We start from the raw sequence: 55,347 nt of genomic DNA, 5'->3' as shown, positions 1-55,347 counted from the left end.
GCCACAGCGTCCGAGCGTCGGCGTTTCGGCCAATCGCCCCCGGACGCGTGCTCTTGCGCGGCAAAGGTCGGTGCACTGTGCACCTTCGGAAAATCGCTGAATCACAGGGTGCATAAGCCGTCCGAAAGGAACAGTTGCTCGAAATCGCGTGTCGTTGAACACACCGACGCACCACCACGTCTACGAGGGGGAGACACATTGAGGTCAGTCGAACCGGGCGGCGACGCGGTCCCGAGTCCGTCGAGGACGGAAGCGACGGACAGCATCTCCGACGCGGAGCGGGAGCTGTACGGCGGCCGGCTGCGCTACGACCAGTCCTACGTCCGGCATGAAGGCCCGCTGACCCGGTTGGGGTTCGGGCACATGGCGGCCGCGCTTCCGCACATGGTGGGCCTGGTGCTGCGCACCGGCTGGGAGGCGGACCGGCGCGCGCTGATGGGGGTCGTGGCCGCCGAGCTCGCGCAGGGCGTGTCTGCCGGGTGGGGTCTGGTGGCGGTCAGCGGCGTCCTCGCGCAGTTGTTCGCCTACAGTCCGACCGTGGACAAGCTCCGCGACGCTCTGCCGTCGCTGATGGGGCTCGCGGTCGCGGCGGTGGCCACCGCGATGCTGTCGGCGTGGTCGACCGCCCTGTCGGGTCGGCTGGAGCCGCAGGTGGAGCGGGCGGTGTCCGCCCGCTCCTACACGGCCGTCACCGGCGTGGAGGTGGAGGCGACCGAGCGGCCTGAGGTCCAGCGGATTCCGGAGGCGGGGAAGTTCGGCACCGACTCGGCCCGCAGAACGCTGCGGCTGTCGATCGGGGTGGGCAATGTGGTGAGCGGCATGGTGGCGGCCGTGGTCGTGCTCGCGGCGCTACAGCTGGACGTCGAGCACGACGACCCGGCCCCGCTGCACGCAGAGGGATATGACCTGGTCGTCATGCGGCTGATGTACCCCTTCCTGAGGGACCGGGGTCGCGTCGTGCACGCACTGGGCGAGCGGCTGCGGGACACCGGTGCGCTCGTCGTCATCACCCCGCTCGTGGAGAACACGCCTCAGGAGCGGCGCGGTATCGCCTTGGACGAGGACGAAATCGACCTGGTCTGCGCCGGCTGGGAGGTGGCGGAGCGGCTGGACGCGGACGGGCTGGCCTTCCTGGTCCTGCGGGGCCCGTGCCGCACGGGCACCCGGGCCGTCGAGAAGCGGCCGACCACCGGCCACGCCCTGACCGGCGCGCTCGCCGTCGTCACCGACGACGCCGGCCGGGTCCTGCTCGGCCGCTCCCGGCGCGGCATGCTGGAGCTGCCCGGCGGCAAGACCACGGGCCCGGAAGACTTCGCCGCCGCAGTGCGCGAACTCGCCGAGGAGACCGGGCTGCGCGCCGACCCGGCCGACGCGCACGTGGTGATTGATGCTGGTCGACGACAGCCACGGCACTCCGCGAGCTCAAGCAGGAGGAGGGAAAGGACATCTGGCTCTGCGGCGGCGGCGAGCTGGCGGGCCTGCTGCACCCCGAGATCGACAGGCTGATCGTCAAGCTGTCCCCGATCACCATCGGCGCCGGCATCCCGCTGCTCGGCCGCACTACCGGCTTCGACGTCCGGCAGTGGGAGCTGACCGCCCACACGGTCCTGCCGAGTGGCGTCCTCTTCCTCACCTATGACCGGCCCTCCGCTGCGTGACGCACCCCGCGGACGACGGCGACCCGCTCGACCGCCGGCTCCTCAGCCCGTCACCCCGGCCGGGGTGGCGGCACGCTGCCGTTCGGCGCAGCAGCCGTGAGCGACCGCCGGCAACGCGTTCGCGTTCAGCGTGGCGTTCAAGCGGGCGCGCGGGGCCGGCCCGTCGGACTGGCGGCGGCAGGCGCGTTCGGAGCGGCGGTCCGGTCCCTGACGCTGTGGCGCCCGGCGGGACACATCTCGGTCGCCCGGACGGATCCGGCATGAGAACCTCACACCCGTGGCTACGGAAACCGAGGTCGGAGAGCTGTTGCACCGGCGCGGCTGGCGGACGGCGTTCACCGTCGCTGAAACGGTGGATGCCTGGGACGCCCTGGTGAGCGCCGTCGAGCGCGGCTACGGCGACGACATCCACGAGTACAGCAACGACCTCTACTGCCGGAACTGGCTGCACGAGTGGTGGCTCCTGCTGGACGACCACATCGTCCAGCTCTGGACCCCGCAGATCAAAGCACTGGACGACCGATACAAGGCCGCGACCGTCGACGACGACGGCATGGCGCTCGACCGGTTTCACAGGGTCCCCGGCCCCGACCTGTGGTGGTGGCGGCGACACCCCCGCATCCTCACCGGAGACCTCGGGCGTTCGCTTCGCTCCGCCGGTGCCATCGGCACCGACCCGGACACGCCATGACCCTCGGCCTCGTGGGATTGCGGGACACCCCGTGACGAGCTCGCGTCGCGAACCGGCCCTCGCGGCCGAGGACCGGCGACGACGGGCCTGCTCGGCTGGCCGGGTGTGGGGGGAGAACGCCCACGTCCCGCCGGCGGTGCCGGCGGGACGTGGAGCTACTGCGTTACTGCGGGTCCGTGTAGACGTACTGGTCGATGTCCAGGGACGCGTGGGACACGGCCAGCCAGGACAGAAGCGCCGGGCTGAGGAAGATGCCCATCTGCTGGGGGTCGTCGGGGTCTCTGATCTCCTGGACGATCTGCAGGCAGACGGCGGCGTCGTCGGAGACGGCGAGGCGTCCCAGGGACTCGGCGAAGTCCTGCCCCCATGCGAGGATCACCGGCTCCAGGTCCTCCGGTCGGGCGCGGCCCGCGCGGCGGATCCAGGTGGAGTGGGAGCGAGGGGGCGACTGAGGGCGTCGGCGGCTGCCGATCGACGTCGACTCGTCGGGTTCCACTCCCAGATGCCGGGAGACGGCTTCGGGCTGCAGGGTCTCGCTGACCACCCGCAGGTAGATGCGGAAGGCGCTCACGGGCGGTACCTGTAGTTCGTCGGGACCAGGATCCTGCCGTCCTTGCTCACGAGGACGATCCGGTTGTCGCCGTCGCGCATCGCATCGAACCTGGAGACCATGTTCTTGCCGACCCAGTCGGCCTTGAAGCCGTGCGGGTCCTCTCCCATGCTCTGGAGGGCCTTCTCAAGCTGCTTTTCCTTCAGCTTCACCAGCGAACCGCGGTCGATGGCCACGGCGTCGGGGATCTCGCCGGGGATGATGCTGCACGATGCGTTGTGGACGAGGACCGGGGTCTTGCCGGCCAGCACATGGTAGCTGTGCAGGTCGTTGACGGTCAGGTTGTAGGCCGGCTGGAGGGTCTTCCAGTGCGTGACCTGCTGGATCCGCGCGGTGGAGCCGTCCGGGGTGCGCAGGGCGTCCCCTGCGTTCAGGTCCGCGGCGTGGGTCCACTTTCCGCTGTTCTGCGTCCAGAACGGGTGGTGGTCGGTGGCGGTGAGGGAGCCTCCGCCCAGGGCGGCGTCGAGGGTGATACCGGTGAAGTCCCGGTCGTCGGGCGTGCGGATCGTGTCGTCGACGCGGCGGGCTCCGGTCGTGCCCGACGAAGGGTCGGCGGCGAGGACCTCGTCGCCGACCTGTACGGCCTCGATCGGCTTCGTGGAACCGTCGGCCATCAGTACCTGCGTACCAGCCGGGAAGCTGTCGCACTTCATGCGCCGCTGGACCTTGCGGATGTCGTCGGGGATGAGCTTGCCGCCGACCTTGAGCCAGCGCAGCACGGCAAGTGCCCCGAGTGCGCGGTCGGCGGTGCTGAGTTCGCCGCCAGTGGCCATGTCCTTGCCGGTGATGGCTTCGACGATGCCCTTGCCGTCCCCGACGCCGGGCAGCACGTTGAGGAGCGCGCCCATGCGCGCATCGCGGGCTGCGTTCTCCTCGGGCGTGGTGCCGGTCGTGCCGACGGCTTCTCCGACATGGGAGAAGTCGAACTTGATGTCGGAGACCTTGAGGAGACCGTCGGCTGCCTTGTTGAACCCGGTGACGGCCTTGTTCACCTGGCTCATCCCCGCGTTCATCTCGGCCACGCCCTGGTTGGCCTTGTCCATGCCCCGGGCGGCCCCTTCGAGTGCCTGGTTCATTTCGCCGAGGGTCTGGTTGACGCCGTCCAGGGCGGCGTTCATCTCGTCGAGCGCCTCGATCGACGTGTTCATGCCGGCAACTGCCTGGCCGAGGGCGGCGTTCAGCTCGTCGAACCACTTCCCGATCGGGTCGCCGTCGATGACAACCGGCGGAAGGTCTTCGCCCGGGGGGACGTAGTTCGCGGCAACGAGCATGGCCAGGACTTCGGCCGACTCGTTTTCGGCGCCGACGAGGCGGGAGATGGTAACCAGATTGGTCCCGAGGTTGTCCAGGTGCGGTTTGGCGGCCTTGAACGTCTTCAGCGCCTGCTGGAGGGCCTGCCGCCTCTTCTCGGGGTCGGCCTGCTGCTTCGGGTCCGGTGTGAGCAGCGGCCGGAGCTTGACGAGCTGCTCGAGCTCCTTGTTGAGTGCGTCGAAGGACGTGCCGCCGCCCTCCTCCGGGTCTCCGAGCAGGTAGATAAAAGCCCCGACGCCGAGGCCGAGCTTGATGGACTTGAGAGCGAACTCCTTGTGGCACCTGGGGCGCTCCAGCAAGGGCCGCTCCCGGCACTTGGAGTACTGCGCAACCCGCGCAGCGATCTCCAGCAGCGTGGGCTCACCCGCGGCCGGCTCCGCGGCCGCAGCCGTTCCCACCCCCGTGCCGACTGTCAGGCACAGGGCCGTGAGGAGTGTGACGATCTTCTGTTTGAGATGGTGGTACATGCGTTCCCTACGGGCGCGGACCGGTTCGGACCGCGCTCCCCCTTGCGGCAGAAGCCGCCCTTGTTACTCGCGCGTAGCGCGTTGGTCGCCGCCCACCGTAAGCCGTTACCCGAAGTCATGATCAATTCTTATGGGGACGGTCCCTGCGGACGCGCGCGTCGGCCGGGGCGACACCCGGCGCCCCGCAGCACCGCACGCACCTGCTCGGCATCGGCGACCTCCACCACCGCGCGCGACCAGAAGCCGAAGCCGGCATCCGGCACGACCGGCACCGCCCGAGCACGGTCATGGGATCGGCCCTCACCGCGGAACTGGGCGAGGGACACGACCACCTCGTGGCCGACCTGGCCGACCTGGCCGACCTGGCCGACCCGGAGGGCGTACGCAGCGCGGCGGCCGCGGTCACCGTGGCCGCCACCCCCAACGACCTGCTCGTCACCAATGCGGGCCGGACCTGCGAAGGCCGGTTCGCCGAGATGCCCCTCGACGAGACGCTGCCCGTGCTGCACCTCAACTGCGAGGCGCTCGTCGGCCTCGTGCACGCCTTCCTCACCGTCGCCCGCCCCGGGGCGGCCCTCGTCAACGTCGCCTCGACGCTCGCGTTCACCCCGCAGCCAGGCCAGGCCGTGTACGGCGCCACCAAAGCCTTCGTGCACGCTTTCTCGCAGGCGCTGTGGTACGAGCAACGGCCGCGCGGGATCCACGTGCTGGCCGTGTGCCCCGGGCCGACCGCGACCCGGCCCGGCCTCCATGCGGACACCCCGGCCGTGCTGGTCGGGGCCCGGAGTCGGTGGCCGCAGTCACCGTCAGGGAGCTCCGCCGGCGGCGCCGCCACACCCTGATCCCCGGCCGCACCAACGCCGCCGTGACCAGGACCCTCGCAGCGCTCCCCCGGCGCGCCTCCCTCGCCCTCCTCGCGGACGGGTGAGGGGCGCACGGCGCGGCCGGAAGGTCGGTGCTCGGATGTCGGGGGTGCGCATGAACTCCGGGGCGCAGCCGGCCTCCACCGGCGGGCCGTTCGGGGCGTGCGCCGGTGCCTTGGGTCGGCGGCGCGGGTCGCAGACCGGCTCGGCGAGCTGCCGTCCCGCGCTCGCCCTCGGAGGACTTCCGAGCGTGGCCGCGGGCTCGTCCGGCTCCGGCACTCACCGGTCTCATGCCCCCACGGGACGGTGCACCTGGTTCCTCGACGGCTCCGTCCGCAGCCGGTTCCAGGCGGCCACGCCGAGCATCAGGCCCCACAGGACGAAGAGGGCGTACCAGAAGAGGCCCCAGGCGGCCTGCGGGTCGGCGTCCTTGGCGGCGAAGGCGGGGGCGGAGACGACCCGGCCGGCGGCGAGCAGGTACTGCAGCGCGAAGTAGGTGAAGCCCCACAGCGTCATACCGGCCGAGGCGGTCATGGACACGGCGCAGAGGGTGCGGCGCGGGAGTCGGCGCCCCCAGGGCTGGACCAGGGCGAGCGCGCCGACGGCACCGAACACGGCGACGACACCCATCCCCCAGTAGCCGATCGCGGCCTCCCAGGTACCGTGCGGGGCGGAGGCGAAGTCCCCGGGGAAGGTCGCGCCGATCCCGGCACCCCACCAGAAATGCGGTGCCGCGTAGGCAATCGCCGCCCCTGCAGCCACATAGCCCGGCCAAACCCGCCGTACCGCCGCCGTAGCCATGGCAGTAGTCATCTCTTCCCCCGAGGTCTCGTTCCCGTCCGGCACGCCCACCGCGTCCCGCCTGGGAAAACACTGCCCGAACCGCCCTCCGGGCGAGTCGGGCACCGGGACGAACCCTTCTCCCCCATACGGGGGAGACACCACCGCTCCGCCTCAACCTGCTCCGACCCGCCGGCGGCCTCCCCACCTCGTTCCGCCAACCCCGAGGTCGTCCTGCGGGTGGGAGACGACCTCCGGTTCTACGAGGGGGTGGCGCACCGGCCGGGGACCGGTGCGCCGCGGGAGTCGGCGTGGTGGAGGCCGGCCGGGGGCGGCTCAGCGGTTGTCGTGGAGTTCCTGGTGCATCTGGGGCTGGTCGTCCTCGCCTTGAGTCAGGGCGAAGCGCTGGACCTCGTTGTAGCCCTTGGAGGCGATGCCGAGGATGTCCTTGTACGGGTTGACGCCGGTGGCCTTCTGGGCGGTGCCGCCGAGCATGCCACCGCCGACGCCGCTGACCAGTCCGTGGCCCGCGGCCAGGGGTTCGGCGGCCGCGCCCAGGACGCTCTTGGGCAGGCCGGCCATGTCGGCGTACTTGTCCGAGAGGGCGTGGCGGACCATCGCGAAGAACGCGTCGTGGACGCCCGGCGGGTAGAACTTCTTGTAGAAGTCGACGGCCTGCCTGGTCATGAAGACGCCGTCGTCGGTCTTCTTCCACTCCTTGTCGCGTTCCTGGTTCCACATGGCTTCGACCACGTCGGGGTCCTTGGGCGCCGGCCTGGGGATGGCTCGGCCGCACCATCGGCAGCCGCACCGAGGGCGGCCACTGGCTCCGCGTCCACTGCGGCGAGGCAGCCAAGACCCCCGCCAACCGGAACGAGGGGATCGCCCTCGCCGAGGAACGGGTGTCCGACAAGGTGTCCCGCCCGCACCTGCACGACCTGCTCCACTGGGACGGCGGCGAGTACGTCTTCGAAGCGGAGCTGATCGACTACATCGCCCAGCCCGTCATCTCGCCGGAAACGCCTGACCTCACCGCGGATCCGGGCCTGCCGGACTCCTGGTGGACGACCCTGCGGGAGAGCCTGGAAGCCCTCAGCACCGCCGAACCTCCCCGCGAAACCATCCGCCAGTCCTGGGCCGACCGGGTCTTCCCCGAGTTCCTTGGGATCCCCGCCCCGGCCATCACCGAACTCGTTACCGGGCACGCCGATCTTCAGTGGGCCAACCTCACCCATGAGCCGCTCGTCATCCTGGACTGGGAGCGCTGGGGCGCCGTCCCCGTCGGCTACGCCCCCGCGACGCTCTACGTGAACAGCCTCTGCGTCCCCGCCGTCGCCGACCGCATCCGTGCCGAGTTCACCCATGTCCTTGACACCCCCGCGGACCGAATCAGCGAACAGATCGCCCTCGCCGAGATGCTCCAGGCCGTGGGCCGTGGCTGGTACGTCGAGCTGGCCCCGCTCCTGCGGCAGCGCTCAGAGGACCTGACGGGGGTCCGCCCTCCGGCTCCGTCCCCCACCCATCCGACCGCCTGATCGGCGCCTCCTGCACGAGCCCCGGCGCGCACTCTCCGACCTGGGGCTCACGTGCGTCAACTCCCGTCCCGTCTATGGTGTTTGACGATGACTGTTGCACCTTGCATCGCGGTCGAGCAGCTTTGGCCGGTGTCCTGTTCGGGTTGGGGTCGGGCATGTTCAGGGGGGCCGTACGCTGGCCGGCAACTCGGGCAGGCTTTGGGCCCGACCGCAATTGGCACGAGTGGCCCCCTGGACTTGCCCGACGCGGACCGGGCCGCTTCCTCTCCTTAAACGGGCTGCCTCAGCCGTCAGACCGTCGCTCGCCGGAAGAAGATGGTCTGCGGCCTGGCCCTCCCGGCGGTCGCCGACAGAGGAGGGGTGGCCCGGCCATGTGGCCGGGCCACCCCTTCGGCGTGCAGCTGTCAGGCGGGCTGCGCGTCGGGCGCCGGGGCGGAGGTGTCGGGACGGCTGCTCGTCTCGCGGAGGAACAGCAGGCCGCAGATCGCGATCACCGCCGAGGTCAGGCCGTGGATGCCGAACGCGGCGGCGACGGAACCGTGGTGGGCCAAGACGTTGATCACGTCGCCGAACGGGGCGACAGCCTCCATCAGCAGCACCAGGCCCAGGGCGCGGCGGTGGCCCGTCACCAGCAGGACGGCGATGACCAGACCCATCGAGAACTCGCGGATGCCCTTCATGACGAGGAGGCCGCCGCCGTCGCCGTCGGGCCAGGTCGGCAGGCCGACGCCCGGAGTGGACATCTCGGGGGCCAGGATGAAGGACAGTCCGAGGTACAAGACGAACAGGGTGAGGACGGCGGCCAGGACGGTGTTGACCTTCTTCAGTGACACGGCGGTTCTCCTGCGAGGTTCGGCTCGGAGGGGCGGACCGGATCGCTTCACGACCGGGCGCGGGTGCGGATGCGTGACCGCCTGGGGGAGGGCAGGGCTGCCCCGGCTGCCCTCCCCCGGCGGCAGCTGTCGTGTCATGCGTCGATCTGCTCGAAGACGTGCGGGTACGACACGATGTCGTCGGGGAGCTCGGCCGCCATGCGCTGGAACGCGGGGCTGGCGAACGCCGCGGCGAGCGCCTCGGTCGACTCCCAGACCGCGACGTTCATCAGGAGTCGGCTGTCCGCCGTCCCCTTGTGCATCTGCGGGGAGACGAACCCCGGTTGGGCCTTCATGAACTCGGCCTGCCTCCGGAAGAGGGACAGGAACTCCTCCGTCCTCTCCTTCGGGACGAAGAAGGTGTTGGCCAGGACGATGGGCCCGGTCTTCTCCTTGAACTGCGCGAACATCGGTGTGTTCGGGTCGAGACTCTGCAGCTTGGCCATGGTCGGAACTTCCTCTCGCCATCGGTGAACGGGTGTCGCCGGGTTCCGCGTCCTGCGTCCTGCGGATACCAGCGGAGCACATGTCCCCGCTCTACGACGGCGGCGGCGCCGTCTCGTTCTGTTGGGGACGGTGCGTACCTGCCCTGGCGACACGGCGGTTGCCTGTTGAGAGACGTCCTTTGCTCTGGGATCCCGGCGCACCAGCGGATTCGATCGAACGCGTGGTCGGATTTCGGCCAGCTCCACAGGCTTCGCCACGCAATCTGGGCGCATGACCAAACTGACCTATCGCCCGGCGGCCATCACAGCACCTGTTCTCCGGGAGCTCCGCGCCCACGATGACGCCGGCGTCGTTCCTCGCCCCTATGCGTACGACGCGGCAGGAGCCCCGCTGCGCTGCTGTCTGCGGCGTGGCCGCGTCGGTGAGCGGATCTCGCTGGTGTCGTACGCTCCGCTGCGCAGGTGGGCGGCGGAGGTGGGCTGCGACCCGGGAGCCTACGACGAAACCGGCCCCGTCTTCATCCACACCAGCCGGTGTGAGGGGCCGGATCCGCTCTCCGGCCATCCGTTCGCCGAGACCGGAGCGCTGCGCGCGTTCCGCCGCTACAGCAGGGAAGGCCACATCACAGGCGGCGCGATCGTACGGCCGCCGGACGATCCCACCCGGTCACAGGCGGCCGTGGACCAGGCCCTGCGCACTGCCTTCGCCTCACCCGACACCGCCCTCGTCCACGTACGGGCAGTGGAGTACGGCTGCTTCCTGTACGAGGTGCGCAGGCCCTGACCGGAGCCCAGTCCGGCCCCGGGTTCCTGCCCTGCAGGGATCCGCGGCCCGTTCGTACGCGTACCCGTACCGGACCGGATGCCGGTGGACGGTGGCCCCGATCAAGGGATGTGTCGGTGCTGATGTCTGCGACGAGGCCGGACTGGACGAATGCGTGGTGTCGAGGGCGTCCCGAAGTGCCGTATACCGAGGAGGATTTCGCGTCGGTCCACGGGTGGTCGGAGCCCCGTGCCCGGCGAGTCGGCGGACGAGTTCGGTGCGGATGGGGTCGGGGGTGATCTCCGCAGGTCAGGTCCGGCCCGGCCCTGGCTCTCACCCACGCAGACACCTGGGTGATCCACCGCACACCACCCCGCCTGGACTCCCGTCCGCGGTCCCGCGTAAACATGGATCATGCCGGAAGAATCCCCCGCCCCTGAATCCCCTCTGCTACAGAGCCTGCGCACAGCCGTGGCCGCCGCCCCCGAGGACGTCCCCCTGCGGCTGCACCTCGCCGAGTTGCTGCTTTCCGCGGGTCTGCACGACGCTGCGGTGACGGAAGCCGCGGCAGCGTTGCAGCATGCTCCGGGGGACGGAGCGGCGCGGGAGGTGATGGCGCGGGCCATGGGGATGCCGGCGGCCCCCACGCCCGTGGCCCCGATCACCTCCACGGTCGCCGATCACGTGTCGTCCGGCGAGCCGGCCGCCTCCACCGGACCGGCGGCGCCGACGGAGCCGGCCACCGCCCCCGAAGAACCGTCCCGTCCTGCCGGGTTCGACTGGCAGGCCGCGGAGCAGGAGGTCGACGGCATCGTCGAGCCCCGCTTCGTCGAGCCCCCGCTCAGAGCCGACGGCAGCGGCGACCCCGAGGACGCCGCCTGGGAGGTATCCGCTCCCGACGTCGTACGGCTCGCGGACGTCGGCGGCATGCAGGAGGTCAAGGACCGCCTCGAAGCCGCGTTCCTCGCGCCGATGCGCAATCCCGAACTGCGCAGGCTCTACGGCAAGAGCCTGCGCGGCGGGCTCCTCCTCTACGGTCCGCCCGGCTGCGGCAAGACCTTCATCGCCCGTGCCGTCGCCGGCGAGCTCGGCGCGAACTTCCTGTCCGTGTCCGTCAACGACGTCCTCGACATGTGGATGGGCAATTCCGAACGCAACATGCACGAGGTCTTCGAGACCGCCCGCCGTCAGGCGCCCTGTGTCGTCTTCCTCGACGAGCTGGACGCGCTCGGAGCCAAGCGCAGCCGTACGCAGCACAGCGGCATGCGCAACACCGTCAACCAGCTCCTCACCGAGCTCGACGGCATCCACTCCGCCGCCAATGAAGGCGTGTTCGTCCTCGCCGCCACCAATGTCCCCTGGGACGTGGACATCGCGCTCCGGCGTCCGGGACGGCTCGACCGCACTCTGCTCGTCCTGCCGCCCGATGCCACCGCCCGCGAGGCGATCCTCCGCTACCACCTGCGTGATCGTCCCATCGAGGCAGTTGACCTGGGACGTCTCGTCAAGGTGACGGACGGCCTTTCGGGCGCGGACCTGGCCCATGTGTGCGAGTCGGCCGCGGAGAGCGCGCTGCTCGACTCCGTACGCACCGGCCAGATCCGCATGATCGGAACGAAGGACCTGCTCGACGCCGCCAAGTCGGTGGTCCCGTCGACCGAACCGTGGTTCGCGGCGGCGCGGAACGTGGCGATGTTCGCCAACGAGGGCGGTATGTACGACGACCTGGTGACGTACCTGAAGAAGAGGCGGAAGCTGTGAACGGGAATCCGGTGCTGGGGCGTGCCGCTACGCTCCAGTCGGCAGGCCGGTATGAGGAGTCCAAGGCCGTGCTGGCCCCCTACCTCGCCGAGGAGCCGGACGACGAATGGGCCTGGCAGGTGCTCGCCGTCGCCCACGAGAATCTCGGCGAGTACGAGCTCGCGGAGCGGGCTGCCAACGAGATGATCCGGATCACGCCCGGGCACGTTGGCGCGCTCATCCTCCTGTCCCGGGTGCTGCTCCGCATGGGCAAGCGGTCCGAGGCGCGGGAGGCGGCGGAGGAGGCCATCCGCAGGGCGCCCGACAGGTGGCCCGCGCATTTCGCGCTGTCCCAGGTACTCGTCGCCTATGCGACGGCCCCGCCCGCCGATCACGAGCGGGCGTACGAGGCGGCCTGCGAGGCCGTGCGCCTGGCCCCCCAGGAACCCGACGCCCACCAGGCCCTGTGCTTCACGGCCGTGCGCACGCAGCGTCAGGACGTCGCGAAGCAGGCCCTGGTCGAATGGCTGCGCCTGGACCCGTCCAACGAGACGGCACAGGCCATGTATACCGACGCGATGGCCGACACCCCGGCCGTCCCGGCGGCCCGGGCCGCGGAGATGTACTCCGCGGGGCTGGCGGGTGTACCCCAGTCCGCGATGCTGCGCCGCGGGCTCGACCATGCCACGTACCGCCTGCTGCGGGGAACACGCTGGCTCGCGCTCGGCTGTCTGGCGGCCGCGGGAGTGATGATCGACCTCTTCCCCACGGCCAAGCACCCGACCTTGCGGGAGCTGCCCGTACCGCTCGGCAACCGGGTCTGGGTACTGATGGTCATGGCCGCGATCTGGGGCTTCGGCGCGCTGCTGCGCTACCACCGGCTGCGCAGCGGAGTGCAGCTCAACATCCGCTCCCTCGTGCGCCGTGGCCGCTGGGCGCGGATCGTGGTGGGACAGGCTGCGTTGACCGTGCTCTGCGCACTGGTGATATCCCAGATCCCGTGGACCGATCGGAGTGTGCCCGAGGTGTTCTTCTGGGTCGGCTTGGTGGTGTCGCTGTCGACCATGGCGTTCGACCGCAAGAAGGCCGGGTGACCGGCGCACCGTCGGCCTCACCTCGGCCGGAGCGGCGAGGCCGTCGCCGGTCTCGTCCGCGACCATCCGCGAAGCCCGGCTGCTCCTCTGTCTTGCTCCTCGCACGACGACCCGTTCATGATCGTCGTATGGGCAGGCACTCGGTGACCATGGACGAGATCGTTTCGGAGGACTGGCCGGCCGTTCACCTGTGGGTGCGCCTCCCGGAGGTGTGACGCAAGAGGGGCGCCTGCGCCACACATCGCTGCTCCGCGACGGCTGGCGGGACTCCATGATCTTCAGCTGCCTCGAAGAGGAATGGCGCTCCCCTGCCTGACCCCGTCCATCCTCGGGGTGCTGCCGTTCCTCGTGAACATCGACCTCGGCGTGGCATGAACGGCGCACGCCGAGCCGCATCGCCAACGCGGTCCAGCCAGTAGCCGGCGGGGTGTTGGCGCGAGAGCGCGAGCCGGTCCCGATGAGGGTGCGCGCCGGTCCCGCCTCCCTCAGCCGGTTTCGATGACGAGGTCGGCGCGCCGGCGGCCCAGGGCGACGAGGCGGGCGTTGGGCTCGTCCGACCGGGCCACCCAGTCACGCGCGCGGGCCGGGTCCTTGCCGTGCCTGACATGGCGGGCGATCAGCCGGTCCAGGCGCAGGTCATCGGCCGGGGCGAGGTACCAGGCCTCGTCCAGCAGGGGGCGTACCGAGGCCCACTCCCCCGCGTCGTGCAGCAGGTAGTTCCCCTCGGTGATCACCAGCGGTACGTCCGGGGCGACGGGGATGCTGCCCGCGATCGGCTCCTCCAGGCCACGGTCGAAGGCGGGCGCGTACACCGTGGACCCCTGCCGCGGTACGCGCAGCCGCCGCAGCAGGGCCACGTAGCCGGCGGCGTCGAAGGTGTCGGGGGCGCCCTTGCGGTCGGCGCGGCCCGTCCGCTCCAGCACGGCCTGCGCGAGGTGGAAGCCGCCCATCGGAACCACCACGGCCCGTTCCGGCCCCAGCGCTTCCGCGAGCCGGGCGGCCAGTGTCGACTTTCCGGCCCCCGGGGGTCCGGCGATGCCCAGGACGCGCCGCTCGCCCGTGGCGGCCAGCGCCTCCGCTCTCCCTACCGGTTCCGTCATACGCATCCGTCCATCCTGTCCGAGAAAGACGACCCGTCCGTCCGTACCGGTTCCGACGAGGCACGGACACCCGACGCCGGGTCGCCGGGTCGCCGGGTCGCGCTGTGGATTCGGATCCGGAATGACCGGGCGAATTCTTGCGGCGGATCCCGGCGGGCGATCCCCCACTCCTGCGGCAGACCGCGCTGAACCTGCCGGCCGTGGTCCGCGCGATCACCGTGCACCGCCACGGGCAGGTCACCGCGGCCCCCGGCCCCGACCCCTTGGACCCCCTGAACCCCGGCCCGGCCGTAATTCGGTTGACCCGGCTGCGGGTGGGCGCTGCACTGTGGCGGGCACCCCGAGCGGTGGTGCCGGCATCCGGGGGAAGGCAGCAGCGCACATGGAGATCCGTCATACGACCGACCAGGACTTCGACGCCTTCGTCGATACGATGCTCGCCGCGTTCGGGTTCTATCCGCAGCCTCCGGTCGACGGCGGCGGGCAGTGGTGGTCGGCGCTCGAGATGGACCGGTGCCTGTTCGCCGTGACGGCGGACGGGAAGCCCGTCGGCACCGCCGGCGCGTACTCCTTCGAGCTCACCCTGCCCGGCGAGACCCTCGTCCCCGTCTCCGGGGTGAGCGCCGTCGGCGTCCTGCCCTCCCACCGGCGCCAGGGCGCGCTGCGTGCGGGACAGCCCCCGATCTCGCCCGCGCCGCGGTACGTCGCCCTCCACCGGGACGCCGACGGCGTACCGGACGGGTACGCGAGCTACACGATCGAGCCCGGAGCCTCCAGGACGATGAAGGTCGACGAGATCATCACCGCCGACGACGCCGTCCACACGGCCCTGGCCCGGTTCCTGCTCGAGCACGACCTCGTCGACCAGGTCTCCTTCAAGCACGTCCCGACCGACCACCCGCTGCGCTGGCGGTTCGAGGACTTCCGGGGCGGCGAGGTGACGGGAGTCGGCGACTGGCTGTGGGTGCGGCTGCTGAACGTTCCGGGGGCGCTGACCGCACGCGGCTGGTTCGCGGACGGCGAGATCGTCCTCGACGTCGAGGACCGGTTCCTCGGCGAGCACGGCCGCCACCTGCTGACCGTCCGCAACGGCAAGGCCGTGCGTCCCTACGGACCGGGAGCCCGACCTGTCCCTGGACGTGAGCGACCTCGCCTCGGTCTACCTCGGCGGCACCGCCCCGAGCACCCTCGTGCGCCGGGCACATCAGGGCCCACCATCCGGGCGCGGCCGCCCTCGCCGACACCCTGTTCCGGACCGAGCGCTCCCCGCACTGCCTGCACTGGTTCTGACCGGGCGGGCGGTGCAGCGCCGCGTGACGAGCATGTGGTCGCGGCGGTGGGGGAAGGGCGTGGAGCGGGCCTCGTCGGGGATGACACGCCGTCCGCTCAGGCGTTGAGGGCGTGTCCGGTGGTCACCACGTGGGCGGGGATCTCGTCGCGGCGGTCGCCCACGGTCGGCGTCCGGCAGGCTCGAACAGGAGGATCGCAGCGCCGGTCGGCGCGGAGGGCTTGTGCTCCATGCCTGCGGGGACGGTGAAGACCGTCTCCCGGGGCAGCAGGACCGTGCGCTCGCCCTCGGGCTCGCGCAAGGAGATGTGCAGTTCACCGTCGAGGACGAGGAAGAACTCGTCGGTGTCATCGTGGGCGTGCCAGAGGTGTTCGCCCTGGACCTTGGCGATCCGGACGTCGTAGTCGTTGACGCGCGTGACGATGCGGGGGCTCCACAGGGCGTCGAAGGAGGCCAGTGCTGTGCCGAGGGCGATGGGTCGGTTGCTCATGGGCTCATCGCCCGGCTCTCCCCGCTCAAGGACCGGCACATCAATTTCCTGGGCCGCTACCTGTTCAACATCCACAACAACGGCCCCGAGCGCGGCCTGCGCCCGCTGCGTGACCCCGAGGCCCCCGAGGAAGCCGACGATGAGGAGTAGGTCAGTGGCCGCGGGGCGCGTCATGATCACGGCCATCCCAGCGAGTCCGGGGGCCGCGGTCGGTTACCTTCCGTTCCCGTCAGCTCGGCAAGGCAGGGGTGGGACTCAGGTTTCGTTGTCTCTCATCACCACTACGGGGCAGGTCGCGTGTTCGACGCAGTAGCGGCTGACGGAGCCCAGCAGGGTGCCGGTGAAGCCGCCCAGGCCGCGGCTGCCGACGACCAGCAGGTCCGCGCCGTTCGCAGTGTCGACGAGGAGCTGCGCGGGGTGTCCGAGCACGATGTGGGTGTTGAGAGGTACCTCTGGGGCGGTGTGTCTTTCCTGGTCCACGGCGTGGGCCAGGGCCTGCCGGGCGGCTGCTTCGAGGTCTGACGCGGGTACGGGTACAAAGCTGCTGGTGGCCGGGATGGTCCAGCCGGTGACGGCTTCGACGGCCGCGTTCTGCCTGCGTGCCTGGGCCAGTGCCCACCGCAGAGCTTTGCGCGAGGGTTCGGACCCGTCGACGCCCACCACGATCCTCGCGGTCGGCCCATTCTGGTCGGCCATGGTCCGCCTCCTGGACGCCGTGCTCACCCGGCGCTCGGCTGTAGTGCCTGCTGGTGATTTTCGGCTCCCCACGGTGGCCCCGCCAGCCGACGGCGCGATCAGCACGGGGCGCTGCGGTCCGGAGTGGCTGGGGGCGCCCGGGGGCGCGATGATGGGCAGACGGCCGACGCTGGGTCGTGGCGGCAATCCCCGGCGCCCCGCGACTGCTGGTGGGACCGCGCTGGTGCGGGACTGTGTGCGTCCCTCGCCGCCTCAGCCGAGGAGGCGCTGTGAAGGAGTACCCCCCGATCGCGGACCACGGCATCGTCGGCGACCTGCAGACGGCGGCGCTGATCGCCGCTGACGGCACCGTGGACTGGTGGTGTACGCCCCGGTTCGATGCCCCCAGCGTGTTCGCGTCGCTGCTCGACAGCGACCGCGGAGGCTACTGCCGTCTCGCGGCCGATGTCGGCGACGACGCGACCGTCCGCCAGCTCTACCTTCCCGACACCGCGATCCTCATCACCCGCTTCATAGCACCGAGCGGGGTAGGTGAGGTCGTCGACTTCATGCCGCCCGATGAGTCGAGGACGCCGTCGGCACGGCACCGGCTGATCAGGGCTGTGCGGGTGGTGCGGGGCAGCATGCCCTTCGAGTTGGTCTGCCAGCCCCGCTTCGACTACGGCCGCGCACCGCACGACCTGACGCGCCTGGACGACGGATCGGTGCTGTTCCGCAGGCCCGGCTCGGACCTGCACCTGCAGGTCACCGCGCCGATCACCCTGCATCCGGACGGCACCGACGTCTCCGCCCGGTTCACCCTGCAGGCCGGAGAACGGGCCGCGGTTGTCCTCACCAGCGAAACCGGCACCCCAGGCGCTCTCAGCGGCCGTCCCGGCGGTGCCACACCCTCCGCCGAAGCGGCCCTGGCCGACTTCGAGGCGTGCAGCGCGTTCTGGCTGAACTGGCTGCGAGCCTCCCGCTACCGCGGCCGCTGGCACGAGATGGTCACCCGCTCCGCCATCACCCTCAAGCTCCTCACCTACGCCCCCACCGGCGCCCCGATCGCCGCCGCCACCATGGGCCTGCCCGAGCAGATCGGCGGGGAGCGGAACTGGGACTACCGCTACACCTGGGTCCGCGACGCCTCCCTGTCCGTGCGGTCCCTGATCGACCTCGGCTTCACCGCGGAGGCGAACGCCTTCCGCAGGTGGCTGCGCGATCGCCTGGACGCCGGCGGGACCGCGTCGGGCGAACCCTTGCAGATCATGTACCGGGTCGACGGCGAACCCCACCTGACCGAGGAGGTGCTGGAGCACTTCGAGGGCTACCGGCGCTCCGCACCGGTGCGGGCCGGCAACGCCGCCGCCGACCAGATCCAGCTCGACATCTACGGCGAGGCCGCCTACGCCCTCGCACAAGCCGAGGACATCGGCGGCCTGCGCGGCTGGCACGCCTTCGCCCGCGTCATCGACTGGCTCGTAGAGAACTGGGACCGTCCCGACGAGGGCATCTGGGAGACCCGAGGCGGCCGCCAGAACTTCACCTACAGCCGGCTGATGACCTGGGTCGCCTTCGACCGCGCCGTCAAACTCGCCACCACCCACTCCCGCCCCGGCGACCTCACCCGCTGGCAGGGTGCGCGCGACACGGTTCTGCAGCAGATCACCGACCGCGGCTGGAGCGCTGAGCGCCGTGCCTTCGTCCAGCACTACGACACCGACGTGCTGGACGCCTCCCTGCTGCTGATGCCGAAGGTCGGCTTCCTCAGCCCGGCCGACCCCGACTGGCTGACCACCCTCGACGCCATGGACACCGAACTCGTCAGCGACAGCCTCGTCTACCGCTATGACCCCGCCGCCTCCCCCGACGGCCTGCGCGGCTCCGAGGGCACCTTCAACCTGTGCAGCTTCCTGTACGTGGAGGCACTGGCCCGGGCCGGGCGCCTGACCCAGGCCCGCTACGCCTTCTCCAAGATGCTCACCTACGCCAACCACGTCGGCCTGTTCGCCGAAGAGATCGGCCCCTCCGGCGAACAGCTCGGAAACTTCCCGCAGGCCTTCACCCACCTGGCCCTCATCGACGCCGCCCTCGCCCTCGATGAGGAGCTCGACCGTGCCGAGGGCAAGACCGGCTGACGGTCCGCACGGCGCGAGGTCATCGCCGCGGCGCCCCTGGCGGTGTCACCGTCCCGGCTGCGCGGGCGGGGGGCCGGCCGGCGCGCGGCAGCAGTGTCGCTGCGGTCAGCCCGCCCAGGCCGATGACCGCGAGGGCCGCCATCGCCGCCGCATACGCGCCGGTGCTGAGCCCCGCCACCAGGATCGTGCCCGCGACGGCGGTGCCGAGCGAGGAGCCGAGGTTGGAGACGCTGCGCGACAGGCCGGAAATCTCGCCCTGGTGTGTCTCGGAGAAGCACGACTGGACCACGTTCACGGACGGGGTGAGCATCACTCCCAGCCCCAGACCGATCAGGAGCAGGCCGGGGGTGAACGCCCACGCGGTGGGTGTCCAGGCGACCAGGGCGATGAGCACGGCGATTCCGGCGATCGTCACGAGGAAGCCGGCCACGATGAGGGTGCGCTGCGCGCGGCGCCGGGCCAGCTTCTCGGCGGCCAGCGAGGAGGCGAGGATGCCAAGGGTCGCGGCAGTGAAGATGACGCCGGTCTGGATGGAGTCGTAGCCGCGGACGACCTGCAGGTAGGCGGCGACCGTGAAGGAGACGCCCATCAGCATCAACCACTGCGTATTCTGGGTGATCAGGCCCAGGTTCGAGGTGCGGTTGCGAAACAGGCTGGTCGACAGCAGCGCCTCCCGGCCCTTGCGTTCGCGGCCACGTACCCAGGCGAAAAAGCCGGCCAGCACCGCGCCGCCGGCCAGCAGCAGGCCCAGTGCCAGCCAGCCGTTGTTGTCGACGGCCAGGATGCCGGTGACCAGCAGCACCAGGCCCGCCGCCGACAGGACCGCTCCGACGGTGTCGAAGGGCCGGGCGGGATCGGGCGGCAGCGGATCGTCGATCTTACGGCTGAGCACCACGATCACCACGATCACCAGCACCTGGAACACGAACGCCGCACGCCAGCTGATCGCACTCGTGATCAGCCCGCCGATCAGCGGGCCCGCGGCCGCGCCGATCCCGCCCATCGCCATGATCGCGCCGAACGCCCGCGCCCTCGACGCCGTGTCCGTGAACAACAGCGTCGTCAGGATGTAGACCGGCGGAATCAGCAGCGCCGTGCCCACACCCTCCAGGATCGAATTCCCGAGGATCAACACCCCCAGCCCCGGCGCGGCGGCGCTGAGCAGCGCCCCCACCCCGTAGACCGTGAGCCCCGCCAGCAGGCAGCGCTTGCGCCCCCACTTGTCGGTCAGCTTCCCGCCTGGGATCATCAGCGCGGCCATCACCAGCAGGAAGATCGTGATCGCCACCTGCACACCCTGCACCGTGGTGTCCAGGTCCTCACTGATGTCATTGATCATCACGTTCATGTTGGAGCCGGCGAAGCTGCAGATGAACTGTGCCAACGCCAACGGAGCAAGCACCCGCCGGGCGCCCATCGCTGCCGCCTCTGCCATGCCGCCACCCGCCCATCCACCACATCCGGTGTACCGAGTTGCTGCTGTCCGAAGCAGCCCGGCGCTGACGAAACACAGCCGCCGCTACGACCGTCGCATGGCCGACATTCGTAAGGCTGAAGGCGCGCGGCAGTAGCCTCCGGCAAAGAACCTGTGTGGGCTGGCCGTTTTCGGGGCTCTAGTACTCCAGCAGTACTTCGTGGCTTGACCTGGGGAAACGTCGAGCGGTGGGAGTGTAGCGGGCAGGATGCCGTCACGGACTGCTTCTGCCCGCACGCCCCTCGAAGGAGTGCCCACGACGGCGGTAGTGGCAGCGGCGGGCCACCGCTTGGCGTCGTCGTCGCCAGTGAGACCAGCTCAACGCATGGGTGCGGGTGCGAACGTCTCGGGGTGCGTGAGCTGCCAGGAGGCGCCGCACTTCCGCCACGGTGAGCTCGATGACCACGGCAGCCTCACCGGCGGATCCCCTTTTTCGGCTGCTCGCGCGCTCATCGCCGCGAGGAACGTGTGGGCGAGCATGGCCAGGGTGATGTGTCGGTACCAGCCGACGTAGCGGCGGACTTCGTACTCGTCCAGGCCGCACTCGTTCTTCGCCGCTTGGAAACATTCCTCGATCGCCCACCGGATGCCGGCGACCCGCACCAGTTCATCCACTCCGACATCCAACGGTGCGTATCCGAGGTAGTAGGCGATCTCGTCCGGCCGGCTCAGGCTGCGCCGTGCCAGCGCCCACCGTCGACGGATCAGCACGCCGTCCTGGTGGTCGTACTCGGCCACTGGGCGCAACTGGACAGCCGCCCAGTCGTATTCACGCTGCCCCTTCGCGCCCGCGCCGCAGGAACGGCGTTCCCATGCCTGCTCGGGGGCCTGCTCGAAGGCCCTGTCGATGCGTGGGCCGGCCAGGGAGAACTGGGACTTGGGGACGGCCAGGACATAGCCGACGCCGGATGCTTCCTGCATCCGGCGGAAGCGGTTGTCCTGTCCATAAGCGGCGTCCGCCGTGACCCAGGCGATCGGCAGCGGCGAGGCCAGCACCCTGCGGACGATCGTCGCCGCGAGAGTGTTCTTGGTGGCGAACTCCCTCTGATCGGGGACCTTGGCCGCGCGGCAGCGGTCGCGGTCGTCGGTCCAGGACTTGGGCAGGTAGAGCTCGCGGTCCACCAGGGCGCGGCCGGCTGCGCTGGCGTAGGCGGCGAAGACGCCGATCTGGCAGTTCTCGGTGCGGCCGGCGGTTCCGGAGTACTGCCTTTGGACTCCGGCGGAGGTGGTGCCCTTCTTCAGGAACCCGGTGTCGTCGATGATCAGTACCCCGTTGGGGCGGCCTGGGTGTTCGGCGACGTAGGTCTGCAGGTCGTCGCGGATGTCGTCGGGGTTCCAGCGGGCTCGGGAGAGCAGGTGCTGCAGGGCGTCCGGGGTGGCGTGGCCGGCGGCGCGACGCTGTGCCGCACGCTCGTCGGCGCGGGCCATCTGGTTGCGGTAGAGGGCATCGCCGTCAGGGTTGTCGAGCGCGGCCGTCAGCGTCTGCTCGCCCTTCCGGCCGAGCCGCCGCCACACCGCCCCGTCGGCGCCGTGCTCCTGGAGCTGCTCCAGGTCGACCACGAGGACGTCGCCGATGTCCTGCGCCAGCTGGAGGCGGTGGGAGTGGGCCAGGCCCTCGCCGCCCACCCCGCACCGGACGGTGCCCACCTGGTGCGCCTCTCCATCGCATAGTCCGCAGCGAGGACAGCGGTGGTGCGCGCCACCGCGCCCATCGGGTGGACTCCACCCGATGGGCGCACCGCACCGCACCAGTGCAAGCCGCCGCCCACGTGCCACTCCATCGCCGGATTCGCCGTATCTCAGTGTTCGGCGCACCAGGCCACCGGAACGACGCCGCCGCAGCCGTGCCGGGCGCAGCCGCAGGCCTGCCCCCGGGCCGGCGTACGCCACCCCGTGCCGGGCGGCACGAGCGGCGGAGTCCGGGCTGCACCGCACCGATACTGGCTCGCGCGCTTGGCACCGCGACTGCGGGCCGAGCTGGACCCCGACAGACTGCTGCGCGCGGGAACCCGTCCCCGCCGTCTGCCGGGGCCTGCCCCAGACTTCAGAGCTTGAAAGAGCCCAGCAGGTCGGAAGGTATGTACTGCCACAGGAGAAGCAGCACAACCGCATTCAACAGTGTGCCGACCACCAGCAGACCGCTGATGTTGTGCCGGAAGGCGGCCAGGCCGCGGACGAGGCCGATGAGGGCCATGATGATCGACGCCAGCAGGAGGAGCAGGTACGGGGCCGCCGTCTGATATTCCGTGCCGTCATTCACGGTGTCGAGCCCCAGCCGGATCACGAAGAAGAGCAGGAACTGGGGCAGCCCCAGTAGGAACACCCACCAAGCGGTCGTCCTTCTCGGCCCTGAAGCGGGCGGAACCGAAGGAGCCGGCGGCACGACGATGAACGTCGATCCGTTCTGCGCAGTGGCTGACGGCACCGAACCGTACACACCAAGGGCCTCAGGCCCCAAGAGCTGCAGCAGCCTATCCAGCAACAGCGCGCTGAACCCGCCGTCCCGGGCAAGTTCGTCTTCGAGCACGGACTGCGCGATACTCATCGACGCAGCACCTGGGTCCTGCCGTAACTTCGCGAGCGCCGCCGCTCCCAGCGCAGTCACCCGCAGCCGGTCCTCGACCAGGACACAAACCTGCGCCTCTGCCTCTGCCCTTGCCGATGTTGCAGCACCAGCCCCTGTGAGCACTCGTAAGGCGGCAGCTGCCAACCCTGACGCTTCCATCCCAACCCCCCTGCTGTTGGCCGCCGATCATAAGGCTCGCAACGCGCGATGCACAGAACCTGTAGCCGTGCGTAAGCCGCACCGCTCCGTCTTCGCCCCTGCAGAGGCATATCCGATTCGGCAGCTTCCCCCACCGTGCGTGTGTCCAAGCCGGCTGCGAACCAGATCGCGGCAGCGCCGGGCACGCCGAACGAGCCCGGCCAGCCGCCGGCGGTGTCCTCCTGCGCGGTGGAGCGCCTGATCGCGCTCGGCCTCCTGCTCGATCTCAGCGGCCACCGCCGGTACGGCTCCCTCAACCCCGACCAGGTCCCCGCCCGCCAGGGCCTGGCTGAGCTGCTGGCCCGTGAGACGCCGCTCGGACCGGAGCAGGCCGCGGCCCGACTTGGCGTACGCCGGTTCGATTTTGAGTGGATGCGCCGCCGGGGCTGGATCGCTCCGGTCTCCTTCGGCTGCATCCAGTTCGGCGCGAGCAAGGCCGGCGCCGTCGACGTGCTTCGCCGTCGGGCACGTCGACGACCTGCCCGGGACACACCTCGAGGTCGACTGGGCACAGCTGCGCACGGTCGGCAAGGGCCGGCGCTCTCCCCTCGCCGGACTCCAGGCGCAGCCGGCCTGAGCTCCGCAGCCCGGCCCTGGTGGACAGCCGCACAGACGCCTCCGGCCGCGGAGTAGGTTCGAAAGTGCCGGGTGCGGCCCTGGCCACCGGGGCCGCGACGGGGGCCACACCCCGACAGCAGAAGGGCTTCCTGCCGGGCGATGCCCGCAGCCAGGCGCCGGATCTCTCGTGGGGGGGGTGGAGCCGAGGCCGCCGCCGAACCGTCTCGCTTCCACCACCGTCACAGCCGTCATGAAACCGACCGACGACCAGCACATCGCGGAGCCCGGCCTGGTCGTGCTCGACATCACCGGCGGGGACGAGGACACCGTCCGCGCCGTCATGACCGCACTGGAAGAAGGCTGGGCGACCTCCGGCATCGGCTCGGTGCGACGGGACCCTGGCGAGCCCGGTGTCCGGGCCCGGATCTACGCCGACGTCCTACGCCCGGGACGGGAGGCCCCACAGCCATAGACCCTGGGCAAGCCCTCCTCGCGGAGGGCTTGCCCAGGGTCGTCTTGAGGCTTGCCCAGGGGCTCAGGCTTGCCAGGCCGCCGACGCCCACAGGGGGTGAGCACGCCCGGTGCCGTGGCAGTGGGAGCACAGTCCGCCGCCGGGCGTGCTGTGCGCGTCGATGGTGTGACGGCGTCGCGCAGGAGGTGGGTGAGGCCGTCCACGTGGTGGGCGAGCTGGTGGCGCTTGCCGAGCAGGATCTCCAGCGCGGTGCCCGGCGCGGCGGTGCCCAGTTCGTAGGTGATGCCGCGGGTGACCGTGGTGATCAGATCGTGGACGTGGCCCATCGTCTCCCCGCCGGACAGCTCCGCTCGCGCGGTGAAGGCGATGTCACCGGGCCGGGTGAGGGAGAGCAGCGCGTCGGCGCGCTCGAAGGGGGCGAGGCGCCCGACGGGTTCGGAGTGGGTCTGGCGGCGAGCGGCGAGGGCGTGCCACAGGTCCCCCGCATCGCTCGGTGAGGGCCCGGGGTTGTTCTGCTGGTTTCGTCTCATGGCTCCGGTGTACGAACGGCGAGGAGGTGGCTTTGTTCATGGGTTCCGGCTCTGGCTCAGCTTCTGTGGAGCCAGCCCGAGGAGGCCGGCCCAGCTACCACGAGCGTCGGAATCAAGCAGGTCAGGGAATAGTGCCGAGGTAGTTCCGAACCCGCACGGTGCAGCTCCACAGAAGCTGTGCCAGAACCCCTAGAAGTGAACGAAGCCACCCGCTCCAACTCGCGTGCCGACGCCCGCCAGCCCGCCCGCGCCTGGCCCGTGAGCGAGCGTTCTCCCGGCGCCCGCCCGGCCTGCTCGAAAGCGTCCGCCGCCGCTACGATCCGGTCGCGAACAGCCGCCGGGGTGTGCGCGGCGGCGGCCACCAAGAGGTCGTTGAGCGCGACCACATCACCCGCTCCTGGGAGGAGTGCACCCCGTTCCTCCGGTTCGCCACCGAGATCCGCCGCATCGTCTGCACCACCAACGCGATCGAGTCCGTGAACGCCAGGATCCGGCGGGCGGTCAAGGCCCGCGGGCACTTCCCGAACGAGACCGCAGCCTTGAAGTGCGTCTACATGGCGATCATGTCGCTCGACCCCACCGGGAAGGGTCAGGCCTGCTGGACCATGCGCTGGGAGACCGCACTGAACGCCTTCGACATCACCTTCGACGGCCGACTCTCCGCAGCCCGCCAATAACCCCAACCACCCTCGTTACACCGTTCGATTGACCCGATGCCAGGCAGCGTCACCGTCAGTCGTTGACGCCGAGGATCGCGCGGGACTGGTCGATGAACGCGTCCATCGCCTCGCTGTGGGCCTGCTTGCGCCGTTCCAGGACCGGGCCGAGCTCCTCCCTCACGCAGTCGTGCATGAGGGCCCCCTGTTCGTCCAAGGTCAGGCCGGAGACTTGGAAGAGCGCCCGGCTCGCCTCGGTGTAGCGCTCTGCCGTGTCGTCGGCGCCCGCCCGACAGGCTTCACGAAAGGCCGCCAGAGCCTCCACCGCCGGGCGGATGCCCATGTACCCGGGCATGGTGCTCTCCAGGTAGGAGAGGTGGTTGCGGGCCAGTTCGGCTTCGGCCCGGGCGCGGGCAAGGTTCGCCAGGTGCTGCGCGCTCTCCACGACCTGCTTCATCGCGGGGAGGAGCGCGGTGGGCGCACACAGCTCGACCGCGCCACGGGCGTGGAAGAAGTCGTTGTAGAAGGGGTCGACTGGGTCGGCGTTCGGGTCGGTGTAGAGCCTGTCCAGGGCGCGGGTGAACTCACGGGTAGTGCGGAGCAGGTCGGCTATCGCGGCGGTGCGCCGGTCGCGTACAGCGGCGGCGTGGGCGGCGGCCGCCGCGCGGTCGGTCTGTTCCCGGACCGCCTGCAGTGTCGCGGCGGCGGCGGTCTCGGCTGCCTCCTTGGCTGCCTTGGCCTGAGCGAGCCCGCCCTTTGCCTGGATGTGGGAGCCGAGCCAGGTACCGGCGAACGCGGCCACGACGGTGAGAAGGGCGAGCAGGGTCGTGGAGTGCTCTTGCAGGAAGTCCACCATGGGCTGATCCTGCCGTGTCGTTGGGCCGGGTGGGTGATGGTCCGCAATGGTCGCTGGCGTCGGGTTCGTTGTCCGGTCATGCATACCGACGTCGACGGACTCCTCGCCGTCCACGACGAGCACGGCAACCCGCTCGTCCTGGGCGCCGATCCGCCTGTCTGGTCCCACCCCCGGCCCGTCGCCCGCCTCCTCCTCTTCAGATGAAGCCCCGGGCCAGCGGGCGTCCTGTGAGACTCCGCATCGGCCCAGCAGTCCACCCCAGCCCCCGCCGCCGGCCCACGCCCCGACGCGCGAGAATGTGGCCGTGTACGCCCACCACGGCTCCTCCGCCCGCCGCCTTCTGGTCGCCGCCCTGATCCCGTTGGCCGCCGATGCGGCTTCGCAGCAGGCCTGGCTGGAGTCGTTCCCCATCGCCACCGACGACCTGATGTACGACTTCGACAACGCTCTGCCGGTCTTCGCTCACGAAGAGGCAGACGAGATCGACGCCGCAGCCGTGATGGGGGACCTCCGCATGATCGGGGATCACTTCCGAGAGATGTGCGGCGACCGGCCGTCTGACCCTTGGACGTATGAGGCCCTGGCCACCGATCCGGCCTGGGCTGCGGTACGGGATCTGGCGCGCGATCCTCTTCGTCCTCACCGGCGACCGCACCCTCCCCATGCCCGAAATCGACGTCATCCCCGCAACCTCCGACACGGCCGCCCCGCTGCCGGTCGACCGCCTCGCCCCGTAGGCGGGTCTGTCAATCGAACGGTGTAACGAGGATGGTTGGGGTTACTGACGGGCTGCGGAGAGTCGGCCGTCGAAGGTGATGTCGAAGGCGTTCAGTGCGGTCTTCCAGCACATGATCCAGCGGGCCTGACCTCGGCCTGCGGGATCCAGGGACATGATCGCCGTGTAGACGCACTTCAGCGCCGCGGTCTCGTTCGGGAAGTGCCCGCGGGCCTTGACCGCCCGCAGGATCCTGGCGTTCACGGACTCGATCGCGTTGGTCGTGCAGACGATGCGGCGGATCTCGGTATCGAACCGGAGGAACGGGGTGAACTCCTCCCAGGCGTTTTCCCACAGGCGCACGATCGCCGGATACTTCCGGCCCCAGGCGTCAGCGAACTCGGCGAACCGCTCCAGTGCGGCTTCTTCGGTCGCCGCAGTGTAGACGGGCTTGAGGAGCTTGGCGATCTTGTCCCAGTCCTGGCCGGCGGCATAGCGGAAGGAGTTCCGCAGCAGGAGGATCACACAGGTCTGCACGGTCGTACGGGGCCAGATCGTTTCGACCGCGTCGGGCAGGCCTTTCAGGCCGTCGCAGACGAGCATGAGGACGTCGTTCACGCCGCGGTTCTTGATCTCGGTGAGGATGTGCACGGCGCCGTCGCGGATCTTCACGTGGATCGCGTCGATGAAGACCACCGGATAGACCGGGTCGAGGGGCCGGTTCTGCCACTCGGCCATGCCGTCCATGACCTCGTCGGTGATAGTGGAGATCGTCTGCCGGGAGACCTCGGCGCCATAGACCTCCGAGAGATGGGCCTGGATCTCGCCGGTCGTGAGCCCCTTCGCTGACAGCGAGATGACCATCTCGTCCACCCCGGACAGGCGCTTCTGCCGCTTCCTGACGATCTTGGCTCGAAGGAGCCGTCGCGGTCGCGGGGCACGGATATCTCCACCGGGCCGACGTCCGTCAGCACGGTCTTGGCGCGGGTCCCGTTGCGGCTGTTGCCGCCATTCTTCCAGGCCGGGTCGTGCTTGTCATAGTCGAGGTGGTCGGTGATCTCGCCCTCCAGGGCGGACTCCAGCAGCCGCTTCGTCAGCTGCTGCAGCAGCCCGCCCTCACCAGCTGCAGGCCCTCGGCCTGAGCCCGGGACACCAGCTCGTCGATCAGCCGGTCGTCCACAGGCTTCGCCGGCCGCGGTTCGCACTGCTCGACGGTCTCTGCCTCGGTCACGTTCTCACTGGTCATCAGTGCATCTTCCTTGATCGGGAGTTACACCGAACGATTTGCAGTCCCGCAGGGTTGTTGGAGTGACAGGCAGTTGGGCGCTGCGGCCGCACCCCGACGGCGCCCAGGAGGACAACGAGCCCGTTGCCGAGCAAGCCGGGCCAGGGAGCGGCTGTCACCAGTAGCAGCGGTCCGGGTCGTCGTGGTCCATTGGCACGCAGGGTGGGATCGGCGGGCGGGCGTTTGCCGGTGCGCTGCCTTCGATGAGGAAGGCGACGCTCTCCAGGTAGGGCAGAGGCGCCGCGATGGTGCTGGAGTCCTTCACACATCCCATCTACTGCGACGTCACCCTGACGTGCTGTCAGGCAACGGCCCGGCTGTGCCCAGCCATGCGCCCCCACCGGTCTCGTCGCAGGTGGGAGTGGATGCTCCTCCAGCTCACGCACCGACACCAGGCGCTCGGACCGCGGGGGTAGGCCGTGCGAGTCTCGCGCATTCGGGGTCGCGTTCTTGACTCACCCTGTTGGTTCATCAGTAAGGTAGTAAACCAATCGAGTAATGGAGGCGTGATGTCACTGCTTGATGACGGCGGCCCGATCTTCGCCCAGATTGCCGCCGAACTGGCGAACCAGATCGCCGACGGAACGGTGAGCGAGGGGGAGCGGGTCGCGTCCAGTAACGAGATCTCGGCGTTCTACCGGGTCAACCCGGCCACGGCGGCGCGCAGCCTCACGGTGCTCGCGGAGCAGGGGCTGGTGGAGAAGCGGCGGGGTGTCGGAATGTTCGTCGCGGAAGGCGCGCGGGAGCGGCTGGTGCAGGAGCGGCGGCGCGGTTTCGCCGACCGGTACCTGCGGCCGCTGGTGGTCGAGGCGGCACGGCTTGGGATCGGTCTCGACGAACTGCTCGGGCTGGTGCGCGAGGAACTGACCTCGGTCGAGGTCACGACGGGGGTGAAGGCGTGACTCCGGCGATATCGGCGGCCGGCCTGGAGCGCCGCTACCGCGACCACCGGGCGCTGACCGACGTCACCTTCGAGGTCGGCACGCCGTGCATCACCGGGCTGCTGGGCCGCAATGGTGCCGGGAAGAGCACGCTGCTGCGCATCCTGGCAGGTCAGGAGTTCGCCACCACCGGATGCGTGCGGGTGTTCGGGGCCGAGCCGCTGGAGAACGGCGCGGTGCTGCGCCGGATGATCCTCATACGGGAAGACCAGACGTACCCGGACCTGCGGGTTCGGCACGCTGTCACGGCGGCGTCGCTGCTGTACCCGAACTGGGACGCCGACCTGGCCGGCACGCTGCTGGACGCCTACGAGCTGCCGCCGGCCCGGCCGATCAAGAAGCTGTCGCGCGGTATGCGGACGGCTCTCGGCCTCACCATCGGGCTGGCGGCCCGCGCCGAACTCACCCTGTTCGACGAGCCGTGCGCGGGCCTGGACGGGGTCGCACGCGCCCTCTTCTACGACCAGTTGCTCGCCGACTACGCCGCCCATCCGCGGTGCATCGTGCTCTCGACCCACCTCATCGACGAGGCCGCGGAGCTCCTGGACCGCGTCCTGGTCCTCGACCGCGGCCGGCTCGTCCTCGACGCGCCCGCCGACGACCTGCGCGGCACCATGACGAGCGTCACCGGCCAGGCCGGCAGCGTGGAACGGCTCATCGCCGGCCGCACGACACTGAACGGGCGCACGTTGGGCACCCAGACCACGGCGGTGATAGTCGGCCGGCTCGACGACCGCGACCGCGAACTCGCCGACCACCTGCGCGTGCGCCTGGAGCGGGTGACGCTCCAGCAGCTCGCGGGCTACGCGGCCGAGCACCACGATCGGACCGACCTCACGGCAGTGAGGACACCCTGATGCGTTCCGCCCCTATCGTCACCGTCGTCCGCTACCTGCTTCTCGACCGCGTGACCTATCTCGTACTGCCCTGGGCCTGGGCGGCCTTCGGCTTCGTCCTCGACGTGGTGGTCCTTCAGCTGATCCCGGCCGGTCACGGCGACGACCGCTGGGTCGGTGGTCTGGTCGCGGTCCCACTCGTCATGCTCGTCGTGGGCGCGCAGTCGATCGCCCGCGCGATGCCGTTCGCCCTCACCCTCGGGGTGAGCCGGCGCACCTACTTCCTCGCCGCCACCGCACTGGCCCTCGCCCTGTCCACGGGCTTCGGGCTCGTCGTCGCGATCGGCCGGACAGTCGAACACGCGACGGGCGGATGGGGCATCGGCATGGCCTACTTCCGCGTCCCCCACCTCCTCGACGGCCCCTGGTACCTGTCGTGGCTCACGGCAACGACCGTCCTGGTCCTCATGTTCGTCTACGGGATGTGGTACGGACTGGTCTACCGCCGCGCCGGACTGCCCGGCACCACGGCCTTCGCCGCGGCACAACTCGGCGTGCTGGCCCTCACCGCGCTCGTCGCGACGTGGGCACACGGCTGGACGGCCATCGGCCACTATCTCGGCACCCTCACCGCCACCGGCCTCACGGACGCCCTCACAGTCGCCGTGGCCGTCCTGCTCACCGGCGGCTTCGCCACGATCCGACGGATGACCATATGAGCACGACAGAGACGGCGAAGACGGGGCGTACGGCGCAGGCCGAGCAGGGAGGCGGGCGGATCGCGCCGCTCGACCGGCGGGTCTTCGCCGTCGCGGGGGTGGTCTTCGCCGCGCTGATGGCGCTGGCCCAGCGTTACGGCTTCCACCGTGACGAGCTGTACTTCCTCGAGTGCGCCCGGCACATCCAGGCGAGTTACGTGGACCAGCCGGTGCTCGCGCCCCTGCTGGCCCGGGCCTCGCTGTCGCTCTTCGGGGTTTCGGCGGCGGGCCTACGGCTGTGGCCGGCGCTGGCCGCCGCAGGCACGGTGATCGTGGGCGCCCTGACCGCACGCGAGTTCGGTGGCGCGCGGCGGACGCAGCTGCTCGCGGCGATAGCGACGGGCACCATGCCCGTGCTGCTGGGCAGCGCGCATATTGCCAACACGACGTCCTACGAACTGCTGGCCTGGGCGGCGATCGCGTTCGTGGTCGTGCGGATCGGCCGCACCGGCGACACTCGATGGTGGATCGTCGCAGGGGTGCTGGTGGGCCTTGGCGCGGAGTTCAACCACCTCGCGGCGGTCTTCGCAGCCGTCCTGCTGGTCGTGGTGCTCCTCGGCCCGGCCCGCCGGACCGTGGTCGACCGCCGGCTGCTCGCGGGCGGGGTGATCGCCGCGCTGCTCGTGCTGCCCGACCTGTGGTGGCAGGCCCACCACGGCTGGGCCATGTTCGAGATGACGCGGGCGCTGAACGGCGAGCACGGCGGCCCTGGCAACATCCTCACCTGGATCGTGGGGCAGCTCGGCATGTCCTGCCTGGCGATGGCGCTGCTGTGGATGGCAGGCCTGCGTTTCTTGTGGCGCTCCGGTCGGCCGCTGTGGCGTGCCCTGGTGATCGCGTACGCGGCTCTGTTCATCCTGTTCGCCGCGACGACCGGAGCACAGGTGTACTACCTGGCCGGGCTGTACGTGTGTCTGCTGGCGGCCGGCTCTGTCGACCTCGACGGGTGGCTGCACGCCCGACCGCAGCGGCTGCGCGGCCTGGTGATCTCAACCGCCGTCTCGACCGCGCTGTCCGCCGTGGTCGTACTGCCGGTGCTGCCGGCCTCCGACGTGGCCTGGACGTACGGCATCAGCCCGATCTCGGGGGAGACCCTGGGCTGGCCCCAACTGGTCGGCAGCGTGCGGCAGGTGTGGACCGGTCTGCCGGTCGGGCAGCGCGCGAACGCGGTGATCTTCGCCGCGGACTACAGCGAGGCCGGCGCCATCAACGAGCTCGGCCGCACCGCTGGGCTGCCCACCGTCGTGAGCAGCCACAACAGCGCCTGGTGGTGGGGCCCCGGCAACCCGAACGCCACCACCGTGGTGGCCATCGCCCCTGGCCCCGACTACGCCCCCGGGTACGAGGCCCACCTACGCCAGTACTTCGGGCACGTCCGCGTGGCCGCCACCCTCACCAGCCCCGACGGCGTGCACAACATCGAATCGGGCGGCCACGTCTACATCTGCACCGACCCCGTCCGCCCCTGGGGCACGATCTGGCCCGAACTGCGCAACTACGCGTGACACCGACAGCGCCATGTCGGCGTCGCGCCACGCCGACGCGGCCCGACATGCCGGCGGAGGTTCAAGCACGGTCTACGCCGCCTTCCGGCCTTCCCCGCCGCCGCCTCAACCCGGTGGCGGCTCGAGCGCGCGGCAGCAGCCGCCTTCTCGGCGGCCTCCAGGCGCAGCTGTACCGCGTGGAGCTCTTCTCGTACGGCTGCGGCTTCGCCCTGGGCCTGCTCCAGGGCGGCGGCGGCCCGGCGAGCTCCGCCAGGGCCCGCCGTGCGCGGCCCTGGCTTCGGCGTCGGCGTGGCGGGCGGCTTCAAGGCGGCGCTCGTGCTCCCGTGCGCGCCGCCCGGCTGCCGTATCCCGCCGGGGGGCGTCGGCGGGGTGGAGGGTGCGGGTGGCGTGCGGGAGGCTGCGGCCGGGGAAGGCGGCGCGGCTCCAGGCTCGGGCGCTACGTCCTCGAACCCGACCGGCGCCGTCGGGGTGCTCGTCAGCCGGCCCGCGCGCCACTGCCGGCCGGCTTCCTCGTCGACGAGGAGGGCGTGGAAGATCTGCTCGATCTCCCGCAGGACGCTCGCACTGATCCGCTCCCCCGCCTCGCCGGCGAGCTGCACCGCCTCGCGCGCGAGCGCGCCGATCACCCGGTGCTGCTCGTGCGAGAGCGCGCGCAGCTGCGCCCCGTCCAGTTCCCGGTGCGCGGTCCGCAGCTGGGCGCCGAGACGTAGCAGGGCCTGCGCGTCGGCGGGGCGGGCGCGGGCGAACAGGCCCGCCGACCACAGTGCGAGGGTGGGTTTGCGCAGGGCGGCGATCCGGCGGGCGGCTGCTGGGTTCTTCTCCTGCCGGGCCCGGGCGGCGTATCCGTCGCGTGCCGCGGTGAACTCGGCCGGACGCAGTCCGTACAGGTCGGTGACCACCTGCTCCACATCCACACCACCACCCTGACGCCTACCGCCTCGCGCGGCGCTCGGAGTGGCCGGGTGGCGCCGGAAGGATGCGGAGCTCGGCTGGTCCGCCGAGCCGGGCTGGGGCGTCTTCGGTCACCGCTACTACCACCGCGGCGCCGTCTCCGACGGTCCCGGATGCACCCCGAGCCGATGGCGGCGCTTGCCCGTGTGCATCGGTGGCTGCTGCGCCTGGCCTCCGTCGTAGAGCTGCGGGCAGGCTTCATGCCTGGGCTCGTCGGCGGGACCTGATGACCCGGCTTGTCCTGCCGTCCGTCCTTAACCACTCGACTGGGTGATTCAGGGGATGGTCGAGGGAGAAGTGGGGTGGGTCGGCTGTCTGGGATGCGTGGGCCCGATCCGCACTGGACCTCGGAGTCGGTGCGGACCGCCGTGCGCGAGGCCGACGACATCGCGTACGGCGGGCGGCTGGTCCAGGCTCTGGAGGGCGGATGCGCCGACATCGCCCATGCGCCCGGCCCCGCGTCTTCACCTGGCCACGCCGTCCTCCTTCGGGCCCTCGTGCGGAAGGTCGCGCCCGCGCACCGTCCGGCGGCCGCCGGACGGGCGGTCGCAGAACGGCGCGGCGCTAGCTGCGGGACCCGGCGTAGCCGGCGTCGATGGGCTCCAGGGTGACGACGTCGTCCTCCCGTCCGGCGACGACGTCGCTCCAGTCGACGGTGGGCTCATCCGGCGCGGGCCCGGCCGCCTGCGCCTGCTGGGCCGGCAGGCCGCCCTCCCGGGTCTGCCGGGAGGGCGAGCCGTGCTGGAGAAGCAGCGGCTCGACCCGCAGAACATCGTGCGGTGGGACGACCGCGATCTCGCGCTGCACCGTGTGGGGGCTCCATTGGAGGGTTCCCGGCCAGGAGCAGGGACAGCAGCTGGGCACCGAGCCACTCGTCCGTCAGCTGCAGGGGCGCCCCTGCCCGGGCGCACGGTGAGTCGACGGAGTCGGCCAGGACGTCGGGCGGCTCCCGCCCGGAGGACCCGACCTGGGCGCCGGCGGACTCCTACGCGTCCGGCCGCTGAGCGTTACCGACCCGGTCTCTGCCCGCCAGGTTGGGCGGTACGCCCCACGCCGTTGGTGAGACGCGCCGATGCCCCCGCCCCACCCGAGCCCGGACTGAAAGCGGAGCAGGAGGGGTAAAGCTGCGCGCGGGTCGCGTCACACGGAACCTTGAGGGCGACACCGGACTTGGGGGCAGGCATCATGTTCTGTGCCGAACACTCTGAATGGGGACGAATACAGTCGTACCTGTCTGACCTGGGATGCGGCCGATCGTGGGACGACGTCTACCGGGTGAAGCCGTCACGGCTCACGTGCGAGGGCTGCGACTGGCCGATGAACGCCCGGGTCTCACCCCTTCAGGTGCCGCACTTTGCGCACCAGCCCGGGGCGCCGGACGACTGCCAGGCGGGGGCCAGTCGCCCGATCACCTGTACCTGAAGTGGTGCTTGCTGACGTCGGCGCAGGAGCTGGCGCGGACGCGGCCGACGAGGTGGAGGGCCCGGACGGCGCGTGGCGGGCGGACGTCCTGGCGAGCGATCCGGGCGGCCGGTGGCGCATCGCCCTGGAAGCACAGTTGTCCAGGATCACGCCCAACGACATCCAGGACCGCTCGGACCGGATACTCGGGGACGGGGTGCCCTCGGTGTGGTTCTGCTACCGGCGGGCGCCCTGGCTCGGCGTGGTGCCCTCAGTGCGCGTGGGCGAGGTCGCGAAAACGGCCGTCGTGGTGGAGGGCCTGGCCCGGTTCGACGAGGGACAGTGGGTCAAGGCCGACCGGATGACGCTGACCGAATTCCTCCGGCGAGTTTTCGGCCGTCAGATGACGGCCTACCGCCCGGAGCGTCGAACCGAGGACCTCGTCCTCGACGTGCTGTGGGTCGATGAGCTGTGCCTGCGCGTGGAGGCCGACTACCAAGAAACGGTGGAGTCGGCGCGAGCATGGGCGGAGGCAGAGCGCCGCTGCGAAGAGGAGGACCTCCGCCTCCTCGACTCCCGACAACGCCAAGAGGACTGCCTGCTGGAATCACGCCTACGAGGAGAAGGAAGCGCCGTCCGTCGTGGCGACTGACCGACGCGGAGGAACGCCGCTTGCGGCTCCAGCAAATCACCCGACGCATGGTCCGCCGCGTCCTCGCCGTCGTCGAGCGCAAGCACCGGGCCGCAGGCATGCCGCTGCCCCAACTCGGCGAGGCCGGTGAGGACACTGCGGGGTGGGCGATGGACGCGCTCCAGACGAGAGGGTTCCGCGCGGACCACGTCGGACGAACCCTCGGCGACGACCGGTACGCGGGCGGTGTCCCACTGATGGGCGCGGCGGCCCACCCGGTCGCGGTCATCGACCCCGATCCGTCCCGGGCCGGCTCCCGGGTCCTGGCCGCGTGCGTGCTCGTGTTCACCACCTGGGAGTTACGTTCCCGGTTCCTGGCGGAGGCCCCGCCGCCGCCATGGGACGTCGCGGACCACTACGTGACGCTCACCCCGGATTTCAACCCGCCGACCCCGATCGCGGTCACCGTGCCAGTGTCGGCCCCGTCGCACGTGTCGATTCCGCAGCAGCCGACCGACAGCACCCGCACGGCCGCCTCCTGTATTCGCCCGACTCCGCGCCTGCACGCCGTGTTCCCCGAGGGGCCCGAGGCGGTCGAGCCTTGCGAGGAGGCCACCCCCGCGTCGGCGTTCCTGATCGCCCGCTGCGAGCTATGCGGCGGCCGGTACGACGGCCCCTGGCGCAGAATCCCGGCCGGCCTTGCGGGGCGGTAGCCGGCCGGTCCCGCACCGCTACGTTAGTTAGCTCTTCTGGGGCCCTGCTTCCACGAACTCCGCGAGGATGACCTCGGTGACCGGGTCAGAGCGTAGGCCGCGGTACAGCGTCCCACCCCTGCTCGGACGGCAGCGGCGAAACGGGTACCCGGGGTGGTGATCGTTCTCCCGAGGAGACGCCTGTCCGACCGCCGGTTTGGACGCTTCGACTTTTGCTGAACCGCGGGTCCGGGGAAGGGCTAGACCCGTTAGCCCCAACAGGGCTAACCGCTGCTGAGCAGCGTTCTCCGGGCCTGTGATCAGGCCCCGGGACCGACTCCGACGGTGCGTCGGGCAGGCACGGACCCGGGCTCCGCAGGCGGAGCGGACCGCTGCTGGAGAGTCTCCTCAGCGGCCCGCTCAGCGGCGGTGCTGGAGGGTTGAGCGTGGACCGGTGGGTCAGCAGGGGCTGACGTACCAGACCCAGCGCCAGTCGGCCGACTCGTCCCAGCTGAGACCACCATCCGAGGTCCAGCGGGGGACCTGGTCCCGGGAGTAGAACGTCGCGTACAGGTCCGCACGCTGGTTGTTGATCCACGAGCCGGTCGTGTTCCACGTGATGCGGAACAGGTGGTTGCAGGTGAACATGTCGAACCGGTCACCGTTGAAGCTCTCGTACATGTAGGCACACACGTACGAGTAGCGGCAGCCGTTCACCGTGTCGCCCGGGACCGCCGCCGCGTCGAGGTCGCGGGCCTTCTGCTCGCCGGGCAGCGCGAGCAGCAGCTCGCCGCCGGGCAGGGCGATCTTGTTGGCGCCGATCTGGGTGCCGTTGGTGCTCGCCAGGTAGCCGTCGACCCGCTTCTGCAGGCTCCTGGCCTGGGCGGCGTTCAGGCCGGCGCTCTTGGCCTGCGCCGTGAAGTCCGCGCGCGCGCCGTCGGCGGCTCCGGCGGCGCCCGGTGCGGCCATGAGTACCAGGAGGGCCACGACGAGGGCGGCGAGGAGCTTGCCCAGCCCGTCGGACCGTAAGATTCCTTGCTTCGTCACTGCGTTGCCTCTCTGCTTCACACTTCGGCACGGTGCCGACTGCCACTGTGTGGGGAGGAGTCGGCCGGCGTCGATGGCACTGCGCGCAGACGCGTTGCGCACTGAGCGCAGACAGGCCGCGGGTGACCGGGAGTTGGCCGACACCCAGCTATCCCGGCAGCCCGCCGACCGCCAACCATGGGCGTGTACACATCACCGTGCAGCGGGGGGCCTCGTGGCGGGTGCACAGCCGCGTGCACAGACGGTCAGCGTCCACGCGCGGGACGGTTTCGAGTCGTGGGCGGGCATGGTCGGCGACCTCGTGATGCCGGTCTCCATCACCAGCCCGCACATCGAGCACTTCCGTGGCACGGCTACCACGCTCGACCTCACCCACACCGATCTGTCCGGGTTCGCCTCCTCACCGACGTCCGCCCGGCGCGGTGCGGGGCACATCCGGCGGGCGGACCCGGAGGACTACTTCCTCTTCCTCGTCCACGGCAGCGCGGTGGGCCTGGAGCAGAACCGCAGCAACGCCCTGCTCCGCGCGGGTGACATGACGCTCTTCGACTCCTCCCACCCCTTGAGCTGCGAGTTCCTCGACGAGGGCCGACTCTCCCGCGTCTCTTTGCTGCGGGTGCGCCGCAACGTCCTGCCGCTGCCCCAGGACCGCGCCGACCGGCTCCTCGGCACCCGGCTCGCCGCGGGGACCGCTTCGGGGACGCTGCTCGCCTCGTACCTGACCGGGCTGCGCACCCACGCCGAGCGCGCCGACCCCACCGAGTTGTCCCGCCTCGGCTCCGTCGGCCTCGATCTGTGCGCCGCCTACCTCGCGGTGCAGTCCGGCGGCCCCGGCGCGCTGCCCGCCGAGACCCGCCGCCAGGTCCTGCTGGCCCGGATCCGGGCCTTCATCGACCACAACCTGCCCGACCTGCGGCTCGGCCCGGACACCATCGCCGCCCACCACCACATCTCCGTCCGGCTGCTCCATTCGCTGTTCCGCCAGGAGCCGGAGACCGTCACCGCCACGATCCGCAGGCTCCGCCTCGAACGCGGCCGGGCCGACCTCGCCGACCCGCGGCTCGGCCACTCCAAGGTCGGCGAGATCGCGGCGCGCTGGGGCTTCCGCCACCCGGCGGACTTCAGCCGGGCCTTCCGCCGCGCGTACGGCATGCCGCCCAGCGACTACCGCCGCCTGGCGCTGCTGAGCGGTGCGGAACAGACCGAGGGCCCGGTATCGACACATCTCCGATGCCGGACCGTCGTACCGTCCGTACGACCATCAGCCTGACTCTTTCGGCCGACAGCAAGGGTGTGGTCATGCGGCCCGAAGCCCTCCGGGGAGCGACCTGCCGCGCGACCGTCAAGACCGTCGCCCAAGGGCGATCGGCGAGTGGTCGCACTCGGCGTTGCAGGAGAGTTGTCGGCGTACTGCTGCGCGTGCGGGCACGTCGGTGTTGTAATCGCGCAGGGCATAGCGAGCGGAAACGCGCAGTATGAGGGGAGGGCCTGGTGGACGCGTTACAGCCGGGCGATCCGCGGCAGGTGGGGCGCTACCGGATAACCGGGCGCCTGGGCGCCGGTGGGATGGGCCAGGTCTATCTGGGGCATTCGCCCAGTGGGCGGCTCGTGGCGGTGAAGGTGGTACGGCCCGAGCTCGCGCAGGATCGCGGATTCCGCCGCCGGTTCGCCCGCGAAGTGGCCGCCGCCCGCAAAGTCACCGGCTTCTTCACGGCCGCTTTGGTCGATGCCGACCCTGACAGCCCAAGCCCTTGGCTTGCCACGGCCTACGTTCCCGGAATGGCCCTGGACGAAGCCGTTGCTTCGCACGGCCCCTGGCCAGTGGAGTCGGTCCGCGTCCTCGGCGCGGGACTCGCGGAGGCACTGGAGGCCATTCACGCAGCCGGCTTGGTTCACCGGGACCTCAAGCCCTCGAACGTCCTGATCGCGCCGGACGGCCCTCGGGTGGTCGACTTCGGGATCTCCGTGGCCCTGGAGGCCACAGCGCTCACCCACACCGGCATGATCGTGGGCACCCCTGGTTTCATGGCCCCCGAACAGCTCACGGGCAAGCCCGTGACACCGGCCACCGACGTGTTCGCCCTCGGAGCCGTGCTGACTCATGCGGCCACCGGCATCGGGCCCTTCGGCACAGGCTCTGCGCAGATACTCAACTTCCGTATCGCGTACGAAGAACCAGATCTTGGCCGCTTGCCGTCGCATGGCCTGGAGATCATTGCCCGCTGCCTGGCCAAGGACCCCGAACTCCGCCCGTCCGTGGCCGCGCTCATCGAGGAACTGGCCGTGGTCAGGACCGAGAACGATCCACTGACCGAGGTAGCCGCTCCGGCCCGATACGCCATGTGGTTGCCAGCGCCCCTCGTCGAGGCGCTGCCCACCGCCACCGCCGTGCTCACCTCGGCGCCGTCGGTCGTCCCTCCCCAGCCAGCGCCCAAGCCAGCCGCCCGGCCGGCAAAACCAGTTGCATCGCCCCGGTCACACCGCCTCGCCACCGCCCCCTTCTGGGCGGCCATCGTGACGCTGGCGCTCGCCATGCTCCTGCCCCCTTACGTTTGGACGGGTTCTGTCCTGGCTGCCACGGATGACGCCGGAGCCTGGCTGCTCATCGCGCCTGCCATGTTCGGCATCGGCAGCTCTGTGACGGCGATCGCCGTCACGCGCCGTGACCTGGGGCTTGCCTGGCAGCACTGGGCCCGGGCCCTGCACATCGTCGCGGCCGTCATCAGTACCGCAGTGTGCTTCTTCGGCCTGTTCAACGGGATGTCCCAGGGGGGCCTCGGAGTCGTGGGATCCGGCGGATACATGTACGCCGCCGCGTGCACGATGCTGATCTACGGTGCGTTCCGGTTCCCTTCCCCGAAGTCTGAGCCGTAGCTCATCGCGCGGGCAGTGCACGCACAGCACCTTGCCGTGCGGGTCCGCCGACCACCATCCACGGACTGGGCGCCGCCGGCGCGTCCGCGTCACCGTCGGACGGCGCTGGCCCTCCCAGCCAGAGCGGCACAGGCCCCGGGCCTACGGCTCCTCGAGAAGCCGGTGTGCCGTTCGAGTGTGGGGAACGGTGCATGGGCGGCCTTCCAGGTCGCCGTACGGTCGAGTTGTCGGCGATGGTGGCGGGATGTGTCCGCGGAAATCCGGTCGACAGGCGGGGCCGGGACAGGGTGGGATGGTCTGGACCATATAGGGAGCCCGTCGTCGTGCGGGCCGGAGTCCGGAGCCGCGTGTGGGGATCGTCGACAGCAGGCCCGCCATCGATACCGCACTGGTGCGCAGGCTCGTAGACGCGCAGTTCCCGCAGTGGGCGGGGCTGCCGCTGGAGCGGGTCGAGCCGGCCGGGTCCGATCATGTGGTCCACCGCCTCGGGCGGGAGCTGGCGGTGCGGCTTCCGCGTCACCGGGATGCCGTCGGCCAGGCGGCCAAGGAGCTGCGCTGGCTGCCCCGGCTGGCCCCGCGGCTGCCGTTGGCGGTGCCGGTGCCGGTCGTGGTGGGCGGGCCCGGGTGCGGGTACCCGTGGCCGTGGGCGGTGTCGCGCTGGATCGAGGGGGAGACGGCGACGGCGGAGGTGCTCGGTGATTCGGTGGCGGCCGCCCGGGCCCTCGCGGGGTTCCTGACGGCGCTGTCGGCCTGCCCGACGGATGGCCGGGGCGAGGTGCGAGCGCCGCTGGCGGAGCGGGACGCCGCGACGCGGGCGGCCATCGCCGCGCTGGCCGGTGTCTTCGACGCCGGGGCCATGACCGCGCTGTGGGACGCCGCCCTCGCCGCTCCGGTGTGGGGGCGGGCAGCGGTGTGGTGCCACGGCGACCTGCACACCGGGAACCTGCTCACGGCCGGGGGCGAGCTGAGCGCGGTCATCGACTTCGGCGAGCTCGGTCTCGGCGATCCGGCGTGCGACCTGACGATCGCCTTCACCCTGATGTCGGCCCGCAGCCGGGCCGCCTTCCGCACGACGTTGGGGGTGGACCAGGACACCTGGGCGCGGGGGCGGGGCTGGGCGCTGGCGACGGGGCTGAACGCCCATGTCGCGTACGCCGCCACCAGTCCTCGTGTCGCCGCGCAGACCACCCGCCAGATCACCGCGGCACTCGCGGGCTGAGGGGTGGGCAGCCGTCTCCGGACGGGACGAGGATGCCGTCGGGGCCGACAGGACCGTACTGGATGGGCGCCGGGCCGTTGCGGGTTGCTGCTCGCACTCCGATCACCGGTCACGGAGCCGTTCGTGGGGGCGGCCGCCTCGGCCGTCCGGTGGTGCGGCCTCCGTCTCCGCCTTCTCCATGCGCCGGGGCCTGTGCGGGGCGCCGAGGTAGGCGAGAACGGCGAGGACGCGCCGGTGGCCGCTGTCCTCGGGTGGGAGGTCGAGCTTCATGAAGATGTTGCCGACGTGCTTGTGGACGGCCCGCTCCGTGACGACGAGGCGGTCGGCGATCTCGGAGTTGCCGTGACCCTGGGCCATCATCGCGAGTACCTCGCGTTCACGTTGGGTCAGGCGCGTCAGCGGGTCGGCGCCCGTCGCGAAGAGTTGGCGGACCGCTTCCGGGTCGAGCGCGGTGCCGCCGGCCGCGACCCGGTGGAGGGCGTCGAGGAAGTCGTCGACGCGGGCGACGCGGTCCTTGAGGAGGTAGCCGACGCCCGTGCCGTCGGCGATGAGCTCCCGGGCGTAGGTGTCCTCGACGTACTGGGAGAGCACGAGGACGGGGAGGCCGGGGAGGTGTTCCCTGGCGCGGAGTGCGGCTTTGATGCCCTCGTCGGTGAAGGTCGGGGGGAGCCGGACGTCGACCACGGCGACGTCCGGACGGTGGGCGAGCGCCGCCGTCACGAAGGAGTCGGCGTCCTCGGTGATGGCGAGCACCTCGTTCCCCAGGGCTTCCAGCATCGCCGAAAGCCCCTGTGCGAGAAGGGGGTTGTCCTCGGCGATCACGATGCGCACGGGCACTCCACGGTGATGACGGTGGGGCCGCCGGGCGGGCTCTGCACCCGCAGGAGCCCGTCGACCGCCTCGACACGGCGGCGCATGCCGCGCAGCCCGGTGCCGTGGCCCTCGGCCGCCCCGCCCCGGCCGTCGTCGGTGATCTCCGCGCGGAGCGTGTCGTCGGCCCGGGTGAGGGTGACGGACGCGGAGCGGGCGTGGCTGTGCTTGGCCGCGTTGGTGAGCGCCTCGGTGACGGCGAAGTACACGGCGACCTCGACCTGCGCCGGTACCGGGCCCGGCTCGTCGAGGTGCGCGGTGGCGGGCACCTGGCAGCGGGCGACGACGGCGGAGAGCGCGCCGGTCAGGCCCCGGTCGGCGAGGACCGGCGGGTAGACCGAGCGCAGCAGGTCGCGCAGTTCGGCCATCGCCTCCTCAGCGCCTTCCCGCGCCCGGGTCAGCAGGGGGCCCACGGCCGCGGGGTCGGATCCGAGGGTCCGTTCGGCGAGGCCGAGCTGCATGGCGAGGGACACCAGCCGGGCCTGGGTGCCGTCGTGCAGGTCGCGTTCGATGCGGCGCAGCTCGTCGCCGTGTGCCTTGAGCGCCCCGGTGCGGGTGCGGTCCAGGGCCGCCACGCGCTCGGCGAGTACCGCTGCGGGCGAGGGGGCGAGCAGTCGCCGGTTCGACGCCGCCGCCAGCCTGGCCGTCAGGGGCGGGCCGAACAGCGCGAGCAGCAGGCTGAGCAGGAGCTGGGGCACTCCGGCGTAGAGCGCGGATCCCCAGCTGTCGACCGGGACGTTCAGCAGGGGCCGGATCGGGTCGTCGGCGGGGAACAGCCACCAGAGGCAGATCAGGACGAGGACGGCCGCCGGGAACACGAACAGCGCCGCGCCGGTGAACCCGAGCAGGGTTCCGGCGACCGCCATGCAAGGCGCCCAGCGCAGGTCGCGGCCCGTCGCGGGGTCGGACAGCACTGCCATCAGAGTGTTTCGGGCGTGCGGTCCGGCCGGTGTGGTGGGGGTCGCCGCCCAGCGGCCCAGGCGGGTGCGTTCGGCGTCGGCGAGGCGGCGCAGCAGCCGCAGTTCGAACGGCAAGGCGAGCAGGCCCACGCCGATGAGGCAGAGCGCGGCCGAATACACCAGGACGGGTACCAGCAGGATGAGGGCCAGTCCTCGGGCGGCTACGGTCGCGCAGTACCTGGCGGCACGGGCGGAGCGCAGCGTGTGGGTACGTGCCGTTGCAAGGTCCATCACGCGGCCCAGTCTTCCTCCTTCGCCCTCCGGGCACAGTGGAGCCAGCTACACCATGTGCAGGGGAGCGTGCGCGATCGCCCTGGTCACGCTGTGCTTCGTAGCGTCGCCCTCATGAAACGAGCGAACTTACGAGAACGTCCGGGCCCCGGGCTCGGCCCCTTCCTGGTGGTCAGCTTCGTCGGGGCGTGGCTGACCATGGTCCCGCTGTGGGTCGGAGGCTGGCGTCGGACGAGCGCCGCGCAGGAGACGCCGCCGCTGGCGGCGTTGTGCATGATGCTGATGATGCTGGTACCGGCGCTGACCGCCTTCGGCCTCACCGCGCGCCGGAGGGGGGCGCGTGAGGCCGTGCGCGTCCTAGGACTCCTGCGGTCCACACCGTGGCGGCACGAACTGCGCTGCGTGGCGGCGGCGCTCACGGTCCCCCTCGGCCTCACCGCCGCCGGGCTGGCCGTCTCCACACTGGCCGGCTGGTACGAACCGGCGCACCTGCCCGGGCCCGGCGCGGTCGTGTCTCTGGTGCTGAGCGCGGTGGTGTCCGTACCGCTGTACTTCGGGGAGGAACTCGGCTGGCAGGGGTACATGCTGCCCCGGCTGGTGCAACGCGGCAGGATGCGCGGCCTGCTGCTCGGCGGGGCGATCTGGGGGGCGTGGCACGCACCCATGACCGCGCTCGGCGGAAGCTACCCCGGCCATGCGGTGCTGCTCGGGATACCGGTCGCGGTGGTGACCGCGATGCTGCTCGGAACAGTGATCGCGGCCGTCCGGCTCGCCACCGGCTCGGTGTGGGCGGCCGTGGCCGCGCACGTGTCACTCAACGAGTTCGCGCTGCCGCTGACCCGCCACGTCTCCGGAACGCTCGTCGACCCGCTGCTCGCCGGGCCGTTGAGCATCGCGACGTGGCCGGCGACCGCCCTCGCAGTGGCGGGTGTCTGGCTGGCGTACCGACGCCGCGGCGGCGGGGACGGCTGGGTGGACGGGTTCGGCGGGGAGGCCGGCTCCGGGGCGGCCGGGAGCATCTCGCCGTAGGGCGCAGCGGGAGGGGTGCACGCAGGTCCACCCCGGCCTGGTTGCAGGTGCAGTGGCCTGCCGGGCGCTGGGCGCCATCGTGGTGGGCGTACTGGTTCACCGCCCTGGACCCGCAGGTGATCGGACGGCTGCTGTCGCGCGGCGCGGCCCGCGCCACCCTCGCCGCCCTCACCCCGCGCGAACGCGACGTCCTGGAGCTGATGGCGGAGGGCCGCTCCAACGCCGCCATCGCGGGGGCCCTCCACTTCAGCGAGAGCGCCGTCGCCAAGCACACCCCGAGCATCTTCGCGAAACTCGGCATAGCCCCCTCGGCCGAGGACAACCGGCGCGTCCTCGCCGTCCTCGCCTGCCTGAGGCGCTGAACGCTTCGCCAGCGTCCAGGACGGTGCACGCCGGCGGACGCGCCCGGCCGTGTCTACCGGTTCCGTTCCCACCCTGCCCGCGTGAGCTCGTACTCGACCTCACCGTGTTCGGAGCCCTCGATGGCCTCCGGCCAGTCTCCGGTGAAATGCCGGAGGAACGACAGACCGGACTTCTCCATCACACGCCGGGAAGCGGTGTTGACGGCCATCGTGTTCGCAGTGACCCGCTCGACGCCCAGCTCGGCGAACCCCTTGCCGATCAGGGCCCGCGCCCCCTCGGTGGCGTAGCCGCGCCCCCACGCCGCCCGGTTCAGCCGGTAGCCGAGTTCGACCACGGCAGGGCTGTCTCCTTCCAGCGGCCGGAACTCGAACCAGCCCAGGAAGGTGCCGGTGGCTTCCTCGTACGCGGCCCAGTACCCCTGTGTGTTCCAGCAGTCATATAGGTCCATGAGCCGCGGCAGGATGCGGGTACGGATCGTCTCGGGGCTGGTGGGGCGGCCGCCGTTGATGAACCGCATGACTTCGGGGTCGCTGTCCAGGGCGCACAGGTGATCGGCGTCGGCGACCTCGAACGCACGCAGAACGAGCCGGTCGGTCTTCAGAAAGTAGGTCATGCCGCCATGTTCACCACCAGCTACCCCGAACGGCCACCCTATTTCGGCGTCGCCCATTCAGGGCGCAAAGCACCGGTGCTCGCTCGGTCCACAGCTCCCGCGGCTGATCCCATCCGCCGTGTCGGCGCCGCACCGGCCCCGGCGCGGCGCAAATCCCGCCACAGGCGTCCATCGGCGCTCCTGGAAGTAGCCATGCTCCCTACATCCTCGTCGGCCAGAGGAGCTTGGGGTTCAAGGGCGGGCTGGCCTTGCCTCGTATTGATGAGTCCGGCAGACGATGGGGTTCACGCGCACAACGGAGCGGTGTGCGTGTCCGATGGGGTGAACGGATCCCTGGGAGCTGTGTCTGGCGGAGGACGGCGCCGACGCAGCGGCGGTGTCGGCCCTGCTGCACTTCTCCACGCCCCGGGACGCCGCCACCATCGCCGCGTTCCTGCGCACCCGCGTTCACCGGCCTCCACGCCATCCCGTACGACACCGAGACCGAGGTCGGGGTCACCAAGGCGTTCCCGCTGGGGCGGTGGGTGCACCAGCAGCTCAAGACCCTGCGCACCGGGGAGCTCGAGGTGAGGCGCAAGGAACTGCTGGACGCCCCCAGAGGCCGGCATGGTCTGGGAGCCGGGCGAAGAGGCGTGGGAGGCAAAGCTCGCGCCAACCTCCGCCGCAAAGGCACCAAGAAAGGCCTCGGGAAGAACAAGGACACCGCCACGACCCGGGCCGCGCAGCTCGCCGCGATCGACAGGACTGGAACTGCCCCTGGCCGCTGGACTGGCAGCGCCACCAGCGCGTCCTGGCGGACCTGGTCGACGCCGACGGCCAGCTGCCCGACATCGCCCCCGGCGTGCTGTGGGACGGCGACGACATCGGACGCTGGCTCCAGCAGCAGAAGCAGCCGGCTACCTGGGCGCGGCTGCTGCCCGAGCAGCAGGAGCGGCTGACCGCGCTGGGAGTGCAGCCCGGCCAGGCGCCGTCTCCCGCTCCTGCGGCCAGTCGCGGGGGAAGGGGCCGAGCAAGGCGCAGCAGGCGTTCCAGCGGGGACTTGCGGCGCTCACGCAGTGGGTCGAGCGGGAGGGCGCCCACCGGCCGGTACCACGCGCCCACAGCGAGGAGATCGCGGTCGAGGGCGAGGCGGCACCGGTGATCGTGAAGCTCGGCGTGCGGATTTCCAACCCCAAGAGCCGGCGCAACAAGCTGACCGCCGACCAGCTCGCCACCCTTGCGCAGCTGGGGGTGGACCGGGCGTGACAGGGTGCCCGGCTGGTCGTTGAGCGGGTAGGTCAGCGAAGTGGAGGCCCCGGGACGTCGTGACCCCCGGGGCCCTCGTCTCGCCCAGCCATGAGACCCACTGACACTCTCACCCCGCTGAGCGGCGCACGAGGGCGCAGCAGTAGGTCCTCCTACTGGCTGTTCCTCACCGTGATCGCCGCCATCGCCTACGGCGGCGATCCGTACTTCGGCCGGCCTACCCCGACGGGCAGGCCCAGTGTGCCCGTGGCGCGGTGGCGGGGCGACAAGAGGTCCACGCAGAGCGGGGCCCGGCCGGTCGGATAGCCACCCCGGCCGGGCCCCGCCGCGGACGCCCAGGCCCCGGACACCACCCGGCCGACGGCACGTTCACCGCGGGTAGGCCGAGGTCCGACCGGGTGACCTGCGTCCCGACGCGCGGCACGCCCCGCCGGGGCCGGACGGCGCACAGGGTGAGGATGCCCGAATCCCTTCGACACCTTCGTGATGAGATTCCTTGGTGGAACGCAAGCAGCTCAAGGAGCGGACCCAGGTCACCTTCGTTCTGCCCGAGGACACCCCCGAAGGGCCGGTCGGTGTGGTCGGGGACTTCAACCACTGGAACCCCGCCGCCCACCCCCTTCAAGCCCAAGGTGACGGCACCCGCTCCGCCACCGGACGGACGCCGTGGACTGGGCCGAGTCGGTACTCGCCATGGCGAGGAACACGTCCCGGGACACCATCAGCTACCACGGGGCCGACGTCTCCGTCTCGCTGTGGCTTCGGCCGCCGCCCACCTCACGCCTTCCGCAGGCACCCCTCAAACTGGTCTCAAGAACGGCGGCTCCGGGGAGTACCCGTTCTCGTCTGTACGGTCGGACTGGGCTTTCGCTTGGTCGGCTTGCTGTTCGGCGGCGCGTTGCTCGGCCACGGTGGGGTGGGCCGCGATTGTCCGGGGTGCTTCCCCTTGCTTGACCAAGATCTCGAACATGGTCTCGCGAGCTTGGATCGTGCCGAGGTCCTGTAGTTCAGCGGCGGCTCCGGCGAGGTGGCCGGCTGCGCTGAGGAGGTCGGCTCTGGCGATGCGGGGGTCGGTCCACGGGTCCGGGTGGGCCTCGACCACGGCTATCGCCTCCTCGACACGGCCGAGTCCGGCGAGGGCGACGGCCCGCCACGAGTGCCGGAACTCCTCGTGGGCATGGTGGGGCACGGTGAGGGGATGGTCCAGGAGGTGGAGCAGCTCCTCGGGTCGGTCGAGAAGGGGGTAGACGAGCGGTGCCAGCAGGTTGGAGCAGTCGTACCAGCTGAAGCCGGGTTCGGCCACCGCGATCGCATCGTCGAGCCTGCCGTCCTCCAGCAGCATGGCCGCGGAGCAGGTGGACACCTCCACCGGGGAGATCACCGCGCCGAAGGTGGCGACGCTGGCGGCGATGTGGGAGCGATCGAGGCGGTCGTGCCGCGGGGCGAGCTCGCCGCGGCGGTGGCGGCGATGGTCGAGCTGGCGCCGCCCTTGGACTCGGACGCGGACGAGGCCAGGCGGCGGATGCTGGTCTCCCGGTTCTCCACGGTGCGGCCGTTCCTCAAGCTGCTGCTGGAGGTTGTCGACTTCGACGCGACCGCGGAGGGGGCGCAGGTGCTGCGGGCCTTCCTGTCGCTGCCGGAACTGATGGGCCGCAAGAAGGTGGTGGAGGCCGAGATCGACACTGCCCTGCTGTCAGGGTCGTGGAAGCGGCTGGTGCTCGCGGCGCCGCATCTGGAACTGGGCGAGGTGGACTGGAAGGCGTACAGCTTCTTCGTGCTGGAGCAGGTGCACCGGCTGCTGCGGCGCAAGGAGGTCTTCGCCGTGAACTCCTCGAAGTGGAGCGACCCGCGGGCGAGCTGCTGGCCGGAGCGGCGTGGGGGCAGGCCCGGTCCACCGTGCTGGCCTCGCTCGGCCTGCCGGCCGACGCGGCCGAGCACCTGGCGGCGCGTGCCGCGCTGCTGGACGGCACCTACCGGGATGTCGCCGGGAGGCTCCCGGCGAACGCGCAGATCACCGCCGACAGCGACGGGCGGCTGCACTTCGCGGCGCTGGAGCCGGAGGCCGAACCCGCGTCGCCGGCGGCGCTTCGGGCGGCGGTGAACGCGATGCTGCCCCGGGTGGACCTGCCGGGGGTGCTGCTGGAGGTGTTCTCCTGGACCGGCGCGGACCAGGCGTTCACCTCGGTGACTGGCGAGGCCCGCCTCAAGGACCTGCCGGTGACGATCGCAGCGCTGCTGGTCGCACACGGCTGCAACGTCGGCTTCACCCCGGTGGTCGGCGGCGCGGACGCGCTCAAGTACGGGCGGCTGTCCCACGTCGACCAGACCTACCTGCGGATGGAGACCTACCGGCAGGCCAACCATGCGCTCATCTCGGCACGGCGGCTCTCCCAGCCTCGCCTCGGCTGCGTAGGAGCTGCCCGGCGGGCTGCACCTCGCGCCGGCGGAGCTGGCTCCGCTGGTTCATCGAGAAAGTGCCTTCCTGCGGGACGCCTTCGAGAGCTGGGCCCGGGCCCAGGGTTTCAACCTGCTCTACGATGGGCCGTTACGGATGGACTGCGCAGATGCTCGGCGACCTGGCCCGGGAGGCTACAGCGACCGCGTGGTGCTGAGCGTCGAAGTGCCGATGCAGACCTCCGTGGAACAGAACGCCCTCCGCTGGCAGAAGGGCCGGATCGACTTCGACCAGGGCCAGGATGGGTACGGCGGGTGTATGGCCCCCGAGACGCTCATCCGCGCCCTGCACCCGGATGAGTCCGGGCACTCCCTGTCCCGGACCAACGCGCACCGGCTGCATGCCGAGGGCGCCATCACCACTCTGATCGAGCTCGACCGAGGGCCGTGGGCCACGCAGCCGGCTCGGGGAGCTCAGGCCCCTGTGCTGGATCACCGAAGCCGTGTGGCCGACATGCAGGTGGGCACGGCCACCCGGCGGCCTTCCAGTGCGGCGGCACGACCCAAGTCCGCCACCGTCCGCAAACGCCCCGCTTCCCAGCCACCGGCAGCGCCTCCCGGGCAGGCCGGCAAGCCCTGGGTGGGCTCCACCCGCCGACCGGGGCGAAGCCTGTAACCCGGATCCCTCAGGAGTCCCACGGTCCACGCATGGAAGGAATTCTTCATGGTCTTGATGCCTACGAGCTCGCTGGCCGCACTGTGGGCGATCCGGCACGGGCAGAGCACCGCCAACCTCGCCTTCGCGGAGGCCGAGCGGAGCGGAGCCACCGCGCTACCCGTAGCCGGGCGCGATCGTGACGTACCCCTGTCCGAGCACGGCCGCACTCAGGCTCTCGCCCTGGGGCCCTGGCTCAGCACCCTCCCCCAGATCCCCGCCCTGATCGTCTGCTCGCCCTACACCCGCGCCCGGCAGACCTGGCAGGCGATGGCCGACCACGCCGCCGCAGTAGGCCACGCCGTGCCGGCTGTTCTGGTCGACGAGCGGCTACGGGACCGGGAGATGGGCGTCTTCGAGCTCCACCCGCCGGCCGCTCTCCGGGCCCGCGCGCCCGAGGAGGCGGAGCGGCGTGCACTGCTGGGCGAGTGGTTCTACCGCCCGCCGGGCGGCGAGGCGCTCGCTGACGTAGCCCTGCGCGTAAGGGACTTCACCGCCGAACTCGACCGGGCGGCCCCCGGGCAACGCGTACTCGTCGTCGCGCACGACGCAGTCATCCTGACCCTGCGCTTCGTCCTCGCCGGCCTGGGTGCCCCCTCCCCCGAGCACCTGCCGCCCGTACCGAACGCCTCGGTCTCCTCCTGGCACCGCGAGGGCCAGCACCTGGTCCTCCGGCACTGGGGCGACACCGCCCACCTCGACCAGACCTCACGGGACCTCCCGTGACCGACCAGCAGCCCGAGCCGATCCTCTCCCAGATCAGCCCCCTCCCCGGCGGCCCCGCCGCCGGGGAGGCCTACGAACTCGCCCTGGGCGACATCCAGCTCACCGTCGCGTCCGTCTCGGGGGCCCTCCCCCACGCGGATGAGACCACCGCCGCCCGCCTGACCGCTCTGCGCCGCAGACTCAACCGGCTCCAGCTAGTGCTGTGACCGCATAGGTTCACCGGGTTGCTCGTTGTGCTGGTTGGAAGCGATGTCGCTTCCAACCAGCAGGGGAGGCGGGATGGCACCACCGGTCAGGGTCCGGAGGCTGGCGGAGCAGGAGGGGCAGAAGCTCCAGCAGATCGTTCGGCGGGGCAGCACGAGCTCGGTGCGGTTTCGGCGGGCGATGATGCTGCTGGCCTCGGCCGGCGGCAGCACGGTCCCGATGATCGCGCGGCTGGTCCAGGCGGACGAGGACACCGTCCGAGACGTGATCCACCGCTTCAACGAGATCGGGCTCGCATGCCTGAACCCTCAGTGGGCGGGAGGCCGTCCCCGCCTGCTGAGCAGTGACGACGAGGACTTCGTCATCCAGACGGCCACCACCCGCCCCACCGTGCTGGGCAAACCCTTCACCCGCTGGTCGGTCCGCAAACTGGTCGATCACCTGCGCAGGAACATAGCCCGGCCCGTCCGGATCGGCCGGGAGGCCCTGCGGTGCTTACCGGCCCGCCGCGGGATCACCTTCCAGCGGACGAAAACCTGGAAGGAATCCCCGGACCCGGCCTTCGACGCCAAACTGGAGCGGATCGAGTACGCGCTCAACGAGCGGCCGGACCGCACGTTCGCCTTCGACGAGTTCGGGCCGCTGGGCATCCGCCCCACCGCCGGCTCCTGCTGGGCCGAACAGAGCCACCCCGACAGGCTGCCGGCCACCTACCGACGCACCCACGGCATCACCTACTTCCACGGCTGCTACTCGGTCGGCGACGACAAACTGTGGGGTGTCAACCGGCGCCGCAAGGGCACCGACCACACCTGGTCCGCCCTGCGGTCCATCCGCACCGCCCGTCCGGACGGCGCCCCGATCCACGTGATCCTCGACAACCTCTCCGCCCACCTGAACTGGAAGATCCGCAGGTGGGCGACGAAGAACAAGGTCGAGCTGTGCTTCACACCCACCTACGCGTCCTGGGCCAACCCCATCGAGGCCCACTTCGGGCCGCTGCGGCAGTTCACCCTCGCCAACTCCCACCACCCCAACCACACCGTCCAGACCCGGGCCGTGCACGCCTACCTGCGCTGGCGCAACCAGAACGCCCGCCACCCCGACGTCCTGGCCGCCCAACGACGCGAACGCGCACGCATCCGCAGCGAACGAGGCATCCGCTGGGGCGGCAGACCGCTACCAGCCGCGGCCTGACGTCATCGCCCTGCCCACAGGAACTGCTCGTCCGGTTCCTCACGCCGCTCCAGTACACCCGCGGCGACCAGCTGAAGAAGCACCTCATGAAGCGCGTCACCCAACGGGTTGTCCGTCCAGAACACCCACTTGACCTGCGTGAACGTCACAGACTCGCCGAAGATCCCCAACGAGCGGCCCACCATGAAGGCCGCACCATCCCAATCAGTCCAGCCAGACAGGCCCCCAGAAAGATCCACGAACCGATCGTGCCAGCAGCCGATCGAACCCGGTGAACCTTTCCGGTCACAGCACTAGCTCAGGTGGTGATCAGTTCGGCGATCTCATGGGCGAGCTCCGGCCCGAGCGAGCCCCAGCCATCCTTGTAGCCGTACACACTCCCCAGGGTGCGGGCGTCGTAGTCGCCGTTCAGGATGTCTATGTCGGTGGGGGTGATGAGCGACGGGTGGGGGACACCGACGGCGCCCGAGACCCTCAGCAACTCCCTGCGCAGGGTGCGCAGGTACATCGCTGCCCGGATGCCCTTCGAGGGCGCGTCGATGCCGCGCGCCAGCCACGGGTTCTGGGTGGCGATGCCGGTGGGGCACTTGTCGGTGTGGCACTTCTGGGCCTGGATGCAGCCGATGGACAGCATCGCCTCACGGCCCACGTTGATCATGTCGACGCCGAGGGCGAACGCGACGACGGCGTTCTCGGGCAGGCCGAGCTTGCCGGAGCCGATGAAGGTGATGTCGTCGGTCAGGCCCCGCTCGGCGAACACGCCGTAGACGCGGGAGAAGCCCACGCGGAACGGCAGGGACACCGAGTCGGCGAAGATCAGGGGAGCCGCCCCAGTGCCGCCCTCGCCACCATCGACGGTCACGAAGTCCACCCCTCGCTCACCCCGCTCCATCAGCGTGGCGAGTTCCTCCCAGAAGTCCATCTCCCCGATGGCGCTCTTGATCCCGACCGGCAATCCGGTCTCCGTGGCCAACAGTTCCACGAAGTCGAGCATCGAGTCCACGTCGTGGAACGCGGTGTGCCGCGACGGCGAAGCGCAGTCCTTGCCCGCAGGAATGCCGCGGATCCCGGCAATCTCGTCGGTCACCTTCGCGCCCGGCAGCATGCCCCCGAGCCCCGGCTTCGCACCCTGCGAGAGCTTGATCTCGATCGCCTTGACGGGCGCGCCCGCGACCATGGACTTGAGCCTGTCGAGGTTGAACGTCCCATCCTCGTTGCGGCAGCCGAAGTACGACGTACCGATCTGGAGGACAAGGTCCCCGCCGTTGAGGTGGTACGGCGACAGGCCGCCCTCGCCAGTGTTCTGCATCGTCCCGGCCAGCGCCGCGCCCTTGTTGAGCGCCGTGACGGCCGCGCCGGACAGCGAGCCGAAGCTCATCGCCGAGATGTTGATGACGCTCGCCGGGCGGAACGCCTTCGCGCGGCCGCGCGGTCCGCCGAGCACCTTGGCCGAGGGCAACGCCGCTTGCGGGTCGCTCAAATCGGGCAGCGCACCGGCGAACGTACGCTGCTTCACGTATGCATGACCCTGCACGTGCTCGACGTCGTTGTCGGTGCCGAACCCGAAGTAGTTGTTCTCCCCCTTCGCCGACGCGTAGATCCAGCTGCGCTGGTCACGGCTGAAGGGACGCTCCTCGTCGTTGGACGTCACGATGTACTGCCGGAGCTCGGGGCCGATCGCCTCCAGCACATACCTGGCGTGTCCCACCAGGGGGAAGTTCCTCAGCAGCGCGTGCTTCTTCTGCACGAGGTCGCGGGCGGCCACCAGCGCCAACCCCGTGGCGGCTGCCGCACCTATGCTCCGAGCACGCATCACAATCGTTCCTCTCCTCGACCGGCCGAACCTCACGCTGACCATCTACCCCGCGACGCGGAAATGCCACGCGATGCCGAAGACCTGAGGGCACCGCCCCCTGCGGGAGGGCCGCCGCGCGGCCCGTACGGAAGTCGGGCCGCGCGACGGGCGGGTCAGAGCGCCGAGTCGAGGTGCCCGAGGTGCTTGATGAGGTGCATGTTCTCGGCGTAGTCCACCGGGCAGTTGATGATCGACACGCCCGGGTCCGCCAGTGCCTCACGGAGCGTCGGCAGCAGGTCCCCAGCGGACTCGATGTGGTAGCCCTTCGCGCCGAAGCTGCGGGCGTACTGGACAATGTCCGGATTGCCGAAGTCGGTGTTGGAGTTTTCCCCGACCTCCAGGTCCATCTTCCACTTGATGAGCCCGTAGCCGTTGTCCTCCCAGATCAGCACGGTCAGTGGAATGTTCTCGCGGACCGCCGTCTCAATCTCCTGGGAGTGCATGAGGAACGAGCCGTCGCCGACCGCCGCCAGCACCTTCGTCTGCGGCCTGGCGAGCTGAACCGCGAGCGCGCCGGGCAGCGAGAAACCCATGGTGGACAAGCCATTGGAGATGAGGCAGGTGTTCGGCGCGTACGTCGGGTAGAGCCGGGCCATCCACATCTTCAGCGCGCCGGTGTCGACCAGCACGATATCGTCGCGACCGAGCGCGGCGCGGGTGTCGGCGATGACGCGCTGCGGGGCGAGCGGGTAGCGCTCGTCCGTGGCGCCCTGCTCGAGTTCCTTGGCCAGCAGCGCGCGGGTGGCCATGGTGTCCTCGTCGTCGATGGTCCAGCGCAGGCCGTCGAGTTCAGTGGCGAGGGCATCGAGGGAGGCCGAAATGTCGCCGATGATGCCGACGTCGACCGAGTAGCTGTCGTCCACCTCCGCCGGGACGCGGTGGATGTGGATGATCTTCTTGTCACCGTCCGGGTTTATCCGGGACGGGTCGAACTCCTGCAGCTCGTAGCCGACGGCGATGACGACGTCGGCCTCCTCGAACCCGAAGTTGGTGTAGTCGCGCCGCATGAAGCCGAACGTGCCGGTCGCGCACGGGTGGTCGTCGGGCAGGACGCCCTTGCCGTGAAAGGTGGTCGCCGTCGACACGTCGAGTGCGGTGGCGAACGCCGTCAGCGACTCTGCGGCGCCGCCGCGCGCCGCGCCGTGTCCGGCGAGGATCACCGGCCGACGGGCCTCCCGCAGCAGCTCCACCGCTCGCTTGATCTGCTTCGGAGACGGTGCCTCTGGTTGCACGACGTTCCTGCGCAGCGGGCGCAGGTCCGAGCCGTCCGTCGCCGCGTCGACGTCCTCGGGCACGGCGAGATAGACGGCGCCGGGCCGCTCGGACTCCGCGGTCTTGAACGCGCGCCGCACCATCTCGGGGATGGCCTGGGTGGCCGGGACCTCCGCCGACCACTTCGTGACCGGGGCGAACATGCTCACCAGATCCACGAACTGGTGGGACTCCTTATAGTTGCGCTCCTTGCCGACCTGCGCGGTGATTGCGACGACGGGCGTGCTGTTCGTCATAGCGTCGGCGACGCCCAGCATCAGGTTGATCGCGCCGGGCCCCAGCGTCGCGGACATCACACCCGCCGAGCCGGTGAGCCGGCCATGCATCTCCGCCATGAAAGACGCGGCCTGCTCGTGCCGGGTGAGGACGTAGCGGATCTTCTCCGAGCGGGCGAGGGCGTTGGTGAAACGGATGTTCTCCTCGCCGGGCACGCCGAACACCACCTCGACGCCCTCGTTCTCCAGGCAGCGAACCAGGAGTTCGGCCGCTCCGTCGGGGGTCTGCTTCTGGCGCTCGGCGTCGCTCACGCTGATCGTGTCCTCTCCTGAGATTTGGCCGCGCCGATGGGCGGGCCGGTCAGCCGTCTACCCCGGCCAGCCGGCCGCACTCACAAGCTCACCCCGGACCAGAAGGAAGCCAACCGCGTCCCCGCGATCGGACGGGCACCGGTCAAGCACGGCTTCGCCCATCTCAAGAACTGGTGGATCCTCATCAAGCTCCGCACCGACCCCACCCGCGCCACCTGCCTCCTGCGTGCTCTGCTCGTCCTGACGAACATCGAAATCAACCGCTGACAGGTGACCTTCTTCGCGGACTCCCGTCCATGACCAGCGTGAGCATGTGGAGAATCGGTCACAGCAGCCCTTTGAACCACGATTTCAAGTTGACAGAGGCTCAGTGGAGCCCACTCGATGGGATCCACTCAGTGTCGACTCCGGGGCGGTCCACTCGGTGGACGGTGCTCGGCCTCGTCACCACAGCCAGGCGT

General features: G+C 70.7%; 52 protein-coding genes and 8 pseudogenes (1 of these 60 cut by a window edge). 32 read left to right on the top strand and 28 right to left on the bottom strand.

The features are described 5' to 3' along the window. Nucleotides 1-134: 134 nt before the first annotated feature. The 3 genes and pseudogenes from ACIRBY_RS16620 to ACIRBY_RS16610 all read left to right on the top strand — a co-directional run. Nucleotides 135-1,429, top strand: a pseudogene (locus tag ACIRBY_RS16620) (NUDIX domain-containing protein); the annotation flags it as partial. Nucleotides 1,430-1,445: 16 nt separating this feature from the next. After that, on the top strand, nt 1,446-1,658 hold the full coding sequence (locus tag ACIRBY_RS16615) for a hypothetical protein (RefSeq protein ID WP_403901156.1): 213 nt from the start codon (nt 1,446-1,448) through the stop codon (nt 1,656-1,658). A 277-nt stretch (nt 1,659-1,935) separates the two neighbouring features. Then, nucleotides 1,936-2,349, top strand: a complete 414-nt coding sequence (locus tag ACIRBY_RS16610; RefSeq protein ID WP_403901116.1) for a hypothetical protein — start codon at nt 1,936-1,938, stop codon at nt 2,347-2,349. A 163-nt stretch (nt 2,350-2,512) separates the two neighbouring features. Here ACIRBY_RS16610 and ACIRBY_RS16605 read toward each other — a convergent pair whose 3' ends face one another. Both ACIRBY_RS16605 and ACIRBY_RS16600 read right to left on the bottom strand, forming a co-directional pair. Beyond that, nucleotides 2,513-2,920 (bottom strand): DUF4279 domain-containing protein, encoded by a 408-nt coding sequence (locus ACIRBY_RS16605; protein WP_403901114.1) that lies wholly within the window; start codon nt 2,918-2,920, stop codon nt 2,513-2,515. Beyond that, entirely contained in the window at nt 2,917-4,737 is a 1,821-nt protein-coding gene (locus ACIRBY_RS16600) for a polymorphic toxin-type HINT domain-containing protein (protein ID WP_403901113.1), read from the bottom strand. Before ACIRBY_RS16600 ends, ACIRBY_RS16605 begins: the two co-directional genes overlap by 4 nt. 287 nt (nt 4,738-5,024) lie before the next feature. On the opposite strand from ACIRBY_RS16600, the gene ACIRBY_RS16595 reads away from it, so the two are divergent. Next, on the top strand, nt 5,025-5,579 hold the full coding sequence (locus ACIRBY_RS16595; protein WP_403901111.1) for an SDR family NAD(P)-dependent oxidoreductase: 555 nt from the start codon (nt 5,025-5,027) through the stop codon (nt 5,577-5,579). Between the two features lie 309 nt (nt 5,580-5,888). On the opposite strand, the gene ACIRBY_RS16590 is transcribed toward ACIRBY_RS16595, so the two are convergent. Next, nucleotides 5,889-6,362 carry a DUF3995 domain-containing protein gene (locus ACIRBY_RS16590; protein WP_403901109.1) on the bottom strand — a complete coding sequence of 158 codons (474 nt, stop codon included), beginning with the start codon at nt 6,360-6,362 and terminating at the stop codon, nt 5,889-5,891. A gap of 354 nt (nt 6,363-6,716) precedes the next feature. Then, on the bottom strand, nt 6,717-7,133 hold the full coding sequence (locus ACIRBY_RS16585; protein ID WP_403901108.1) for a hypothetical protein: 417 nt from the start codon (nt 7,131-7,133) through the stop codon (nt 6,717-6,719). 149 nt (nt 7,134-7,282) lie between these two features. On the opposite strand from ACIRBY_RS16585, the gene ACIRBY_RS16580 reads away from it, so the two are divergent. Continuing rightward, nucleotides 7,283-7,915 carry a hypothetical protein gene (locus ACIRBY_RS16580; protein ID WP_403901106.1) on the top strand — a complete coding sequence of 211 codons (633 nt, stop codon included), beginning with the start codon at nt 7,283-7,285 and terminating at the stop codon, nt 7,913-7,915. 404 nt (nt 7,916-8,319) lie between these two features. Here the strand turns inward: ACIRBY_RS16580 and ACIRBY_RS16575 are convergent, their stop codons facing one another. Together ACIRBY_RS16575 and ACIRBY_RS16570 are read right to left on the bottom strand one after the other, a co-directional pair. Then, a complete protein-coding gene (locus tag ACIRBY_RS16575; RefSeq protein ID WP_403901104.1) occupies nt 8,320-8,748 on the bottom strand; it encodes a DUF4267 domain-containing protein in 429 nt (142 codons plus the stop codon). 134 nt (nt 8,749-8,882) lie between these two features. Continuing rightward, nucleotides 8,883-9,233 (bottom strand): antibiotic biosynthesis monooxygenase family protein, encoded by a 351-nt coding sequence (locus ACIRBY_RS16570; protein ID WP_403901102.1) that lies wholly within the window; start codon nt 9,231-9,233, stop codon nt 8,883-8,885. Nucleotides 9,234-9,504: 271 nt separating this feature from the next. On the opposite strand from ACIRBY_RS16570, the gene ACIRBY_RS16565 reads away from it, so the two are divergent. The 3 genes from ACIRBY_RS16565 to ACIRBY_RS16555 all read left to right on the top strand — a co-directional run bounded on the left by ACIRBY_RS16565 (nt 9,505) and on the right by ACIRBY_RS16555 (nt 12,830). Then, on the top strand, nt 9,505-10,017 hold the full coding sequence (locus ACIRBY_RS16565; protein WP_403901100.1) for a DUF1203 domain-containing protein: 513 nt from the start codon (nt 9,505-9,507) through the stop codon (nt 10,015-10,017). Nucleotides 10,018-10,410: 393 nt separating this feature from the next. After that, nucleotides 10,411-11,757, top strand: coding sequence for an ATP-binding protein (locus ACIRBY_RS16560; protein WP_403901098.1), 1,347 nt, complete (start codon nt 10,411-10,413; stop codon nt 11,755-11,757). Continuing rightward, complete coding sequence (locus ACIRBY_RS16555; protein ID WP_403901097.1) at nt 11,754-12,830, top strand: tetratricopeptide repeat protein; 1,077 nt, start codon at nt 11,754-11,756, stop codon at nt 12,828-12,830. Before ACIRBY_RS16560 ends, ACIRBY_RS16555 begins: the two co-directional genes overlap by 4 nt. 485 nt (nt 12,831-13,315) lie before the next feature. Here ACIRBY_RS16555 and ACIRBY_RS16550 read toward each other — a convergent pair whose 3' ends face one another. Further along, nucleotides 13,316-13,936 carry a nucleoside/nucleotide kinase family protein gene (locus ACIRBY_RS16550; RefSeq protein ID WP_403901095.1) on the bottom strand — a complete coding sequence of 207 codons (621 nt, stop codon included), beginning with the start codon at nt 13,934-13,936 and terminating at the stop codon, nt 13,316-13,318. A 376-nt stretch (nt 13,937-14,312) separates the two neighbouring features. Between ACIRBY_RS16550 and ACIRBY_RS16545 the strand changes: the two are divergent. Next, a pseudogene (locus ACIRBY_RS16545) lies at nt 14,313-15,220 on the top strand (GNAT family N-acetyltransferase). Nucleotides 15,221-15,316: 96 nt separating this feature from the next. Here the strand turns inward: ACIRBY_RS16545 and ACIRBY_RS16540 are convergent. After that, a pseudogene (locus ACIRBY_RS16540) lies at nt 15,317-15,708 on the bottom strand (cupin domain-containing protein). 255 nt (nt 15,709-15,963) lie between these two features. Continuing rightward, nucleotides 15,964-16,404: a universal stress protein gene (locus ACIRBY_RS16535; RefSeq protein WP_403901093.1), complete on the bottom strand. Its 441-nt coding sequence runs from the start codon at nt 16,402-16,404 to the stop codon at nt 15,964-15,966. 269 nt (nt 16,405-16,673) lie between these two features. Here ACIRBY_RS16535 and ACIRBY_RS16530 point away from each other — a divergent pair, with 269 nt between their 5' ends. Beyond that, complete coding sequence (locus ACIRBY_RS16530; RefSeq protein ID WP_403901092.1) at nt 16,674-18,521, top strand: glycoside hydrolase family 15 protein; 1,848 nt, start codon at nt 16,674-16,676, stop codon at nt 18,519-18,521. Nucleotides 18,522-18,540: 19 nt separating this feature from the next. On the opposite strand, the gene ACIRBY_RS16525 is transcribed toward ACIRBY_RS16530, so the two are convergent. The 3 genes from ACIRBY_RS16525 to ACIRBY_RS16515 form a co-directional block, all read right to left on the bottom strand. Then, complete coding sequence (locus ACIRBY_RS16525; RefSeq protein WP_403901091.1) at nt 18,541-19,956, bottom strand: MFS transporter; 1,416 nt, start codon at nt 19,954-19,956, stop codon at nt 18,541-18,543. 357 nt (nt 19,957-20,313) lie between these two features. Then, on the bottom strand, nt 20,314-21,642 hold the full coding sequence (locus tag ACIRBY_RS16520) for an IS701 family transposase (protein ID WP_403901090.1): 1,329 nt from the start codon (nt 21,640-21,642) through the stop codon (nt 20,314-20,316). A gap of 397 nt (nt 21,643-22,039) precedes the next feature. After that, the gene (locus ACIRBY_RS16515; protein ID WP_403901089.1) at nt 22,040-22,540 is read right to left on the bottom strand and encodes a hypothetical protein; all 501 of its coding nucleotides are present in this window, start codon (nt 22,538-22,540) and stop codon (nt 22,040-22,042) included. 1,027 nt (nt 22,541-23,567) lie between these two features. Between ACIRBY_RS16515 and ACIRBY_RS16510 the strand changes: the two genes are divergently transcribed. Next, nucleotides 23,568-23,789 carry a DUF6207 family protein gene (locus tag ACIRBY_RS16510; protein WP_403901087.1) on the top strand — a complete coding sequence of 74 codons (222 nt, stop codon included), beginning with the start codon at nt 23,568-23,570 and terminating at the stop codon, nt 23,787-23,789. Here ACIRBY_RS16510 and ACIRBY_RS16505 read toward each other — a convergent pair. Beyond that, on the bottom strand, nt 23,744-24,319 hold the full coding sequence (locus tag ACIRBY_RS16505; RefSeq protein ID WP_403901086.1) for a hypothetical protein: 576 nt from the start codon (nt 24,317-24,319) through the stop codon (nt 23,744-23,746). The two genes, ACIRBY_RS16510 and ACIRBY_RS16505, sit on opposite strands and share 46 nt — an antisense overlap. 395 nt (nt 24,320-24,714) lie before the next feature. Here ACIRBY_RS16505 and ACIRBY_RS16500 point away from each other — a divergent pair. Next, nucleotides 24,715-24,996: pseudogene (locus ACIRBY_RS16500) on the top strand (transposase); the annotation flags it as partial. 55 nt (nt 24,997-25,051) lie between these two features. On the opposite strand, the gene ACIRBY_RS16495 reads toward ACIRBY_RS16500, so the two are convergent. Continuing rightward, nucleotides 25,052-25,831, bottom strand: a complete 780-nt coding sequence (locus ACIRBY_RS16495) for a hypothetical protein (protein WP_403901085.1) — start codon at nt 25,829-25,831, stop codon at nt 25,052-25,054. Between the two features lie 78 nt (nt 25,832-25,909). Between ACIRBY_RS16495 and ACIRBY_RS16490 the strand changes: the two genes are divergently transcribed. Together ACIRBY_RS16490 and ACIRBY_RS16485 are read left to right on the top strand one after the other, a co-directional pair. Then, a complete protein-coding gene (locus ACIRBY_RS16490) occupies nt 25,910-26,035 on the top strand; it encodes a hypothetical protein (RefSeq protein WP_403901084.1) in 126 nt (41 codons plus the stop codon). Nucleotides 26,036-26,403: 368 nt separating this feature from the next. Next, nucleotides 26,404-26,568: a hypothetical protein gene (locus tag ACIRBY_RS16485; RefSeq protein WP_403901083.1), complete on the top strand. Its 165-nt coding sequence runs from the start codon at nt 26,404-26,406 to the stop codon at nt 26,566-26,568. A gap of 41 nt (nt 26,569-26,609) precedes the next feature. Here the strand turns inward: ACIRBY_RS16485 and ACIRBY_RS16480 are convergent. From ACIRBY_RS16480 to ACIRBY_RS16470, 3 genes and pseudogenes are all read right to left on the bottom strand, one after another. Continuing rightward, nucleotides 26,610-27,667 (bottom strand): annotated as a pseudogene (locus ACIRBY_RS16480) (transposase); the annotation flags it as partial. Continuing rightward, nucleotides 27,640-27,792 (bottom strand): hypothetical protein, encoded by a 153-nt coding sequence (locus tag ACIRBY_RS16475; RefSeq protein ID WP_403901082.1) that lies wholly within the window; start codon nt 27,790-27,792, stop codon nt 27,640-27,642. The gene ACIRBY_RS16475 and the pseudogene ACIRBY_RS16480, both read right to left, overlap by 28 nt. Before the next feature lie 154 nt (nt 27,793-27,946). After that, a complete protein-coding gene (locus tag ACIRBY_RS16470; RefSeq protein ID WP_403901081.1) occupies nt 27,947-28,105 on the bottom strand; it encodes a hypothetical protein in 159 nt (52 codons plus the stop codon). 235 nt (nt 28,106-28,340) lie between these two features. On the opposite strand from ACIRBY_RS16470, the gene ACIRBY_RS16465 reads away from it, so the two are divergent. From ACIRBY_RS16465 to ACIRBY_RS16450, 4 genes are read left to right on the top strand one after another with little or no spacing between them, the layout of a single operon-like run. After that, the gene (locus ACIRBY_RS16465; RefSeq protein WP_403901155.1) at nt 28,341-28,733 is read left to right on the top strand and encodes a GntR family transcriptional regulator; all 393 of its coding nucleotides are present in this window, start codon (nt 28,341-28,343) and stop codon (nt 28,731-28,733) included. Continuing rightward, complete coding sequence (locus ACIRBY_RS16460) at nt 28,730-29,629, top strand: ABC transporter ATP-binding protein (protein ID WP_403901080.1); 900 nt, start codon at nt 28,730-28,732, stop codon at nt 29,627-29,629. The genes ACIRBY_RS16465 and ACIRBY_RS16460 overlap by 4 nt, the downstream gene beginning before the upstream one ends. Continuing rightward, entirely contained in the window at nt 29,629-30,327 is a 699-nt protein-coding gene (locus ACIRBY_RS16455; RefSeq protein WP_403901079.1) for a hypothetical protein, read from the top strand. Before ACIRBY_RS16460 ends, ACIRBY_RS16455 begins: the two co-directional genes overlap by 1 nt. Next, a complete protein-coding gene (locus ACIRBY_RS16450; RefSeq protein WP_403901078.1) occupies nt 30,324-31,871 on the top strand; it encodes an ArnT family glycosyltransferase in 1,548 nt (515 codons plus the stop codon). The genes ACIRBY_RS16455 and ACIRBY_RS16450 overlap by 4 nt, the downstream gene beginning before the upstream one ends. Here the strand turns inward: ACIRBY_RS16450 and ACIRBY_RS16445 are convergent. Continuing rightward, a complete protein-coding gene (locus ACIRBY_RS16445) occupies nt 31,862-32,785 on the bottom strand; it encodes a hypothetical protein (protein WP_403901077.1) in 924 nt (307 codons plus the stop codon). The genes ACIRBY_RS16450 and ACIRBY_RS16445 overlap by 10 nt on opposite strands. A 601-nt stretch (nt 32,786-33,386) precedes the next feature. Further along, nucleotides 33,387-33,629, bottom strand: coding sequence for a hypothetical protein (locus ACIRBY_RS16440; RefSeq protein WP_403901076.1), 243 nt, complete (start codon nt 33,627-33,629; stop codon nt 33,387-33,389). 619 nt (nt 33,630-34,248) lie between these two features. Between ACIRBY_RS16440 and ACIRBY_RS16435 the strand changes: the two genes are divergently transcribed. Both ACIRBY_RS16435 and ACIRBY_RS16430 read left to right on the top strand, forming a co-directional pair. Beyond that, nucleotides 34,249-34,875, top strand: coding sequence for a hypothetical protein (locus ACIRBY_RS16435; protein ID WP_403901075.1), 627 nt, complete (start codon nt 34,249-34,251; stop codon nt 34,873-34,875). Nucleotides 34,876-34,895: 20 nt separating this feature from the next. Further along, the gene (locus ACIRBY_RS16430; protein ID WP_403901074.1) at nt 34,896-35,567 is read left to right on the top strand and encodes a hypothetical protein; all 672 of its coding nucleotides are present in this window, start codon (nt 34,896-34,898) and stop codon (nt 35,565-35,567) included. 438 nt (nt 35,568-36,005) lie between these two features. On the opposite strand, the gene ACIRBY_RS16425 is transcribed toward ACIRBY_RS16430, so the two are convergent. Continuing rightward, nucleotides 36,006-36,515, bottom strand: a complete 510-nt coding sequence (locus ACIRBY_RS16425) for a hypothetical protein (protein ID WP_403901073.1) — start codon at nt 36,513-36,515, stop codon at nt 36,006-36,008. A 292-nt stretch (nt 36,516-36,807) separates the two neighbouring features. On the opposite strand from ACIRBY_RS16425, the gene ACIRBY_RS16420 reads away from it, so the two are divergent. From ACIRBY_RS16420 to ACIRBY_RS16410, 3 genes are all read left to right on the top strand, one after another. Further along, on the top strand, nt 36,808-37,863 hold the full coding sequence (locus tag ACIRBY_RS16420) for a helix-turn-helix domain-containing protein (RefSeq protein WP_403901072.1): 1,056 nt from the start codon (nt 36,808-36,810) through the stop codon (nt 37,861-37,863). 221 nt (nt 37,864-38,084) lie between these two features. Next, nucleotides 38,085-39,467: a serine/threonine-protein kinase gene (locus tag ACIRBY_RS16415; protein ID WP_403901071.1), complete on the top strand. Its 1,383-nt coding sequence runs from the start codon at nt 38,085-38,087 to the stop codon at nt 39,465-39,467. A gap of 349 nt (nt 39,468-39,816) precedes the next feature. Then, the gene (locus ACIRBY_RS16410; protein WP_403901070.1) at nt 39,817-40,686 is read left to right on the top strand and encodes an aminoglycoside phosphotransferase family protein; all 870 of its coding nucleotides are present in this window, start codon (nt 39,817-39,819) and stop codon (nt 40,684-40,686) included. Nucleotides 40,687-40,788: 102 nt separating this feature from the next. Here the strand turns inward: ACIRBY_RS16410 and ACIRBY_RS16405 are convergent, their stop codons facing one another. Continuing rightward, nucleotides 40,789-41,517 (bottom strand): LuxR C-terminal-related transcriptional regulator, encoded by a 729-nt coding sequence (locus ACIRBY_RS16405; RefSeq protein WP_403901069.1) that lies wholly within the window; start codon nt 41,515-41,517, stop codon nt 40,789-40,791. Next, nucleotides 41,505-42,746, bottom strand: a complete 1,242-nt coding sequence (locus ACIRBY_RS16400) for a histidine kinase (RefSeq protein ID WP_403901153.1) — start codon at nt 42,744-42,746, stop codon at nt 41,505-41,507. The genes ACIRBY_RS16405 and ACIRBY_RS16400 overlap by 13 nt, the downstream gene beginning before the upstream one ends. A gap of 114 nt (nt 42,747-42,860) precedes the next feature. On the opposite strand from ACIRBY_RS16400, the gene ACIRBY_RS16395 reads away from it, so the two are divergent. Both ACIRBY_RS16395 and ACIRBY_RS16390 read left to right on the top strand, forming a co-directional pair. Beyond that, complete coding sequence (locus ACIRBY_RS16395; RefSeq protein WP_403901068.1) at nt 42,861-43,775, top strand: CPBP family intramembrane glutamic endopeptidase; 915 nt, start codon at nt 42,861-42,863, stop codon at nt 43,773-43,775. 98 nt (nt 43,776-43,873) lie between these two features. Continuing rightward, nucleotides 43,874-44,137 (top strand): annotated as a pseudogene (locus tag ACIRBY_RS16390) (response regulator transcription factor); the annotation flags it as partial. Nucleotides 44,138-44,190: 53 nt separating this feature from the next. Here the strand turns inward: ACIRBY_RS16390 and ACIRBY_RS16385 are convergent. Continuing rightward, nucleotides 44,191-44,751 (bottom strand): GNAT family N-acetyltransferase, encoded by a 561-nt coding sequence (locus ACIRBY_RS16385; protein WP_403901067.1) that lies wholly within the window; start codon nt 44,749-44,751, stop codon nt 44,191-44,193. Between the two features lie 352 nt (nt 44,752-45,103). Here ACIRBY_RS16385 and ACIRBY_RS16380 point away from each other — a divergent pair. Continuing rightward, nucleotides 45,104-45,996: pseudogene (locus ACIRBY_RS16380) on the top strand (helicase associated domain-containing protein); the annotation flags it as partial. A gap of 90 nt (nt 45,997-46,086) precedes the next feature. Continuing rightward, nucleotides 46,087-46,302: a hypothetical protein gene (locus ACIRBY_RS16375; RefSeq protein ID WP_403901066.1), complete on the top strand. Its 216-nt coding sequence runs from the start codon at nt 46,087-46,089 to the stop codon at nt 46,300-46,302. Nucleotides 46,303-46,795: 493 nt separating this feature from the next. Here the strand turns inward: ACIRBY_RS16375 and ACIRBY_RS16370 are convergent, their stop codons facing one another. Further along, the gene (locus ACIRBY_RS16370; protein ID WP_403901065.1) at nt 46,796-47,377 is read right to left on the bottom strand and encodes a hypothetical protein; all 582 of its coding nucleotides are present in this window, start codon (nt 47,375-47,377) and stop codon (nt 46,796-46,798) included. Between ACIRBY_RS16370 and ACIRBY_RS16365 the strand changes: the two are divergent. The 4 genes and pseudogenes from ACIRBY_RS16365 to ACIRBY_RS16350 form a co-directional block, all read left to right on the top strand. Then, nucleotides 47,343-48,369, top strand: a pseudogene (locus tag ACIRBY_RS16365) (Tn3 family transposase); the annotation flags it as partial. The gene ACIRBY_RS16370 and the pseudogene ACIRBY_RS16365 overlap by 35 nt on opposite strands. 754 nt (nt 48,370-49,123) lie before the next feature. Then, a complete protein-coding gene (locus ACIRBY_RS16360; RefSeq protein ID WP_403901152.1) occupies nt 49,124-49,831 on the top strand; it encodes a histidine phosphatase family protein in 708 nt (235 codons plus the stop codon). After that, nucleotides 49,828-50,037 (top strand): hypothetical protein, encoded by a 210-nt coding sequence (locus ACIRBY_RS16355; protein ID WP_403901064.1) that lies wholly within the window; start codon nt 49,828-49,830, stop codon nt 50,035-50,037. The genes ACIRBY_RS16360 and ACIRBY_RS16355 overlap by 4 nt, the downstream gene beginning before the upstream one ends. Nucleotides 50,038-50,110: 73 nt before the next feature. After that, the gene (locus ACIRBY_RS16350) at nt 50,111-51,232 is read left to right on the top strand and encodes an IS630 family transposase (RefSeq protein ID WP_403901063.1); all 1,122 of its coding nucleotides are present in this window, start codon (nt 50,111-50,113) and stop codon (nt 51,230-51,232) included. A gap of 2 nt (nt 51,233-51,234) precedes the next feature. Here the strand turns inward: ACIRBY_RS16350 and ACIRBY_RS16345 are convergent, their stop codons facing one another. The 3 genes from ACIRBY_RS16345 to ACIRBY_RS16335 form a co-directional block, all read right to left on the bottom strand. Further along, nucleotides 51,235-51,471: a hypothetical protein gene (locus ACIRBY_RS16345; RefSeq protein WP_403901062.1), complete on the bottom strand. Its 237-nt coding sequence runs from the start codon at nt 51,469-51,471 to the stop codon at nt 51,235-51,237. A gap of 59 nt (nt 51,472-51,530) precedes the next feature. Continuing rightward, nucleotides 51,531-53,045, bottom strand: a complete 1,515-nt coding sequence (locus ACIRBY_RS16340; RefSeq protein WP_403901061.1) for a glutamate synthase-related protein — start codon at nt 53,043-53,045, stop codon at nt 51,531-51,533. A 155-nt stretch (nt 53,046-53,200) separates the two neighbouring features. Then, the gene (locus ACIRBY_RS16335) at nt 53,201-54,886 is read right to left on the bottom strand and encodes an acetolactate synthase large subunit (RefSeq protein ID WP_403901060.1); all 1,686 of its coding nucleotides are present in this window, start codon (nt 54,884-54,886) and stop codon (nt 53,201-53,203) included. A 24-nt stretch (nt 54,887-54,910) separates the two neighbouring features. Here ACIRBY_RS16335 and ACIRBY_RS16330 point away from each other — a divergent pair, with 24 nt between their 5' ends. Then, nucleotides 54,911-55,153, top strand: coding sequence for a hypothetical protein (locus ACIRBY_RS16330; protein WP_403901059.1), 243 nt, complete (start codon nt 54,911-54,913; stop codon nt 55,151-55,153). Between the two features lie 177 nt (nt 55,154-55,330). On the opposite strand, the gene ACIRBY_RS16325 is transcribed toward ACIRBY_RS16330, so the two are convergent. Beyond that, nucleotides 55,331-55,347, bottom strand: the 3' end of a protein-coding gene (locus ACIRBY_RS16325; RefSeq protein ID WP_403901058.1) for a hypothetical protein. Its footprint extends 304 nt past the window's final position; the window shows 17 of its 321 coding nt (coding positions 305-321); the start codon falls outside the window, past its right edge; its stop codon occupies nt 55,331-55,333.

This window comes from Streptomyces sp. NPDC096136, from assembly GCF_044763325.1.
Lineage (GTDB): Bacteria > Actinomycetota > Actinomycetes > Streptomycetales > Streptomycetaceae > Streptomyces.
Note: the sequence above shows the minus strand (reverse complement) of the source record. Positions and strands in the feature narration are given on the sequence as shown.

Coding starts and splice junctions, on each gene's coding strand:
- ACIRBY_RS16425 (WP_403901073.1), bottom strand. CDS start 36,515: ATGGCCGCACCGGGCGCCGCCGGAGCCGCCGACGGCGCGCGCGCGGAC.
- ACIRBY_RS16455 (WP_403901079.1), top strand. CDS start 29,629: ATGCGTTCCGCCCCTATCGTCACCGTCGTCCGCTACCTGCTTCTCGAC.
- ACIRBY_RS16485 (WP_403901083.1), top strand. CDS start 26,404: ATGAGGCCCTGGCCACCGATCCGGCCTGGGCTGCGGTACGGGATCTGG.
- ACIRBY_RS16570 (WP_403901102.1), bottom strand. CDS start 9,233: ATGGCCAAGCTGCAGAGTCTCGACCCGAACACACCGATGTTCGCGCAG.
- ACIRBY_RS16535 (WP_403901093.1), bottom strand. CDS start 16,404: ATGGCCGACCAGAATGGGCCGACCGCGAGGATCGTGGTGGGCGTCGAC.
- ACIRBY_RS16505 (WP_403901086.1), bottom strand. CDS start 24,319: ATGAGACGAAACCAGCAGAACAACCCCGGGCCCTCACCGAGCGATGCG.
- ACIRBY_RS16525 (WP_403901091.1), bottom strand. CDS start 19,956: ATGGCAGAGGCGGCAGCGATGGGCGCCCGGCGGGTGCTTGCTCCGTTG.
- ACIRBY_RS16350 (WP_403901063.1), top strand. CDS start 50,111: ATGGCACCACCGGTCAGGGTCCGGAGGCTGGCGGAGCAGGAGGGGCAG.
- ACIRBY_RS16495 (WP_403901085.1), bottom strand. CDS start 25,831: ATGGTGGACTTCCTGCAAGAGCACTCCACGACCCTGCTCGCCCTTCTC.
- ACIRBY_RS16450 (WP_403901078.1), top strand. CDS start 30,324: ATGAGCACGACAGAGACGGCGAAGACGGGGCGTACGGCGCAGGCCGAG.
- ACIRBY_RS16360 (WP_403901152.1), top strand. CDS start 49,124: ATGCCTACGAGCTCGCTGGCCGCACTGTGGGCGATCCGGCACGGGCAG.
- ACIRBY_RS16400 (WP_403901153.1), bottom strand. CDS start 42,746: ATGGACCTTGCAACGGCACGTACCCACACGCTGCGCTCCGCCCGTGCC.
- ACIRBY_RS16560 (WP_403901098.1), top strand. CDS start 10,411: ATGCCGGAAGAATCCCCCGCCCCTGAATCCCCTCTGCTACAGAGCCTG.
- ACIRBY_RS16475 (WP_403901082.1), bottom strand. CDS start 27,792: ATGACCAGTGAGAACGTGACCGAGGCAGAGACCGTCGAGCAGTGCGAA.
- ACIRBY_RS16565 (WP_403901100.1), top strand. CDS start 9,505: ATGACCAAACTGACCTATCGCCCGGCGGCCATCACAGCACCTGTTCTC.
- ACIRBY_RS16340 (WP_403901061.1), bottom strand. CDS start 53,045: ATGCGTGCTCGGAGCATAGGTGCGGCAGCCGCCACGGGGTTGGCGCTG.
- ACIRBY_RS16595 (WP_403901111.1), top strand. CDS start 5,025: ATGGGATCGGCCCTCACCGCGGAACTGGGCGAGGGACACGACCACCTC.
- ACIRBY_RS16515 (WP_403901089.1), bottom strand. CDS start 22,540: ATGAGTATCGCGCAGTCCGTGCTCGAAGACGAACTTGCCCGGGACGGC.
- ACIRBY_RS16465 (WP_403901155.1), top strand. CDS start 28,341: ATGTCACTGCTTGATGACGGCGGCCCGATCTTCGCCCAGATTGCCGCC.
- ACIRBY_RS16600 (WP_403901113.1), bottom strand. CDS start 4,737: ATGTACCACCATCTCAAACAGAAGATCGTCACACTCCTCACGGCCCTG.
- ACIRBY_RS16395 (WP_403901068.1), top strand. CDS start 42,861: ATGAAACGAGCGAACTTACGAGAACGTCCGGGCCCCGGGCTCGGCCCC.
- ACIRBY_RS16375 (WP_403901066.1), top strand. CDS start 46,087: ATGAGACCCACTGACACTCTCACCCCGCTGAGCGGCGCACGAGGGCGC.
- ACIRBY_RS16385 (WP_403901067.1), bottom strand. CDS start 44,751: ATGACCTACTTTCTGAAGACCGACCGGCTCGTTCTGCGTGCGTTCGAG.
- ACIRBY_RS16490 (WP_403901084.1), top strand. CDS start 25,910: ATGCATACCGACGTCGACGGACTCCTCGCCGTCCACGACGAGCACGGC.
- ACIRBY_RS16470 (WP_403901081.1), bottom strand. CDS start 28,105: ATGGGATGTGTGAAGGACTCCAGCACCATCGCGGCGCCTCTGCCCTAC.
- ACIRBY_RS16550 (WP_403901095.1), bottom strand. CDS start 13,936: ATGCGTATGACGGAACCGGTAGGGAGAGCGGAGGCGCTGGCCGCCACG.
- ACIRBY_RS16510 (WP_403901087.1), top strand. CDS start 23,568: ATGAAACCGACCGACGACCAGCACATCGCGGAGCCCGGCCTGGTCGTG.